At 52.5% G+C, this 54,639-nt stretch carries 71 protein-coding genes and 1 other annotated feature (1 of these 72 only partly in view); of the genes, 3 read left to right on the forward strand and 68 right to left on the reverse strand.

Annotated elements, in window-relative coordinates; all coding sequences use genetic code 11:
* Positions 1-257: 257 nt before the first annotated feature.
* Both ABD796_RS30460 and ABD796_RS30465 read right to left on the reverse strand, forming a co-directional pair.
* The gene (locus tag ABD796_RS30460) at positions 258-476 is read right to left on the reverse strand and encodes a hypothetical protein (RefSeq protein WP_344915584.1); all 219 of its coding nucleotides are present in this window, start codon (positions 474-476) and stop codon (positions 258-260) included.
* Positions 477-583: 107 nt separating this feature from the next.
* Positions 584-1,201 carry a stage II sporulation protein M gene (locus ABD796_RS30465; protein ID WP_344915586.1) on the reverse strand — a complete coding sequence of 206 codons (618 nt, stop codon included), beginning with the start codon at positions 1,199-1,201 and terminating at the stop codon, positions 584-586.
* A gap of 146 nt (positions 1,202-1,347) precedes the next feature.
* Between ABD796_RS30465 and pdaB the strand changes: the two genes are divergently transcribed.
* Positions 1,348-2,130, forward strand: coding sequence for a polysaccharide deacetylase family sporulation protein PdaB (gene pdaB, locus ABD796_RS30470; RefSeq protein WP_344915588.1), 783 nt, complete (start codon positions 1,348-1,350; stop codon positions 2,128-2,130).
* Between the two features lie 88 nt (positions 2,131-2,218).
* On the opposite strand, the gene ABD796_RS30475 is transcribed toward pdaB, so the two are convergent.
* The gene (locus ABD796_RS30475; RefSeq protein ID WP_344915590.1) at positions 2,219-2,842 is read right to left on the reverse strand and encodes a KinB-signaling pathway activation protein; all 624 of its coding nucleotides are present in this window, start codon (positions 2,840-2,842) and stop codon (positions 2,219-2,221) included.
* Between the two features lie 183 nt (positions 2,843-3,025).
* Here ABD796_RS30475 and gerD point away from each other — a divergent pair, with 183 nt between their 5' ends.
* Entirely contained in the window at positions 3,026-3,721 is a 696-nt protein-coding gene (gene gerD / locus ABD796_RS30480; RefSeq protein ID WP_344915592.1) for a spore germination lipoprotein GerD, read from the forward strand.
* Between the two features lie 94 nt (positions 3,722-3,815).
* Here gerD and ABD796_RS30485 read toward each other — a convergent pair whose 3' ends face one another.
* The 62 genes from ABD796_RS30485 to ABD796_RS30790 form a co-directional block, all read right to left on the reverse strand.
* Complete coding sequence (locus ABD796_RS30485) at positions 3,816-4,883, reverse strand: Mrp/NBP35 family ATP-binding protein (protein ID WP_344915595.1); 1,068 nt, start codon at positions 4,881-4,883, stop codon at positions 3,816-3,818.
* Positions 4,884-4,976: 93 nt separating this feature from the next.
* Positions 4,977-5,717: an N-acetylmuramoyl-L-alanine amidase CwlD gene (cwlD, locus tag ABD796_RS30490; protein WP_344915597.1), complete on the reverse strand. Its 741-nt coding sequence runs from the start codon at positions 5,715-5,717 to the stop codon at positions 4,977-4,979.
* Positions 5,718-5,902: 185 nt separating this feature from the next.
* Positions 5,903-7,084 carry a sulfate adenylyltransferase gene (sat, locus tag ABD796_RS30495; RefSeq protein ID WP_344915599.1) on the reverse strand — a complete coding sequence of 394 codons (1,182 nt, stop codon included), beginning with the start codon at positions 7,082-7,084 and terminating at the stop codon, positions 5,903-5,905.
* 32 nt (positions 7,085-7,116) lie between these two features.
* Entirely contained in the window at positions 7,117-7,809 is a 693-nt protein-coding gene (locus tag ABD796_RS30500; RefSeq protein WP_344915601.1) for a phosphoadenylyl-sulfate reductase, read from the reverse strand.
* 215 nt (positions 7,810-8,024) lie between these two features.
* On the reverse strand, positions 8,025-8,417 hold the full coding sequence (gene rpsI, locus ABD796_RS30505; protein ID WP_344915603.1) for a 30S ribosomal protein S9: 393 nt from the start codon (positions 8,415-8,417) through the stop codon (positions 8,025-8,027).
* Positions 8,418-8,434: 17 nt separating this feature from the next.
* Positions 8,435-8,872, reverse strand: coding sequence for a 50S ribosomal protein L13 (gene rplM / locus ABD796_RS30510; protein ID WP_344915605.1), 438 nt, complete (start codon positions 8,870-8,872; stop codon positions 8,435-8,437).
* Positions 8,873-9,042: 170 nt separating this feature from the next.
* Entirely contained in the window at positions 9,043-9,807 is a 765-nt protein-coding gene (truA, locus tag ABD796_RS30515) for a tRNA pseudouridine(38-40) synthase TruA (protein ID WP_344915607.1), read from the reverse strand.
* Positions 9,808-9,891: 84 nt separating this feature from the next.
* Positions 9,892-10,260 (reverse strand): 50S ribosomal protein L17, encoded by a 369-nt coding sequence (gene rplQ, locus ABD796_RS30520; protein ID WP_344915609.1) that lies wholly within the window; start codon positions 10,258-10,260, stop codon positions 9,892-9,894.
* A gap of 33 nt (positions 10,261-10,293) precedes the next feature.
* Positions 10,294-11,238, reverse strand: coding sequence for a DNA-directed RNA polymerase subunit alpha (locus ABD796_RS30525; RefSeq protein ID WP_344915610.1), 945 nt, complete (start codon positions 11,236-11,238; stop codon positions 10,294-10,296).
* Positions 11,239-11,365: 127 nt separating this feature from the next.
* A complete protein-coding gene (gene rpsK, locus ABD796_RS30530; protein WP_344915613.1) occupies positions 11,366-11,764 on the reverse strand; it encodes a 30S ribosomal protein S11 in 399 nt (132 codons plus the stop codon).
* A gap of 17 nt (positions 11,765-11,781) precedes the next feature.
* The gene (gene rpsM / locus ABD796_RS30535; RefSeq protein WP_344915615.1) at positions 11,782-12,150 is read right to left on the reverse strand and encodes a 30S ribosomal protein S13; all 369 of its coding nucleotides are present in this window, start codon (positions 12,148-12,150) and stop codon (positions 11,782-11,784) included.
* A gap of 21 nt (positions 12,151-12,171) precedes the next feature.
* Positions 12,172-12,285, reverse strand: a complete 114-nt coding sequence (gene rpmJ, locus ABD796_RS30540; RefSeq protein ID WP_022738894.1) for a 50S ribosomal protein L36 — start codon at positions 12,283-12,285, stop codon at positions 12,172-12,174.
* A 99-nt stretch (positions 12,286-12,384) separates the two neighbouring features.
* The gene (gene infA / locus ABD796_RS30545) at positions 12,385-12,603 is read right to left on the reverse strand and encodes a translation initiation factor IF-1 (RefSeq protein ID WP_110843848.1); all 219 of its coding nucleotides are present in this window, start codon (positions 12,601-12,603) and stop codon (positions 12,385-12,387) included.
* Between the two features lie 2 nt (positions 12,604-12,605).
* Positions 12,606-12,953: a KOW domain-containing RNA-binding protein gene (locus tag ABD796_RS30550; protein ID WP_344915622.1), complete on the reverse strand. Its 348-nt coding sequence runs from the start codon at positions 12,951-12,953 to the stop codon at positions 12,606-12,608.
* Entirely contained in the window at positions 12,953-13,711 is a 759-nt protein-coding gene (gene map / locus ABD796_RS30555) for a type I methionyl aminopeptidase (RefSeq protein ID WP_344915623.1), read from the reverse strand. The genes ABD796_RS30550 and map overlap by 1 nt, the downstream gene beginning before the upstream one ends.
* Positions 13,711-14,361, reverse strand: a complete 651-nt coding sequence (locus tag ABD796_RS30560; protein WP_344915624.1) for an adenylate kinase — start codon at positions 14,359-14,361, stop codon at positions 13,711-13,713. The genes map and ABD796_RS30560 overlap by 1 nt, the downstream gene beginning before the upstream one ends.
* Before the next feature lie 50 nt (positions 14,362-14,411).
* Positions 14,412-15,719: a preprotein translocase subunit SecY gene (gene secY / locus ABD796_RS30565; protein ID WP_344915625.1), complete on the reverse strand. Its 1,308-nt coding sequence runs from the start codon at positions 15,717-15,719 to the stop codon at positions 14,412-14,414.
* Positions 15,719-16,159: a 50S ribosomal protein L15 gene (gene rplO / locus ABD796_RS30570; RefSeq protein ID WP_344915626.1), complete on the reverse strand. Its 441-nt coding sequence runs from the start codon at positions 16,157-16,159 to the stop codon at positions 15,719-15,721. The genes secY and rplO overlap by 1 nt, the downstream gene beginning before the upstream one ends.
* 67 nt (positions 16,160-16,226) lie before the next feature.
* Positions 16,227-16,409, reverse strand: a complete 183-nt coding sequence (gene rpmD, locus ABD796_RS30575; RefSeq protein ID WP_344915627.1) for a 50S ribosomal protein L30 — start codon at positions 16,407-16,409, stop codon at positions 16,227-16,229.
* A 13-nt stretch (positions 16,410-16,422) separates the two neighbouring features.
* Positions 16,423-16,920 (reverse strand): 30S ribosomal protein S5, encoded by a 498-nt coding sequence (gene rpsE / locus ABD796_RS30580; RefSeq protein WP_138883727.1) that lies wholly within the window; start codon positions 16,918-16,920, stop codon positions 16,423-16,425.
* Between the two features lie 29 nt (positions 16,921-16,949).
* Complete coding sequence (rplR, locus tag ABD796_RS30585) at positions 16,950-17,318, reverse strand: 50S ribosomal protein L18 (RefSeq protein WP_344915628.1); 369 nt, start codon at positions 17,316-17,318, stop codon at positions 16,950-16,952.
* 94 nt (positions 17,319-17,412) lie between these two features.
* A complete protein-coding gene (rplF, locus tag ABD796_RS30590) occupies positions 17,413-17,955 on the reverse strand; it encodes a 50S ribosomal protein L6 (RefSeq protein WP_344915629.1) in 543 nt (180 codons plus the stop codon).
* A gap of 30 nt (positions 17,956-17,985) precedes the next feature.
* The gene (rpsH, locus tag ABD796_RS30595; protein WP_344915630.1) at positions 17,986-18,384 is read right to left on the reverse strand and encodes a 30S ribosomal protein S8; all 399 of its coding nucleotides are present in this window, start codon (positions 18,382-18,384) and stop codon (positions 17,986-17,988) included.
* Positions 18,385-18,417: 33 nt separating this feature from the next.
* Complete coding sequence (locus ABD796_RS30600) at positions 18,418-18,603, reverse strand: type Z 30S ribosomal protein S14 (protein ID WP_120751514.1); 186 nt, start codon at positions 18,601-18,603, stop codon at positions 18,418-18,420.
* Between the two features lie 33 nt (positions 18,604-18,636).
* Positions 18,637-19,179 (reverse strand): 50S ribosomal protein L5, encoded by a 543-nt coding sequence (gene rplE, locus ABD796_RS30605; RefSeq protein WP_344915633.1) that lies wholly within the window; start codon positions 19,177-19,179, stop codon positions 18,637-18,639.
* A gap of 32 nt (positions 19,180-19,211) precedes the next feature.
* Positions 19,212-19,565: a 50S ribosomal protein L24 gene (gene rplX / locus ABD796_RS30610; RefSeq protein ID WP_344915636.1), complete on the reverse strand. Its 354-nt coding sequence runs from the start codon at positions 19,563-19,565 to the stop codon at positions 19,212-19,214.
* Between the two features lie 59 nt (positions 19,566-19,624).
* Complete coding sequence (gene rplN / locus ABD796_RS30615; RefSeq protein WP_344915638.1) at positions 19,625-19,993, reverse strand: 50S ribosomal protein L14; 369 nt, start codon at positions 19,991-19,993, stop codon at positions 19,625-19,627.
* 40 nt (positions 19,994-20,033) lie between these two features.
* The gene (gene rpsQ / locus ABD796_RS30620; protein ID WP_344915640.1) at positions 20,034-20,300 is read right to left on the reverse strand and encodes a 30S ribosomal protein S17; all 267 of its coding nucleotides are present in this window, start codon (positions 20,298-20,300) and stop codon (positions 20,034-20,036) included.
* 25 nt (positions 20,301-20,325) lie between these two features.
* Complete coding sequence (rpmC, locus tag ABD796_RS30625; RefSeq protein ID WP_344915642.1) at positions 20,326-20,523, reverse strand: 50S ribosomal protein L29; 198 nt, start codon at positions 20,521-20,523, stop codon at positions 20,326-20,328.
* Positions 20,510-20,947, reverse strand: a complete 438-nt coding sequence (gene rplP, locus ABD796_RS30630; RefSeq protein ID WP_344915644.1) for a 50S ribosomal protein L16 — start codon at positions 20,945-20,947, stop codon at positions 20,510-20,512. The genes rpmC and rplP overlap by 14 nt, the downstream gene beginning before the upstream one ends.
* Before the next feature lie 2 nt (positions 20,948-20,949).
* On the reverse strand, positions 20,950-21,612 hold the full coding sequence (gene rpsC, locus ABD796_RS30635) for a 30S ribosomal protein S3 (protein ID WP_344915646.1): 663 nt from the start codon (positions 21,610-21,612) through the stop codon (positions 20,950-20,952).
* 13 nt (positions 21,613-21,625) lie between these two features.
* On the reverse strand, positions 21,626-21,958 hold the full coding sequence (gene rplV / locus ABD796_RS30640) for a 50S ribosomal protein L22 (RefSeq protein ID WP_344915648.1): 333 nt from the start codon (positions 21,956-21,958) through the stop codon (positions 21,626-21,628).
* A gap of 37 nt (positions 21,959-21,995) precedes the next feature.
* Positions 21,996-22,268, reverse strand: a complete 273-nt coding sequence (gene rpsS, locus ABD796_RS30645) for a 30S ribosomal protein S19 (RefSeq protein WP_344915650.1) — start codon at positions 22,266-22,268, stop codon at positions 21,996-21,998.
* 40 nt (positions 22,269-22,308) lie between these two features.
* The gene (gene rplB, locus ABD796_RS30650; RefSeq protein ID WP_344915652.1) at positions 22,309-23,139 is read right to left on the reverse strand and encodes a 50S ribosomal protein L2; all 831 of its coding nucleotides are present in this window, start codon (positions 23,137-23,139) and stop codon (positions 22,309-22,311) included.
* Positions 23,140-23,165: 26 nt separating this feature from the next.
* Positions 23,166-23,456 (reverse strand): 50S ribosomal protein L23, encoded by a 291-nt coding sequence (gene rplW, locus ABD796_RS30655; RefSeq protein WP_344915654.1) that lies wholly within the window; start codon positions 23,454-23,456, stop codon positions 23,166-23,168.
* Positions 23,456-24,079 (reverse strand): 50S ribosomal protein L4, encoded by a 624-nt coding sequence (rplD, locus tag ABD796_RS30660; protein ID WP_344915656.1) that lies wholly within the window; start codon positions 24,077-24,079, stop codon positions 23,456-23,458. Before rplD ends, rplW begins: the two co-directional genes overlap by 1 nt.
* A 24-nt stretch (positions 24,080-24,103) precedes the next feature.
* On the reverse strand, positions 24,104-24,730 hold the full coding sequence (gene rplC, locus ABD796_RS30665; protein ID WP_344915658.1) for a 50S ribosomal protein L3: 627 nt from the start codon (positions 24,728-24,730) through the stop codon (positions 24,104-24,106).
* 34 nt (positions 24,731-24,764) lie between these two features.
* The gene (rpsJ, locus tag ABD796_RS30670) at positions 24,765-25,073 is read right to left on the reverse strand and encodes a 30S ribosomal protein S10 (protein WP_006212922.1); all 309 of its coding nucleotides are present in this window, start codon (positions 25,071-25,073) and stop codon (positions 24,765-24,767) included.
* Between the two features lie 275 nt (positions 25,074-25,348).
* Entirely contained in the window at positions 25,349-26,539 is a 1,191-nt protein-coding gene (gene tuf / locus ABD796_RS30675; RefSeq protein WP_344915660.1) for an elongation factor Tu, read from the reverse strand.
* 33 nt (positions 26,540-26,572) lie between these two features.
* Complete coding sequence (gene fusA / locus ABD796_RS30680) at positions 26,573-28,645, reverse strand: elongation factor G (protein WP_344915662.1); 2,073 nt, start codon at positions 28,643-28,645, stop codon at positions 26,573-26,575.
* A 68-nt stretch (positions 28,646-28,713) separates the two neighbouring features.
* Positions 28,714-29,184, reverse strand: a complete 471-nt coding sequence (rpsG, locus tag ABD796_RS30685; protein ID WP_344915664.1) for a 30S ribosomal protein S7 — start codon at positions 29,182-29,184, stop codon at positions 28,714-28,716.
* Positions 29,185-29,256: 72 nt separating this feature from the next.
* Positions 29,257-29,676, reverse strand: coding sequence for a 30S ribosomal protein S12 (gene rpsL, locus ABD796_RS30690; protein ID WP_344915666.1), 420 nt, complete (start codon positions 29,674-29,676; stop codon positions 29,257-29,259).
* Positions 29,677-29,851: 175 nt separating this feature from the next.
* Positions 29,852-30,103 carry a 50S ribosomal protein L7ae-like protein gene (locus ABD796_RS30695; protein ID WP_344915668.1) on the reverse strand — a complete coding sequence of 84 codons (252 nt, stop codon included), beginning with the start codon at positions 30,101-30,103 and terminating at the stop codon, positions 29,852-29,854.
* A 107-nt stretch (positions 30,104-30,210) separates the two neighbouring features.
* Entirely contained in the window at positions 30,211-33,831 is a 3,621-nt protein-coding gene (rpoC, locus tag ABD796_RS30700) for a DNA-directed RNA polymerase subunit beta' (protein WP_344915670.1), read from the reverse strand.
* A 46-nt stretch (positions 33,832-33,877) separates the two neighbouring features.
* On the reverse strand, positions 33,878-37,432 hold the full coding sequence (gene rpoB / locus ABD796_RS30705) for a DNA-directed RNA polymerase subunit beta (RefSeq protein ID WP_344915722.1): 3,555 nt from the start codon (positions 37,430-37,432) through the stop codon (positions 33,878-33,880).
* A 342-nt stretch (positions 37,433-37,774) separates the two neighbouring features.
* Positions 37,775-38,401: a class I SAM-dependent methyltransferase gene (locus ABD796_RS30710; protein WP_344915672.1), complete on the reverse strand. Its 627-nt coding sequence runs from the start codon at positions 38,399-38,401 to the stop codon at positions 37,775-37,777.
* Positions 38,402-38,472: 71 nt separating this feature from the next.
* On the reverse strand, positions 38,473-38,835 hold the full coding sequence (rplL, locus tag ABD796_RS30715; protein ID WP_344915674.1) for a 50S ribosomal protein L7/L12: 363 nt from the start codon (positions 38,833-38,835) through the stop codon (positions 38,473-38,475).
* A 47-nt stretch (positions 38,836-38,882) separates the two neighbouring features.
* A complete protein-coding gene (gene rplJ / locus ABD796_RS30720; protein ID WP_344915676.1) occupies positions 38,883-39,392 on the reverse strand; it encodes a 50S ribosomal protein L10 in 510 nt (169 codons plus the stop codon).
* Between the two features lie 55 nt (positions 39,393-39,447).
* Positions 39,448-39,609: a sequence feature (ribosomal protein L10 leader region), on the reverse strand.
* A gap of 62 nt (positions 39,610-39,671) precedes the next feature.
* Positions 39,672-40,364 carry a 50S ribosomal protein L1 gene (gene rplA, locus ABD796_RS30725; RefSeq protein WP_344915678.1) on the reverse strand — a complete coding sequence of 231 codons (693 nt, stop codon included), beginning with the start codon at positions 40,362-40,364 and terminating at the stop codon, positions 39,672-39,674.
* A gap of 77 nt (positions 40,365-40,441) precedes the next feature.
* Positions 40,442-40,867, reverse strand: a complete 426-nt coding sequence (rplK, locus tag ABD796_RS30730; protein ID WP_344915680.1) for a 50S ribosomal protein L11 — start codon at positions 40,865-40,867, stop codon at positions 40,442-40,444.
* A gap of 96 nt (positions 40,868-40,963) precedes the next feature.
* Positions 40,964-41,497: a transcription termination/antitermination protein NusG gene (nusG, locus tag ABD796_RS30735; RefSeq protein ID WP_139606314.1), complete on the reverse strand. Its 534-nt coding sequence runs from the start codon at positions 41,495-41,497 to the stop codon at positions 40,964-40,966.
* Positions 41,498-41,515: 18 nt separating this feature from the next.
* The gene (gene secE / locus ABD796_RS30740) at positions 41,516-41,707 is read right to left on the reverse strand and encodes a preprotein translocase subunit SecE (RefSeq protein ID WP_379121188.1); all 192 of its coding nucleotides are present in this window, start codon (positions 41,705-41,707) and stop codon (positions 41,516-41,518) included.
* A 301-nt stretch (positions 41,708-42,008) separates the two neighbouring features.
* Positions 42,009-42,653 (reverse strand): RNA polymerase sporulation sigma factor SigH, encoded by a 645-nt coding sequence (gene sigH / locus ABD796_RS30745; protein ID WP_344915685.1) that lies wholly within the window; start codon positions 42,651-42,653, stop codon positions 42,009-42,011.
* 99 nt (positions 42,654-42,752) lie between these two features.
* On the reverse strand, positions 42,753-43,265 hold the full coding sequence (locus ABD796_RS30750) for an NYN domain-containing protein (RefSeq protein ID WP_344915687.1): 513 nt from the start codon (positions 43,263-43,265) through the stop codon (positions 42,753-42,755).
* Between the two features lie 19 nt (positions 43,266-43,284).
* Positions 43,285-44,028 (reverse strand): 23S rRNA (guanosine(2251)-2'-O)-methyltransferase RlmB, encoded by a 744-nt coding sequence (gene rlmB / locus ABD796_RS30755; protein ID WP_344915689.1) that lies wholly within the window; start codon positions 44,026-44,028, stop codon positions 43,285-43,287.
* Between the two features lie 3 nt (positions 44,029-44,031).
* The gene (locus tag ABD796_RS30760) at positions 44,032-44,451 is read right to left on the reverse strand and encodes a Mini-ribonuclease 3 (protein WP_344915691.1); all 420 of its coding nucleotides are present in this window, start codon (positions 44,449-44,451) and stop codon (positions 44,032-44,034) included.
* 2 nt (positions 44,452-44,453) lie between these two features.
* On the reverse strand, positions 44,454-45,851 hold the full coding sequence (gene cysS / locus ABD796_RS30765; RefSeq protein WP_344915693.1) for a cysteine--tRNA ligase: 1,398 nt from the start codon (positions 45,849-45,851) through the stop codon (positions 44,454-44,456).
* Entirely contained in the window at positions 45,832-46,515 is a 684-nt protein-coding gene (gene epsC, locus ABD796_RS30770; protein WP_379121175.1) for a serine O-acetyltransferase EpsC, read from the reverse strand. Before epsC ends, cysS begins: the two co-directional genes overlap by 20 nt.
* Before the next feature lie 401 nt (positions 46,516-46,916).
* Positions 46,917-48,383, reverse strand: a complete 1,467-nt coding sequence (gltX, locus tag ABD796_RS30775) for a glutamate--tRNA ligase (protein WP_344915697.1) — start codon at positions 48,381-48,383, stop codon at positions 46,917-46,919.
* 33 nt (positions 48,384-48,416) lie between these two features.
* Complete coding sequence (gene ispF / locus ABD796_RS30780) at positions 48,417-48,899, reverse strand: 2-C-methyl-D-erythritol 2,4-cyclodiphosphate synthase (protein ID WP_344915699.1); 483 nt, start codon at positions 48,897-48,899, stop codon at positions 48,417-48,419.
* Positions 48,896-49,618 (reverse strand): 2-C-methyl-D-erythritol 4-phosphate cytidylyltransferase, encoded by a 723-nt coding sequence (ispD, locus tag ABD796_RS30785; protein ID WP_344915701.1) that lies wholly within the window; start codon positions 49,616-49,618, stop codon positions 48,896-48,898. The genes ispF and ispD overlap by 4 nt, the downstream gene beginning before the upstream one ends.
* A 57-nt stretch (positions 49,619-49,675) precedes the next feature.
* Entirely contained in the window at positions 49,676-50,761 is a 1,086-nt protein-coding gene (locus ABD796_RS30790) for a PIN/TRAM domain-containing protein (RefSeq protein WP_344915703.1), read from the reverse strand.
* 167 nt (positions 50,762-50,928) lie between these two features.
* On the opposite strand from ABD796_RS30790, the gene ABD796_RS30795 reads away from it, so the two are divergent.
* Positions 50,929-51,324 (forward strand): DUF1573 domain-containing protein, encoded by a 396-nt coding sequence (locus tag ABD796_RS30795; protein ID WP_344915705.1) that lies wholly within the window; start codon positions 50,929-50,931, stop codon positions 51,322-51,324.
* A 91-nt stretch (positions 51,325-51,415) separates the two neighbouring features.
* Here ABD796_RS30795 and pssA read toward each other — a convergent pair whose 3' ends face one another.
* From pssA to radA, 3 genes are all read right to left on the reverse strand, one after another.
* Entirely contained in the window at positions 51,416-52,174 is a 759-nt protein-coding gene (pssA, locus tag ABD796_RS30800) for a CDP-diacylglycerol--serine O-phosphatidyltransferase (RefSeq protein WP_344915707.1), read from the reverse strand.
* A 99-nt stretch (positions 52,175-52,273) separates the two neighbouring features.
* Positions 52,274-53,350, reverse strand: coding sequence for a DNA integrity scanning diadenylate cyclase DisA (disA, locus tag ABD796_RS30805; protein ID WP_344915723.1), 1,077 nt, complete (start codon positions 53,348-53,350; stop codon positions 52,274-52,276).
* Between the two features lie 41 nt (positions 53,351-53,391).
* Positions 53,392-54,639 carry the 3' portion of a DNA repair protein RadA gene (gene radA, locus ABD796_RS30810; RefSeq protein WP_344915709.1) on the reverse strand. It continues 120 nt past the right edge of the window, so only the last 1,248 of its 1,368 coding nucleotides appear in the window; its start codon lies beyond the right edge, outside the window — the gene reads right to left on this strand; the stop codon is at positions 53,392-53,394.

Below are 54,639 nucleotides of genomic sequence, written 5' to 3' on the forward strand. Positions count from 1 at the left end.
AAGCTCTTTCGAGCTCGCCTTGCACGCTCATTGTTCAGTTTTCAAGGAGCAAAAGCTTGTCCAGCCTATGTTTCGCAACATTCCATATTGAGGAGTTCCGATTATCGGCGACCCCTTCAATATATCACAGATGGCCATCGACTTGCAAGCATTTCTTTTTCGAAAGTTTTGCAAGCTTGTCTATCCAAGACTTGGATCGATGTCGCGAAAGTTAATTTATCACAACGCTCTACCAAAGTCAAGCATAGCCCGCGTTTTTATTGATAATTTTGATTTCGCGCATACCGCGACAAATCTTTGGGCGAAGCCAGACGGGCGTACATCCGGAACACGATTTTATATCGGGATTCGATCGCCTTCTTCACGTCGCCCTCCAACCGGTGATCTTTCAGGTCGAACAGCATCTCGTCCAATTCCTTGCGCAGGACGTACCCCAGTTCCTTGCATTCTCTTTGATTGAATAGAAATCCGAGCATAGTAAAGTTAAGCGCCCCCTATTTGCGTAAGAGTCGGTAACACCGCTTTACTGTTATGCTCACAAATTGGGAATTTTATGATCGTCTTCCTTAAAAAGATCCAAAAATTATAGCTTCATAATCAACGGCGTTATGAAGCTCTCAATAATCGCCGCCACCAGCAGCGATACGACCAGCAGAGCGATCAGCGGTAGAGCCACCCGCATGAAATGCTGCAATTCCGCGACAAAAGCCGCTCTTCCTCTTCCGCTCCCTGCGCCGAGCAATCCTTTTCCCATAATCGCTCCGAGTTTGATTCCATAGGCGCAGGCCAAAATAACGGCCGGTATTTCCAAAATACCATGGGGGATAATCCCCTTCAGGAACAGACCCAAGTGTCCGGCTTCGGCTTGCAGCTGAGCCAAATACCCGATCACCATTCCGTTGATAAGCAGGAAAAACAATGGAAGCACGCCAAAAAATACGCCGGCAAATACGATAAGCACCGATTTGATCGTGTTATTCAGCAAAATATAACCGAACAACCATATCATCGAGTGTTCTTTTTCGGCAATATCCCGAGCAAGTTTTTGCAGCCCTTCCAACTGGCCTTGCAAGATCGCCTCAAACTGCCCCGAATCGGCATAGCCGAGCACTACCCCCGCAATAAAGACAAGGGTGGCGGCGATCATATACTTCTGCATCCCCTTCAGGTGAACGAATAACGTCCCCCAGGCTTTGATCATAATATCCCCTCCGTTCGTACGGTTTGTCCGCAGTTTCAAGCATAAGCTGCCGGTACGAGCATACATTTTATTATAAACCATATACAAGCCTTTCGTGCACAAGGCCCGCTGGCTGTGCAAGAAGCAAAAGGAGGTAACGAGCTGCCGTGAACTTCTTCTACGTAATGAACGGCACCAAACTGAAACGGTATTTGATCGTATTCATTGCCGTTTTATTCGCTGTCGGAATCGTCTATTCCGAAACCAGCAACATGACGGTGTTCTCGCAAAACGAGCCGTCGGCGGTCTACAGCGTGGAAACGGAAAAGAAAGTTATCGCATTGACGTTCGACATCAGCTGGGGCGATAAGCGCGCCGAGCCCATACTGAAAATCCTGGAAGATAAAGGCGTCAAAAAAGCGACATTTTTCTTGTCTTCCCCCTGGAGTCAGCAGCACCCGGAAATTGTGCAAAAAATAGTCAAAGGCGGCTGGGAAATCGGCAGTCACGGGCACAAACACGTCAATTACAGCAAGCTGAACGACGAAGAAATACGGACCCAAATCCAGACCGCCGACGGAATCTTGAAACAAGTCACAGGTCAAGCGCCGAACCTGATCCGCCTGCCCAACGGAGACTTCGACAAGCGCGTGCTGCGTATCGCCAATGAATTAAACTATAGAGTTATTCAATGGGACACTGATTCTCTGGACTGGATGAACAAAGGCGTGGACAATATCGTAAACCGTGTCGTCACCAAAGCCCATCCTGGAGATATCGTGCTGCTGCATGCAAGCGATACATGCACGCAAACGCACGAGGCGCTGCCGACGATAATCGACCAGCTTCGCGCCAAAGGCTACGAATTCGTTACGGTGAGCGAGCTCATGCAGCAAACGAACGTGGACCATAAGGAAGCCGAGCGGCAAACCAACGGGACGATCCATTGATCGCCGCGAACCGAGCCCATAAGAACAAAAAAAGCTTCTGTAACGAAGCTTTTGCATGAATAAGCGTCCCCGATCCCCGCCAGAGGCATTAAGCCTTTGGCGCAAGGTCGGGGTTATTTTTGCCGGGCAGCAGCTTGTGCAGCAGCATAATTTGCCATGCATTGCATGCCAGCAGCGGAACCACCATAATAATCGTATAGCCCGCTTCATTCAGATTGAACGCCGGTATCGCTTCCATAATGGTCACTACGCACATGAAGAACAACGTCGGAATTCTTGCGCTGCGGTTCGTCTGTTTTACTTTCCAGTAGGTAACCGCCGCCGCAACGAGCAAAATCAGGACGGGCAGAGCGATATATTGCACCCACCCTTGACCGTTGTCCGCCGCTCCGGTGTAACGCAAGTACACGATATCGAATAACGCTACAATGATAATGCCCACCTGCAAAATATCCCAATAAAGCAGCTTGCCCCGGAACAAGCTCATGGCTACATACCGCACGGTCAAATAAGCAAAAAAGCCCATTTCGCTCAATACCGCTATCATCCCGGCTCCGAACAGCATGAAAATCCATTCGTACCAGCCGACGGAAATTCCGAGAAAATCAAAATCCTTCACGGTCAGTTTGACGAGCACGCCAGTAATCATGCCGACAACAGTACCGATCAGCAATGTGGTCCAAAATAAATAATTCCACTTTCTTAGCGTCAACTTCTAACCCCTCCAACCTCTGCAATACGCAGTCCTCGGCAAACCCTGCACTTGCCTTATTATAGTCAATAATACGGGCGTGCACAACAAAAAGCCAGCTCCGGAAAACCAATGTTCTCCGAACATAAACATCACCGATAAACAAATACTAAGAGCAAATCACATGAAGGGAGCAACAGTTCCATGACATGGAAAACAGTCCGCGGCTTGTCCGCTTTGCTGCTGTTGCCATTAATGATCGCATGCGGGAGTGGCGGCTCCGAGAGCAGCAGCTCTCAAGGGTATAAAGATACAAAGTCGATGGTTCTCGACATTTTGAAATCCGATGACGGCAAAAAAGCAATAACCGAAGCATCCAAATCCGGTGACGATTCGGCCGCAGGCATCCTTCAAGCCCAATCGGCCAAAAACGGCGGTAAAATCCAAATGCTGTCGTCCGAGGATGCGCAACAGCTGCAGTTGGTGGTCAAGGATGTGCTGACGACCGACGGCAGCGACAAAATGCTCAAAGCGATGATGACCGATCCGAAATTTGCCGGCGACTTCGCAAAAGCTTTGCAGAAGGAAAACAAACAACTGCAAAAGGACTTGATGAAAGATCCCGAATATCAGAAGCAAATGCTGGATTTGATGAAAAACCCCGATTTTGAGAAAATGATTATGGATTCGATGAAAGGCGCCCAATACCGTCAGCAAGTGATGTCGATCATGCAAGAAGCTCTCCAAAGCCCGTTATACCGGCTTGAGCTGATGGAACTGCTGAAGAAGGTGATGGAAGAAGAATCTCAGCCGAAGGGACAAGGGCAAGGACAAGGCAAACAGGACAAGTCCCAGAAAAAAGGCGGCGGCGGCGAGCAGCAGCAGGAGAGCGGGCAGTAAGTCGGCGAGCCGGCATGATCCGCAGCAAATCGATGAATTTAAAAAAGGGACTGCCCTGTCGGGGGCTAGTCCCTTTCTGATCGATCCGTACTGTTTAGCTTTCGCACTTGCGAATAACGGCTTCGGCTACCTCCAGATACATGCCGCCTACTTCGGTATCCGCCTTGTACACGGAAGGCGAATAATCCGGTTCGGCCGGATGGTTGTCCGGAGCGCCAAGAGGAATTTGCGCCAACAGCTGCGTATGAAGCTCGTCAGCCAGCTTGGCGCCTCCACCACGACCGAATACATAATCTTTATGATCGCCGAAAGCGTAATAAGACATATTCTCTACGACCCCGATAATCTCGTGATTCGTATGAACGGCCATGGCGCCTGCTCTGGCCGCGACAAACGCTGCCGTAGCGTGCGGCGTTGTCACGATGATCTCTTTGCTCTGCGGGATCATTTGGTGCACGTCAAGCGCCACGTCGCCCGTTCCCGGGGGCAAATCCAACACGATATAATCGATCTCTCCCCATTCGACCTCGGAGAAGAAGTTTTTCAGCATTTTGCCAAGCATAGGCCCCCGCCATATAACCGGAGCGTTGTCCTGCACGAAGAACCCCATCGAGATTACCTTAACTCCGAACCGTTCGATCGGATGGATTTTCTCATCTACGATTTCCGGACGGTCCTCGATCCCCATCATATCCGGAACGCTAAAGCCATAAATATCGGCATCGATAATGCCGACCTTTTTGCCTTTCCTCGCTAATGCAACCGCCAGATTCACGGCGACGGTCGACTTGCCGACACCGCCCTTGCCGCTAGCTACGGCTATAAAGGTCGTAGAAGACCCATCAGCCAACAAATCGGTTACGACAGGCTTTGCGGGCTGCGGAGCCGGCGCGCCTTTTCTGGCGATTTCCTCGCGATCGAACTCGGTCATGGCCCGAAACCGGATATGGACGTCCGTTATGCCTTCCTTCTGCAAGGTTTCCGTTATATGCTGGCGCAATTGCTGCTTGCGCTCTTCCTCATCAGACGACAAAATGACGCTAAGCGCAACTCCGCTTTCTTTAACCATTACGTCTTTGATCAAATGGAGCTCGACCATGCTTTTCCGGTATACCGGATCTTGCACGTCCTTCAGCAGCTCCAGGATATGTTCCCGAGTCATGTAAGAAGCCTCCCGTTAGGCGATATCGATCATCTCCGAACATTATAGCATATGTCCGACAGAAGGATGAAATATCGAATGTGCAAAAACGCCCTACTTGGCCGTCACATACCGGACGATACCCCGGTAAATCGATTCGGCGATTTGTTTCTGGTAAGTGGAATCCGCCATCATTCTGGCTTCTTCCGGATTTGAGAGAAAGCCGACCTCTACCAGCACGGCCGGTATCGGCAATGTTTTCAGCAAATAAAACTCGTCTTCGGATTTGATCGCACGATCCGTATTGTTCATATTGCTCTTGATTTCGCCTTGAATCGATTCCGCCAGTTTCTTGCCTTCGTCGTTGCCGGGGTAATAAAACGATTGAGCACCTTTCCATTTGGCGGAAGGAATGCTGTTCAGATGGATGCTAATGGACATTTGCGCTTTGCGCTGTTGGATGAACTGCACCCGGTTCAGCAGATCCTCCGTCTTGCGCTTGCTGTATCCTTTCGTCCCTTCCCCGGCCAGATCGCGATCCGTTTCGCGGGTCATGACCACCATGGCCCCGGCCTGCTGCAAGTAATCGCGCAAATAAAGCGATATGGCCAGGTTGACTTCCTTCTCGACGAGCCCTTCCTTGCTGACCGCACCGCCATCAGGGCCCCCATGACCAGGATCGAGCGCGATCACTTTGCCGGATAAAGGCATCGTCCAGTACGACCAGGTTCGTGTCGACGGAAGCTCGTAAGTGAACAGGAAAATCATCATCATGACGAGCACCGCCGACATGACGAGCTTCAGAATGCCATTGGTGTTCAGCCAGACGACGACACGAGCCTTTCTTCTTCGCATAACAAAATCCACCCCAATCCCGCAAGACTTCTCTTAAGAAATCTTATGGACGAGGGTGGACAAATATACCTAAGTATTGGACAGCAACGGCACCTGTGCAAAGTCTGGCCTTAGTCGTTATGAAAGAAACCTACCCGATCCCTTAGAAGCAGCAAGGGCGAGCTCTGTAGCCTGGATACACCGCGTCAGCTCTGACTTTGCACCAATTGATCGGACATTCCTTCAATCAGCACCTTGGCGACTTCCGGACGGGTAAACTCGGCTGGAGGGCATATACCCTCTCTCAGCATAGCGCGCACTTTCGTGCCGGACAAATGCATATGATGCGACTTGTCATGCGGGCACGTTTTGCTCGTGGACATGTTACCGCATTTCGTGCAGAAGAAGCTGTGCTCGAAAAACAACGGAGTAATGCCCAATTCGGCAGCTGTGAAGTTTTTGAAAATATCCTGAGCCTCATACGTTCCGTAGTAATCGCCTACGCCAGCATGATCGCGTCCCACGATGAAATGCGTGCAGCCGTAGTTTTTGCGCACCATGGCATGGAAGATCGCCTCGCGCGGCCCCGCATAGCGCATAGCAGCCGGGAATACGCCAAGGAACGTGCGTTGTTTCGGATAATAATTTTCCAGCAGCACCAGATAGCTCTTCATCCGCACCTCGGCGGAAATATCGTCCGACTTCGTTTCGCCGACTAGCGGGTTCAAGAAGAGGCCGTCGACGATTTCCATCGCGATTTTTTGAATGTATTCATGCGCCCGGTGCACCGGATTCCGTGTCTGAAAGCCGACGACCGACTTCCAACCATTTTGGGAAAAACGCTGCCGAGTTTCGGCCGGATCGAAGTAAAACTCCTGAAACTTGCCCGGCTTCGGACGATTCAACACTTGAATCGGGCCGCCGACATACGTAGTTGGACGCGAGAACAGCTTCTGAACGCCAGGATGCTCCAAATCGTCCGTTTTGAATACCTTCACGGCTTCCTCTCGCTGATCGATCTGGTAAATGCTGCGAACGTCGAGAATGCCGTAGACGATCCCGTCTTCTTCTCCGATTAATGCCGCCTTATCCCCAACAGCCAGTTGAGCGGCCAGCTTCTCTTCGACAGGAAGCACGATCGGAATGCTCCATACCGTTCCATCCGCCAAACGCATACGGTCCAAGACCGAGCGGTAATCCTTTTCTTCCAGAAAACCGTTCAACGGAGAAAAAGCTCCAATACCGATTAAATCCAAGTCCGACACTGTCCAGGCATTAACCGGAATTTGTTTGTATTGTTCGGCTTCCTTCAAAAGCTGTTCGCGCTCTTCTCCGGCGACGATGCGATTAATCAGCGTACCGCCATGAGGTTTTATCGTTTCAGTCATATGGAATCCTCAATCCTTCCGCGAAGTGTGATTTACTTATGCAGCCCGCATTCCGTCTTCTCAAAGCCCGACCAGCGACCGGCGCGCGGATCTTCACCAGGCAACACTTGCCGTGTGCATTTCTCGCAGCCTATACTCGGATAATACTGGTCGTGAAGCGGATTGTAAATCAAATTGTGCTCGCGGATGTAGTCCCATACTTGTTCGGACGTCCAATCGGCAATCGGATTGAATTTCACAAGCCCGAACTTGACATCGTATTCCACTTTTTTGGAGTTGGCACGCGTAGGTGCTTGGTCCCGGCGGATACCCGTAATCCACGCCTCGTATTGACCCAAAATCGCCGTCAGCGGCTCTACCTTACGAATGTTGCAGCAGGCCGTAGGCTCTGATTTCCACAATTCGTCCCCATGCTGAGTCGCTTGCTCCTCTAGTGTCAGCTTCGGGCTAACCCGGACAAACTTCATACCGTAATGTGCTTCCATACGATCGCGGGTTTCGTACGTTTCTTTGAAATGAAGATCGGTATCCAAATAAAAAATATCCGTTGACGGCGATATCTTTTGCAGAATGTCGACCAGTACAACATCTTCCGCGCCAAAGCTGCACGCAAAAGTAATATTCGGGAATTTGGCTACGGCCCATTGAATGAGGTCTTCCGGGGAAGCCGTCTCAAACGTCTCGGCCGCGTCGCTGATCAAAGCTTCTTTTTCAAGCAAGTTCATACGAATGATCCTCCTTGGATTCATTTCCGAGTTAGTTTATATGAATTAATGTATATACTCATTATAAGGATAATTAATAGGGTGTCAATACCAAAGCTGATGAACTCCGCGAAAACATCAGGCCCACCACTATCATATGAGACCCGCCCGTATTGGTGAAAAAGGAAAAAGACCTTTCCATAAAACAGGAAAGGTCTTTGATCGTATGCGTACGATTAACGTTTCGAGAACTGAGGAGCGCGACGAGCGGCTTTCAAGCCGTACTTTTTACGTTCCTTCATGCGCGGATCGCGAGTCAGGAATCCAGCGCGTTTCAGGGAACCGCGGTATTCCGGATCGGCTTTCAACAACGCACGGGAAATGCCGTGACGGATTGCGCCGGCTTGGCCGGTCGTTCCGCCGCCGTTAGCGATGACGATTACGTCATATCTGCCTACGGTTTCCGTCAGATTCAACGGTTGCTTTACGATCAATTTCAAAGTTTCCAGACCGAAGTATTCGTCCAGCGGCCGATCGTTAATTACGATTTGGCCTTCGCCCGGTACGAGACGTACGCGTGCAACGGAATGCTTCCGGCGGCCGGTTCCATAGTATTGAACTTGTGCCATGTTCAGATCCTCCCTTATTATCCGCGAAGTTGCCAAACTTCGGGTTGCTGTGCTTGATGCGGGTGCTCCGAGCCGGCATATACTTTCAACTTTGTTTTCAAAGCGTCGCCCAGACGATTTTTCGGCAACATGCCGAACACAGCAAGCTCGATCATACGTTCAGGCTTCGTGTTGAGCATTTGTTGAGCCGTCGTCGTTTTCAAACCGCCTTGATATTGCGAGTGGCGGTAGTATTTCTTTTGCAGCAGCTTCTTACCGGTCAACACGATCTTATCCGCGTTGAGAACAATTACAAAGTCTCCGGTGTCAACATGCGGAGTAAATTCCGGTTTCGTCTTGCCGCGCAAAATCGATGCTGTTTCACTTGCCAGACGTCCGAGCGTTTGGCCGGCAGCATCAATGATGTACCATTTTTTCTCGATTTGATTGGGCTTCGCCATATATGTGGTACGCATTCGCATTGTCCTCCTAAATAAATCTCCATCAAAAAACATGCATATTTAAAGTTACGCAAGGTCAAAATCGTTCGTTTCCACAACGCGGGGCGTGGGAGGCCCGTTGTGAAAAGCCAAGTAATATATTACAACATTTCCGGGTGTAGCGCAAGTGGAATCCGCAAATCGCTTCAATATACGATATCCCACAGCATCAGGCCGTGAGGCATGGCGGTCGGACCGGCACGCGAACGTTTCTGGGCCGCGAGTATGTCTCCCATTTCCTGTGGCGATCGCTTGCCTTCTCCGATCTGCAGCAGCGTTCCGACGATAATCCGGACCATATGCTGCAAAAAGCCGTTTCCCGTAATGAAGATATGAATAACTCCGGTAGAAAGCGAACCTTCTAGGCTCCTTTGCGGTTCAATCTCGATCACGGCATCGTATATCGTTCGCACGTGCGACGGCTTGGTAGATTTCACCGAGCAAAACGAAGTGAAATCGTGCTCGCCAATCAACGTCCGGAGCGCATGGCGCATCGCTTCCACGTCGAGCGGAGTCGGGTGGTGAACCTGCATATGTCGCTGGAATACGTCCGGAATGCGATTGCAGTTGATCGTATACCGGTACGTCTTTCTCTTGGCCCATCTGCGCGCGTGGAAGTCCGGATCCGCCATACGCGCCTCCAGAATGCGAATGTCCGGAGGCAGACGCGAATTAAGCGCGAGTGCCCACCGCTCGAGCGGAATGGAGGACGCTGTGTGAAAGTTAAAGAGCTGCGCTCTGGCATGTACTCCCGCATCGGTTCGCCCCGACGAGGTGATGATGATCTTCTCCCCCGTCAGATGCTCGATAGCCGCCTCGATCCGGTCTTGAATCGTATTCCCGTCCGGTTGCGATTGAAACCCGGAGTAGGCGGTACCGTCATAGCTCACGGTCATGATCAAATTTCTCATAAAGACGTACCACCCTCACCTTGCCAAGACAAAAAAAGGGCTTCGTCAGAATCAACGATTCTGTCCACCCTTTCAGCCGGTCGATTAAGCTCGATCTACCAGTTCCAAGAAAACCATAGGAGCTGCATCGCCTCGACGAGGCCCAAGCTTCAAGATACGGGTATATCCGCCCGCACGCTCCGAGTAACGAGTTGCCAATTCAGAAAACAGCTTCTGAATAGCGTCGTTATCCGAACCTTCCAGCTGTTCGCGACGTACGAACGCAGCAGCTTGACGACGAGCGTGAAGATCGCCGCGCTTTGCCAGCGTAATCAGTCTTTCCGCGATCGAGCGAACTTCCTTCGCCTTCGCTTCGGTAGTCTGAATGCGTTCGTATAGGAACAGGTCGGTTACCATATCACGGAACAGCGCCTTGCGGGCACTCGTATCACGACCCAATTTTTGGTATGCCATGTGTCATTCCCCTCCTTCGTAGTCCATCAAGCCTTAATCTTCCGCACGCAGACCGAGTCCGAGTTCTTCCAGCTTCTCCTGGACTTCCTCCAAAGATTTGCGGCCCAGGTTGCGGACCTTCATCATATCTTCTTCGGTTTTCGTAATCAGTTCCTGCACGGTATTAATGCCTGCTCGTTTCAAACAGTTGTAGGAACGCACCGAAAGATCCAGCTCTTCGATGGTCATCTCCAACACTTTTTCTTTCTTGTCTTCTTCTTTTTCGACCATAATTTCCGCATCTTTTGCCTCATCGGTCAGACCGACGAACAGCATCAGGTGCTCGGTCAAAATTTTAGCGCCAAGGCTGACGGCTTCTTCCGGTCGAACGCTTCCATCGGTCCACACTTCGAGGGTAAGTTTGTCGTAGTTCGTGACTTGACCGACACGAGTGTTTTCGATGCTGTAATTGACGCGGGAGATTGGCGTATAGATCGAGTCTACCGGGATTACTCCTATCGGTTGATCCTCTCTCTTGTTGCGATCGGCCGGTACGTAGCCTCTGCCGCGGCCTGCATGGATGCGCATATGCAATCTGGCATCGGAGGCAAGGGTGGCGATATGCAGATCCGGGTTAAGGATTTCCACATCGCTGTCCGCGCGGATATCGCCCGCGACGACATTGCCTTCGCCTTCGGCATCGATTTCCAGTACCTTCTCCTCGTCGGAATGTATTTTCAAAGACAATCCCTTCAAGTTCAGGATAATCTCCGTTACATCCTCCATTACGCCCGGCACCGTCGAAAACTCGTGCAGCACGCCGTCGATTTGAACGGAATTGACAGCCGCGCCCGGCAACGAAGAAAGCAGGATGCGGCGCAAGGAGTTTCCGAGCGTTGTGCCGTATCCGCGCTCCAGCGGTTCGATCACGAACTTGCCGTATTTGCCGTCTTCGTTTAGTTCAACGGTTTCGATTTTTGGCTTCTCAATTTCGATCATGGAACTTAACCCTCCTTAAAAACGTCGTTTCCCTCCGGATTCCCTACGAACACAAAAAGAACTAGTATGCCTATCGTCCACAACCATTATTCACATGTTTTCGATATTTATACTATAGGGACACAACTCAGACACGACGACGTTTCGGAGGACGGCATCCGTTATGCGGAACTGGAGTCACGTCTTTGATCAGGTTAACTTCGAGCCCGGCTGCTTGCAGCGAACGAATAGCGGCTTCGCGGCCTGCGCCCGGTCCTTTAACCATAACTTCAACGACTTTCATCCCGTGCTCCATAGCGGCTTTTGCAGCAGATTCGGCAGCCATTTGAGCAGCGAACGGAGTGCTTTTGCGCGATCCTTTGAAGCCCAGGTTGCCTGCGCTTGCCCAGGAAATCGCATTTCCGTGAGGATCCGTAATCGTTACGATCGTGTTGTTAAACGTCGAACGAATATGAGCCACTCCGGATTCAATATTTTTGCGGTCACGACGTTTGGTCCGTGCCGCGGCTTTTTTAGGCTTTGCCATGAGAGTTATCCCCCCTATTATTTCTTCTTATTCGCTACAGTACGACGTGGTCCTTTACGAGTACGAGCGTTGGTTTTGGTGCGTTGACCGCGAACAGGCAAACCACGACGGTGACGAATGCCGCGATAGCAGCCGATTTCGACAAGTCTCTTGATGTTAAGGGCAATCTCACGACGAAGGTCGCCTTCCACCTTTTGCGTTTTGTCGATATTCTCACGGATTTTGCTTACTTCGTCTTCCGTCAGATCGCGAACGCGGGTGTTCGGGTTAATGCCGGTAGCGGCAATGATTTTTTGGGAAGTCGTTTTACCGATCCCGAAAATATAAGTGAGCGCGATTTCCACGCGTTTGTCACGGGGCAAGTCAACACCAGCTATACGAGCCATTAGTGGATGTGCACCTCCTTTTTATCCTTGTTTTTGCTTATGCTTCGGATTTTCGCAAATGACCATGACGGCGCCTTTGCGACGAATTACTTTGCACTTTTCGCAAATCGGTTTGACCGAGGGTCTTACCTTCATGTTAATTAACCTCCTGAGAACTTTGCCGGAGGCAAAGTTACTTCGTAAGAAATCGCTGAGCTTTCTGTAAGAAAGCTTCTTCGTAAGCATCACTGAACTTTATTTAAACCGATAAGTGATCCGGCCTCTGCTCAAATCATAAGGCGACAACTCGACGGTGACTTTATCTCCGGGCAGGATGCGGATAAAGTGCATCCGTATTTTACCCGAGACGTGGGCCAGCACCTGATGTCCGTTCTCAAGCTCTACCTTGAACATTGCGTTCGGGAGAGGCTCGATGACTTTGCCTTCTACCTCAATCACATCTTCTTTGGCCACGGTCATTCTCCTTTCTCTTGCGCTTCGGCTTGCCCGCTATCCAAAAACTTATTCAACGCGAAACGAAGCTTGGCATTGGTTACGCGCCCCGTCTCCATTATACTGTCGGCTACCTCGCTGCTCACATAGCGGAACAGCTCCAGATGAAGCAGGTTTTTCTTTTTGGGTTGATCAAACTTGCGTTTATGGCCGTCGGCAATCGATACGAACCGTTCATCGTGAATCTGGACGATTACGGCGTATTTCTCTTGTTCCCTCCCGCGAAGAACCTTCACGATCGTGCCGATTTGCGGCAATTGCTTGCCCTGGTCGGCCATCGGGCTTTCCGAAATACAATTCGCCTCAACCATCAAGATTCACCTGCAGATACGGTCAAAATCTCGTAACCGTCCGGAGTGATCGCAATTGTATGCTCGAAATGGGCGCACAACGAACCGTCAACCGTAACGACAGTCCAATTGTCTTCCAACGTCTTCACATACCTCTCGCCGACATTAACCATCGGTTCGATCGCAAGCACCATTCCCGGTTTTAGACGCGGACCGCGGTCCGGCAAACCATAGTTTGGAATTTGCGGTTCTTCATGCAAGTTTTGACCAATTCCGTGCCCCACATACTCGCGCACGATCGAAAAACCTTCTTCCTCCACGCATGCTTGAATCGCATGCGAGATAGTGAACAGGCGTACATCGGCTTTCGCCATTGCCAATCCGGCAAACAGCGAACGCTCCGTTACATCAAGCAGCTTGCGGGCCGTCTCGCTGATCCGTCCCACCGGATACGTCCAGGCGGAATCGCCGTGGTATCCTTTATACTGCGCACCGATATCGATGCTGATGATGTCGCCTTCCTTCAGCTTTCTGTCGCCGGGAAATCCGTGAACCAGCTGCTCGTTAACCGAAGCACAGATGCTGGCAGGAAAACCGTTATAGCCTTTGAAAGATGGGACCGCGCCTTGACTGCGTATAAACGTTTCTGCGATATGATCCAATTCTTTGGTTGTAATGTCAGGCTGAACCGCCTTGGCCATTAGCCGGTGTGTCTCGGCGACGATCCGTCCGGCCTCGCGCATGAGCTCCAATTCAGCTTCGGACTTACAAATGATCATTAGGCTTGACCTCGCAGCAAGGAAGATATATCAGATGTGACTTGATCGATATCTTGTTGTCCATCCACTTCGCGCACCAGTTCTTTCTTACCGTAGTACTCCAGAAGAGGAGCCGTCTTGGTCGTATATTCGTCCAGACGCGTTCCTACTTTTTCTTCCGAATCGTCGGAGCGCTGGTACAGCTCTCCCGAGCATTTGTCACAGACATTCTCGACCTTCGGAGGATTGAAAAGCACATGGTACGTGGCGCCACAAGATTTGCAGATGCGGCGGCCGGTCAAGCGTCCGAGCAACAAGTCACGATCGACCTTCAGGTCGATGACGTGATCGATCCGTTTCCCCATCTCAGCCAACATACCGTCGAGAGCTTCAGCTTGCGCAATGGTTCTTGGAAAACCGTCTAGCAAAAACCCTTTGTCGCAATCCGATTGCTCCAGACGCTCCTTGACGATTCCGTTCGTAATTTCGTCGGGTACGAGCAAACCTTGGTCGACGTACTTCTTGGCCTCGACGCCCATCGGCGTACCTTGGCGCATAGCCGCCCGGAAAGCATCCCCTGTCGAAATATGCGGAACTTGAAATTCGTCAACGATTCGTTCGGCTTGAGTTCCTTTGCCGGCTCCCGGAGGACCCATGAAAAGAATATTCAAAGTACGCACCCTCCCTGGTGTTTCCCACTGGCGAAAACGTCCCACATGCGTTATTTATTGATAAACCCTTTGTAGTGGCGTTTGATCAATTGGCTTTCGATCTGCTTCATGGTCTCCAGCGCAACCCCGATTACGATAAGAAGCGAGGTACCGCCAATCGTAACTTGCTGCGGAAGACCCGCCAGGTTGGTGAAGAACACCGGCAAAATCGAAATAAGCGCCAGAAAAATTGCGCCGGACAACGTAATGCGGGTCATGACGCGCGTCAAGTAGGTCGCAGTCGGCTTGCCGGGACGAATACCCGGAATGTAGCCCCCGTTTTTCTTCATTTGATCGGCCATTTGTACCGGATTGATTTGCACGAAGGTGTAGAAGTACGTGAACCCGACGATCAACAATACGTACAGCACCATGCCAAGGGCAGCAGTGTAGGACAGATTGTGGATAATCCAGTCGGCCACGACGTTCCCGCGCCAAAACTGTGCAATCGTAGGCGGAAACACGAGCAACGATGAAGCGAAGATAACCGGGATAACCCCAGCTGCGTTAACTTTCAACGGAATGTGCGTCGATTGGCCGCCGTACATTTTACGTCCGACAACACGTTTCGTATATTGCACCGGAATTTTCCGTACGCCTTGCTGAACGAAGATAACCCCGACCAGAATCGCCACGATGACGATCAGAATGATCAGTACCTTCAGGATGTTCAGGAACAGCGCGCCGCTTGCCGAATCGGCAAACAGATGCAGGTACACGATGTTGATCACGTTCGGAATCGAAGCGATAATCCCGGCGAAGATGATAATCGAGATCCCATTGCCGATGCCGTGCTCGGTAATTTGCTCACCCAGCCACATCAGGAAGGCGGTACCCGCCGTCAATACGATCGCAATCAACAAATACGTAGTAAATCCGGGATCGGTAACCAGCTGCATGCTATACAAACGGTTAAAACCGAACGCAACACTGTAAGCTTGGATCAAACCGAGTACGATCGTGCCGTAACGGGTAATTTGCCCGAGCTTCTTGCGTCCGACTTCACCTTCCTTCGCCCATTGGGCGAAACGGGGGATAACATCCATAGACAACAGCTGAACGATAATCGAAGCCGTAATGTATGGCATAATCCCCAAGGCGAAGATCGAGAACTGGAACAAGGCGCCGCCGGAGAATGTATTCAGCAAGCCGAATACGCCCCCGCTGCTCGATTGATCGATGCTTTTCAGTATTTCCGAATCGATGTTCGGCACCGGAATAAAAGCGCCGATGCGGTACACGATCAGGAGGAGAAGAGTAAAAATAATTCTTCTTCTCAGATCTTGTACCTTCATGATGTTGGACAACGTCTTGAACATCAAATCACCTCGGTTTTACCGCCGGCAGCCTGGATCTTTTCGACGGCAGATTCAGAGAACTTATTCGCCTTAACCGTCAATACGACGGTCAGCTCGCCGTTACCCAAAATCTTGATGCCGTCTTTCGGGTTTTTCACAACACCCGATTGCAAAAGCAGTTCCGGAGTCACTTCCGTTCCTGCCGAAAATTGATTCAAATCGCTCAGGTTGACAATCGCATATTCCGTACGGAAGCGATTGTTAAAACCGCGCTTAGGCAAACGACGATACAGAGGGTTCTGTCCGCCTTCGAAGCCCGGACGGACGCCGCCGCCGGAGCGTGCGTTTTGACCTTTGTGACCTTTACCTGAAGTTTTCCCGTTGCCGCTTCCGATCCCGCGACCTACACGGTTGCGAGTTTTCTTCGAACCCGGTGCAGGTGAAAGTTCGTGTAACTTCATCGGTGCACCTCCTCATCAAGATTGTAAAAACGAACGAATCCGTTCGTCGTCATAGGCTTGTCGAAACTTACACTTCTTTGACTTCAACCAGGTGGCTGACTTTGTTAATCATGCCGCGAACCGTCGGCGCATCGTTATGAACGACCGATTGGTGGAGCTTCCGCAAACCGAGCGTTCTTACGGTTACACGTTGGCTTTCCGGGCGGCCGATCAAGCTGCGCTTGAGGGTGATTTGCAATTGCTTGGCCATTCGTTTCCCCTCCTTAACCGAGAAGCTCTTCAACCGTTTTGCCGCGAAGCTTAGCTACATCTTCAGCCCGCTTCAAACGTTGCAAACCTTCCAATGTCGCATTAACCATGTTGATGGAGTTGGAAGATCCGAGCGATTTCGTCAAAATGTCGCCAATGCCAGCCAGTTCCAAAACAGCGCGAACCGGGCCACCGGCGATAACTCCTGTACCTTTCGAAGCAGGCTTCAAAAGAACACGACCGGCTCCAAAATGGCCGATAACCTGATGCGGAATCGTAGTACCTACGATAGGCACGTGAATCAGGTTTTTCTTGGCGTCTTCGATGCCTTTGCGGATGGCGTCCGGTACTTCGCCGGCTTTGCCGATACCCGCGCCTACCCAACCGTTGCCGTCGCCAACGACGACAAGAGCGCTAAAGCTGAAACGGCGTCCGCCTTTAACAACCTTGGCTACGCGATTCAGGTTAACCAGCTTTTCCTTCAGGTCCAATGTATTGGGATCTACACGCAAGTCGTTTACCTCCTTATTAGAGATTTCGTTTAGAACTCAAGCCCAGCTTCGCGGGCTGCATCAGCAAGCGCCTGTACACGGCCGTGGTACAAGTATCCGCCGCGGTCGAAAACCACTTTGTCGATACCTTTTTCCTTAGCGCGTTGTGCCACGAGAGAGCCGACTTTTTGAGCCGCCTCGGTGTTGCCACCGTTCTCGACTTGCTCTTTCAGCTCTTTATCCTGCGTCGATGCGGATGCAATCGTTACGCCGTTGATATCGTCGACCAATTGAGCGTACATATGCTTGGAGGAACGGAAAATATTCAAACGTGGACGCTCCTGCGTGCCCTTGATCTTCTTGCGCACGCGCAGATGTCTTTTATGACGGGCTTTGTTCTTATCGCCTTTAGTAATCATCGGGTGTTCACTCCTTCCTTTCTGCCAAGAAGCCTCTACTGCTTCTTAGTCGTTTAAGCGATCCTTAGCGGATCAAGCAGCCGGAAGCGGACGGTTACTTCTTCTTGCCGGCTTTGCCTTCCTTACGGATAATGCGTTCGCCTTCATACTTGATTCCTTTGCCTTTATACGGCTCAGGCTCGCGTACGGAACGCACTTTCGCAGCCGTAGCTCCGACAAGCTCCTTGTCGATGCCTCTTACGATAATTTTAGTGTTCGTAGGTACTTCGAACTCGATACCGCCCTCTGGAACGATCTCGACCGGATGCGAGTAGCCTACGTTCAACACGAGCTTGTTGCCCGTTTTGTTGGCACGGTAGCCGACGCCTACGAGATCAAGCGATTTGGAGAAACCTTCCGTTACGCCGCTCACCATGTTGTTGATCACGCTGCGGGTCGTACCGTGAAGGGAACGGTGCAGTTTGTTGTCGGAAGGACGTTCTACGTTAATCAGGTTCTCTTCCACAACGACTTTCATATCTTTATGCAGCTCGCGGCTCAGCGTCCCTTTCGGACCGTTTACCGTAATGAGCGTATTATCCAAAGAAACATTTACCCCAGACGGGATCGTAATGGGTTTACGACCAATACGAGACATTGTTGCACCTCCATTCTTACACGATGTGGATTACCATACGTAGCAGATGACTTCGCCGCCGGATTTCGACTGGCGAGCGTCCTTGTCGCTCATAACGCCTTTGGAAGTCGAGAGGATAGCGAGTCCGAGACCGCCGAGCACCTTCGGTACTTCCTGGCTTTTTGCATATACGCGCAGCCCCGGTTTGCTGATACGTTTCAGGCCGGTGATGACGCGCTCTTGGTTGGGGCCGTATTTGAGGAACATACGGATGATCCCTTGTTTGCTATCTTCGATATATTCAGCGTCGCGGATGAAGCCCTCTTTCTTCAAAATCTCGGCGATTTCTCTCTTGATTTTCGAAGCGGGAACTTCCACCGTTTCATGACGCACCACGTTTGCATTGCGAATGCGTGTAAGCATATCTGCAATTGGATCTGACATAACCATTAGTTGCGAACCTCCTTCCTAAAGACGGGTTGATTACCAGCTTGCTTTTTTCACGCCAGGAATTTGACCTTTGTAAGCCAATTCACGGAAACAGATACGGCAAATTTTGAACTTGCGCAGTACCGAATGGGGACGGCCGCAGCGTTCGCAACGCGTGTAAGCTTGAACCTTGAATTTCGGTTTACGTTGCTGCTTGATGATCATCGAAGTTTTTGCCACTGTTACACCTCCGAACTCTACAGATTTCCGATCTTATTTCACGAACGGCATCCCGAGTTGTTCCAACAGCTCGCGGGATTCTTCGTCCGTTTTGGCAGTCGTGACGATAACGATGTCCATTCCGCGCACTTTATCTACTTTGTCATACTCGATTTCCGGGAAGATCAGTTGTTCCTTTACGCCCAGCGTGTAGTTTCCGCGTCCGTCGAAAGCTTTCTTCGATACCCCGCGGAAGTCGCGTACGCGCGGCAGCGCAATGTTGAACAGCTTATCCAAGAAGTAGTACATGCGGTCGCCGCGAAGCGTGACCTTAACCCCGATCGGCATGTTCTCGCGAACTTTGAAGCCTGCGATCGATTTTTTAGCGCGCGTTACAACAGGTTTTTGACCGGCGATAATTTGCATATCGTTGACGGCCGTGTCGATGACTTTGGAGTTGCCTACCGCGTCGCCTACACCCATATTGATAACGACTTTCTCGATTTTCGGAACTTGCATCACAGTCGTATAGTTAAACTTCTGCATCAGAGCAGGAGTCACTTCGTTCAGAAAACGATCTTTCATTCTGGTTGCCATTAAGGATGGACCTCCTTTCTAAGCCAAGTTAATTAGTCGATCACTTCGCCGGATTTCTTCGCTACGCGCACTTTGCTGCCGTTATCCAGCACTTTGTAACCTACGCGCGTCGGTTTTCCGCTTTTCGGGTCGAGCAGCATCACGTTGGAGACGTGAATCGGCGCTTCCTGATTGAGAATTCCGCCTTGCGGGTTTTGCTGATTCGGCTTTTGGTGCTTCTTCACCATGTTCACGCCTTCGACGAGAACGCGGTTTTCGCGCGGATAAGCGGCGATGACGCGACCTTTTTTACCTTTATCTTTACCGGTAATGACGATTACCGTGTCTTCTTTTTTCACATGGAGCTTGTTGTTGTGGGACTCCAGTTGTTTTTTTGCTTTCGGCATTTTCGTTACACCTCCAATACTCGGGAGCACATGTCCATCCGGTTAAGGCTGGCGGCAAGTTAGATAACTTCCGGAGCCAGGGATACGATCTTCATAAAGTCTTTATCGCGAAGTTCGCGGGCGACTGGGCCAAAAATACGGGTACCGCGCGGGCTCTTGTCGTCTTTGACGATAACGGCTGCGTTCTCGTCGAAACGAATGTAAGAACCGTCTTTACGACGCGTAGAACGCTTCGTACGCACGATAACGGCTTTTACTACATCGCCCTTCTTGACAACGCCACCTGGTGTTGCTTCTTTCACGGAGCAAATGATCAGATCTCCAATGTGACCTACGCGACGGCCTGTTCCGCCAAGAACGCGAATGCACATCAATTGCTTTGCGCCGGAATTGTCGGCGGAAATCATACGTGTAAATGGTTGAATCATCGGATTGTCCTCCTTTCAAATGTGTATGAGATTGTCCGATTTATACGAGAACCGCTTTTTCCACGATTTCCACGAGTCTGAACCGTTTGTCTTTCGACAGCGGGCGAGTCTCCATGATTTTGACCGTATCGCCGATCTTCGCTTCATTGTTCTCGTCATGCGCTTTGAATTTCTTCGTATACTTGATCCGCTTGTGGTACAAGCTGTGCTTCTTGTAAGTCTCTACGGCGACAACGATCGTTTTTTCCATCTTATCGCTTACGACTTTACCGATTTGCACTTTGCGTTCGTTACGTTCTTGTGCCATCGATTGCCCTCCTCTCTACCTATTGTCAGCTGATTCCGAGTTCTCTTTGCCGTATCACGGTCTTCGCGCGGGCAATCTCCCTGCGAAGCTCACGAAGACGAATCGGATTGTCCAGTTGGCCCGTTGCCAATTGAAAACGGAGGTTGAACAACTCTTCCTTGAATCCGGAAACCTTTTGCTCGATTTCAGCAGTGGTCAGGTTGCGAAATTCACTGGCTTTCATTTGCTTCACCACCCACTTCTTCTCGTTTCACAAATTTCGTCTTGATCGGGAGCTTATGGGAAGCAAGGCGCATCGCTTCGCGTGCGATCTCTTCGCTCACCCCAGCCAGTTCGAACAAAATTTTGCCCGGCTTGACGACGGCTACCCATTTCTCGACGTTACCTTTACCGCTACCCATCCGTACCTCAAGAGGTTTTTGCGTAATCGGCTTGGAAGGGAAAATTTTAATCCATACTTTACCGCCCCGTTTGATATAACGGGTCATGGCAATACGGGCTGCTTCGATTTGACGGTTGGTTACCCAAGACGGCTCGAGAGCTTGCAATCCGTATTCGCCGAACGCGATGTCCGTGCCGCCTTTGGCGCGGCCTTTCATATTACCGCGTTGCTCTTTGCGGTGTTTGACGCGTTTAGGCAATAACATGATTAGTTTCCTCCTTCCTGAACACCCTTTTTCTTCGCTGTTGGAAGAACTTCACCGCGATAGATCCAGACTTTAACGCCGATCCGTCCGTATGTCGTATGTGCTTCAGCCGTACCGTAGTCGATATCCGCGCGCAGCGTGTGAAGAGGCACCGTACCTTCGCTATACCCTTCGCTACGGGCGATTTCAGCTCCGCCAAGACGTCCGCTTACTCCCGTTTTAATTCCTTTGGCTCCTGCTCTCATCGTACGTTGAATCGCTTGTTTCATCGCGCGGCGGAACGAAATGCGGCGTTCCAGCTGTTGTGCGATGCTTTCGGCAACCAAAATCGCGTCAAGCTCAGGATTTTTGATTTCCGCTATGTTAATGTGGACTTTTTTGCCCGACATACCTGCGATGTGATTGCGGATAACTTCTACTTCCGCACCGCCTTTACCGATTACCATACCGGGCTTAGCCGTATGAATCGTGACGTTGACGCGGTTAGCCGCACGTTCGATATCGATATGAGAAACAGCCGAGTCTTTCAGCTTGTTTTTCAAATACTCGCGAATTTTGACGTCTTCCATAAGCAGCGTACCGAACTCTTTATCGGCATACCATTTGGATTCCCAATCGCGGATAACACCAATTCTCAAGCCAACCGGGCTTACCTTCTGACCCACACCTTATCCCTCCTTATTTTTCAGATACCACCAAAGTAATGTGGCTGGTCCGCTTCAAAATTTTAAATGCCCGACCTTGCGAACGCGGACGAATCCGTTTCAATGTCGGACCTTGGTCCACGTAAGCTTCAGCCACGACCAGTTTGTTCGGGTCGAGGGAGAAGTTATGCTCGGCGTTCGCGATAGCCGAGTTCAGCAATTTTTCCACGACCGGAGATGCGGAACGCGGTGTATTGCGCAATATAGCAACTGCATCGCCTACTTGCTTGCCCCGAATCAAATCGATTACGAGTCTCACTTTACGAGGAGCGATGCGAATATGATTCGCATGTGCCTTTGCTTGCATGGATGAACCTCCTCTCAAACAGGTGCTGGTTTACGAATTAGCGCTTGCCGGTTTTCTTGTCGTCGTCATGACCTTTATACGTGCGAGTCGGCGCGAATTCGCCCAACTTATGTCCAACCATATCTTCCGTTACGTATACTGGCACGTGCTTTCTGCCGTCATATACGGCGAACGTGTTCCCAACGAACTGAGGGAAAATGGTCGAACGGCGAGACCAAGTCTTGATGACGGTTTTCTTTTGGCCAACTGCCTCTACTTTTTTCAGCAAGTAGTCGTCCACAAAAGGTCCTTTTTTCAAACTGCGGCCCATTTACGAAATCCTCCTTTCATCCAACCGTAACTGTCCGTGCTTACTTCGTGCGACGACGGATGATGTATTTGTTGGACGCCTTTTTCTTCTTGCGCGTTTTGTATCCGAGCGTTGGCTTGCCCCAAGGGGACATAGGCGACTTGCGTCCGATCGGAGCGCGGCCTTCGCCACCGCCGTGAGGGTGATCGACCGGGTTCATGACGACGCCGCGAACGGTAGGGCGCTTGCCCAACCAACGGTTACGTCCTGCTTTACCGATGTTGATCAACTCATGGTCTTCGTTGCCTACCGTACCGATCGTGGCGCGGCATACTTTCAGAATGCGGCGCATTTCTCCGGAGGACAAACGGATCGAAACGTACTCGCCTTCTTTACCGAGCAATTGAGCTTGCGTACCGGCAGCGCGTACCAATTGGCCGCCTTTGCCAGGCTTCAGCTCGATATTGTGAATAACGGAACCGACAGGAATGTTTTCGAGAGGCAGAGCGTTGCCGATTTTAATATCCGAAGTAGGACCGGAATATACGACGTCTCCGACTTTCAGACCTTTCGGCGAAAGAATGTAACGCTTCTCGCCATCCGCGTAGTTGATCAACGCGATGTTGGCCGTACGGTTAGGATCATACTCAATAGAAGCAACGCGTCCTGGTATTCCGTCCTTGTTGCGCTTGAAGTCGATGATCCGGTATTTGCGCTTATGTCCGCCGCCTTGATGGCGTACCGTAATTTTGCCTTGATTGTTACGGCCGGCTTTGCCGCTCAGTGGAGCCAGCAAAGACTTCTCCGGTTTGGAAGCCGTAATCTCTTCGAATGTAGAAACCGTCATCTCGCGCTTGGAAGGCGATGTCGGCTTAAACGATTTGATTGGCACTTCGTTTCCCTCCTTGCTTCATAAAATTAAACCGTTTCAAAGAATTCCAACGGCTTGCTGTCTTTGCCCAAAACTACGATCGCTTTTTTCCATTCGCTCGTATAGCCAGAATGACGGCCATAACGTTTCGGTTTGGCCGGAACGATCATCGTGTTTACTTTTTCGACCTTAGTCTTAAAGATATCCTGAATCGCCAACTTGATTTCCGTCTTGTTCGCGCGTTTGTCGACTTCAAACACATACGTGTTGATGCCCATCAAATCGCTGGACTTTTCAGAAATAATCGGGCGCTTGATAATATCGCGTGGGTTCTTCATTACGCAAGCACCTCCTCTACTTTCTGAACTGCATCCTTCGTGATGATCAGCTTGTCGTGAGCCAGCACGTCAAGTACGTTAATTCCTTCGGCGGATACGAACTTCACACCCGGAATGTTGCGAGTGGACAATGCCACATTATCGTCGTAGCTGCCGGTCACAACCAAAGCTTTGCGTTCCACTTTCAGGTTGTTCAGGATCGCGGCAAACTCTTTTGTCTTCGGTGCTGCCAAAGACAATTGATCCAGCACGATAATTTCGCTATCGATCACTTTAGACGACAGCACGGATTTAATAGCGAGACGACGAACTTTTTTCGGCAGTTTAAAGCCGTAGCTACGAGGAGTCGGTCCGAAGACGACACCGCCGCCTTTCCATTGCGGGGAGCGAATGCTACCCTGACGAGCGCGGCCTGTCCCCTTTTGCTTCCAAGGCTTACGACCGCCGCCACGAACTTCCGAACGGCCTTTCGTCTTGTGCGTGCCCAGACGCCGGGAAGCTTGTTGCAATACGACTGCGGAATGAACGACGTACTTGTTAGGTTCGATGCCGAATACCGCTTCCGCGAGTTCGACTTCGCCTACTTGCGCTCCGCTCACGTTAAACAGTGCTACTTTTGGCATGTTTGTTCCTCCTTCCTGGTTACCTTATTGCTTAATAGTCGACTTTACGCTGACATAGCTGTTTCTAGGTCCAGGAATGGAGCCTTTAACCAGAATGACGTTGCGCTCGGCATCGACTTTAATGACTTGCAGCTTTTGAACCGTAATCGTTTCGTTGCCCATCCGGCCGGCATTTTTCTTGCCTTTCGGAACTTTGTTACTTGTGCGGGCGATTGCCTGAGAACCGGCGCCGCGATGATATTTCGAGCCGTGAGCCATCGGTCCGCGGGAGAAGCCCCAACGTTTGATTGCGCCAGCTGTTCCTTTACCTTTGGAAGTACCCGTTACGTCAACATACTCGCCTTCGGCGAAGAGATCGGCTTTCAGCTCCTGGCCAACTTCATATGCGCCCAGATCTGCACCGCGAATCTCCTTGATGTAGCGCTTAGGTGCGGCATTGGCCTTCTTGGCATGACCAATCGCAGGTTTAGTCGCGTTCTTTTCTTTTTTGTCGTCGAAGCCGATTTGGATCGCTTCGTATCCATCGTTATCCTGGTCCTTCTTTTGCAGAACGACGCAAGGACCCGCTTGGATGACAGTTACCGGAATTACCGTACCGTCAGCGGCAAACAACTGAGTCATACCCAGTTTTTTTCCTAAGATACCTTTCATGTTGACACCTCTTTTCTTTTGCAGTTACGGAATATTAAAGCTTAATTTCGATATCTACACCGGATGGCAGATCCAAGCGCATCAAAGCGTCGACCGTTTGCGGAGTCGGATTCACGATGTCGATCAGACGCTTGTGTGTGCGCATTTCGAACTGCTCTCTGGAATCCTTGTACTTGTGCACCGCGCGCAAAATCGTGATGATTTGCTTTTCCGTCGGCAACGGAATCGGACCGGACACTCCTGCACCGGAACGTTTCGCCGTTTCGACGATTTTTTCTGCGGATTGATCGAGCACTCTGTGATCGTAAGCCTTCAAGCGGATACGAATCTTTTGCTTTGCCATATTGTTCCCTCCTTCTATCGCCCAATTTGTATCGGACATACTCCGCGAAAATCCCCTGACGCCTTCCCCATGGCAAAGGGGCCGGGTGTGTCAGCAACCTCTCGCATCATCGCAACGTCACAGACCAACGCTCACTATTATATAAAAAATCGAGAAGGAAAGCAAGAAATTTTCACAAAAGTTTTCAAAAAACGAAAAGAAAGCCCCCGACGTCTCCGCCGAGGACTGTTTCTTCTATTATATTGTAGCTTTGCGAGCCAAAAGCTCGCATGAGCTTACTTCGTAATCGTTACAACAGCGCCTGATCCAACTGTACGGCCGCCTTCGCGAATCGAGAAGCGAGTGCCTTCTTCGAGAGCGATCGGAGCGATCAGTTCAACCGTTACGGCGATGTTGTCGCCCGGCATAACCATCTCAGTGCCTTCCGGCAGGTTGATGATACCCGTTACGTCCGTCGTACGGAAGTAGAACTGCGGACGGTAACCCGTGAAGAAAGGCTTATGACGGCCACCTTCTTCTTTGGTCAGGACGTAAACTTGAGCAGTGAAGTTCGTGTGAGGCTTAACCGAGTTCGGCTTTGCCAATACTTGTCCGCGCTCGATATCTTTACGGTCAACGCCACGCAGCAGTGCGCCGATGTTGTCGCCCGCTTGAGCGGAGTCGAGCAACTTGCGGAACATTTCTACGCCGGTAACGATGGATTTGCGAGTATCTTCGGCCAGGCCGATGATTTCGATTTCGTCGCCGACTTTAACCGTACCGCGCTCGATACGACCGGTAGCAACCGTACCGCGACCCGTGATCGTGAACACGTCCTCGACAGGCATCAAGAAAGGCTTGTCAGTGTCGCGTACAGGCTCAGGGATGTAGGTATCGATATGCTCAAACAATTCGACGATTTTGTCAGCCCATTGACCATCCGGATTTTGCAACGCTTCGCGAGCGGAACCGCGGACAATCGGCGTGTCGTCGCCAGGGAATTCGTACTCGTTCAGCAGGTCGCGAACTTCCATTTCAACGAGCTCGAGCAATTCTTCGTCCTCGACAGTGTCGCATTTGTTCAGGAATACGACGATGTAAGGAACGCCTACGTTGCGGGAGAGCAGGATGTGTTCGCGAGTTTGCGGCATTGGGCCGTCAGCTGCGGATACAACCAGAATCGCTCCGTCCATTTGAGCAGCGCCGGTGATCATGTTTTTAACATAGTCGGCGTGTCCAGGGCAGTCAACGTGTGCATAGTGGCGATTAGGCGTTTCATACTCAACGTGTGCCGTCGAGATCGTGATACCGCGCTCGCGCTCTTCAGGCGCTTTGTCGATTTGGTCGAACGCTACAGCGCTACCGCCGTATCTTTTCGCCAAAACCGTAGTAATTGCCGCCGTCAGCGTAGTTTTACCATGGTCAACGTGACCGATGGTACCGATGTTAACGTGCGGTTTGTTGCGTTCAAATTTTGCTTTTGCCATGACAACAATTCCTCCTCTAATAAGAGAGTATGATTATGCGCCCTTGTTCTTTGCAATAATTTCTTCTGCAATATTCTTAGGCACTTCTTCATAATGGGATATTTCCATCGAGTATACGCCGCGACCTTGCGTACGCGAGCGGAGCGTCGTGGAATAACCGAACATTTCGGAGAGCGGTACTTTGGAACGGATAACTTGTGCGCCGGCACGGGAATCCATACCTTCGATACGGCCGCGGCGGGAGTTCAAGTCGCCCATTACATCGCCCATGTACTCGTCCGGAACGGTAACTTCGACTTTCATGATCGGCTCAAGAATGGCCGGGTTACACTTGTCTTTCGCTGCTTTCAAAGCCATCGAACCGGCGATTTTGAACGCCATTTCGCTGGAGTCAACATCGTGGTAAGAGCCGTCAACGATACGGGCTTTCAGATCCACGAGCGGATATCCGGCGAGAACGCCGTTTTTCATCGATTCTTCGATACCGGCCTGAACGGCAGGAATGTATTCTCTTGGAACTACGCCGCCGACGATTTTGTTCTCGAATTGGAAGCCCGAACCCGGTTCCAGCGGTTCGAACTCGATCCATACGTGACCGTATTGACCGCGTCCGCCGGATTGGCGTACGAATTTCCCTTCGACTCTCGCCGGAGTACGGAATCTTTCGCGGTAAGCAACTTGCGGCTTGCCCACGTTCGTTTCCACTCTGAACTCGCGAAGCATACGGTCGACGATAATTTCAAGGTGGAGCTCGCCCATACCTTGAATGATCGTTTGGCCCGTTTCTTCGTCGGTGTAGTAACGGAAGGTCGGATCTTCTTCGGCCAATTTGGAGAGGGCTACGCCCATCTTGTCTTGGTCGGCTTTCGTTTTCGGCTCAACGGCGATGTCGATAACCGGATCCGGGAAGTTCATCGACTCCAGAATAACCGGGTTTTTCTCGTCGCACAGCGTATCGCCGGTAATCGTATCTTTCAGACCTACCGCAGCCGCGATATCACCAGCGTATACTTCACTGATTTCTTGACGGCTGTTGGCGTGCATCTGCAGAATACGTCCGATCCGTTCGCGCTTGCCCTTTGTAGCATTCAATACGTAGGAACCGGATTGAAGCACGCCGGAGTAAACACGGAAGAACGTCAGCTTACCGACATACGGGTCGGTCGCAATTTTGAACGCCAGCGCCGAGAACGGCTCCGAATCGCTCGATTTGCGGCTTACTTCGGTTCCGTCTTCGAGCGTACCGCGAATGTCCGGTACATCGATCGGAGCCGGCAAGTAATCGACCACGGCGTCCAGCATAAGCTGAACCCCTTTGTTTTTGTAGGACGAACCGCAAATGACCGGGAAGATTTTCACTTCGCACACGCCTTTGCGCAGAGCGGCTTTGATTTCCGGGATGGAGATTTCTTCTCCCTCCAGATATTTCATCGTCAGCTCTTCATCCAATTCAGCGACTTTCTCAACAAGCTCGGTACGAAGCTCCGCGACTTTAGAAAGCAAGTCAGCCGGAATTTCTTCTTGTTCGAATTTGCCTTGATCGTCTTTGAAAATATACGCAACTTGCTCAACCAGGTCGACGATGCCTTTGAAATCAGCCTCGGCTCCGATCGGAAGTTGAATAGCGACCGCATTGGCTTTCAACCGATCGCGCATTTGGTCAATTACGCCGAGGAAATCGGCGCCGATGATATCCATCTTATTGACATACGCAACCCGCGGTACACCGTATTTATCCGCCTGTCTCCAGACGGTCTCGGATTGGGGCTCAACGCCTTCTTTGGCGCTGAATACACCAACGGCTCCGTCAAGCACGCGCAGGGAGCGTTCCACTTCGACCGTGAAGTCTACGTGTCCCGGCGTATCGATAATGTTGATCCGGTGTTCTTTCCACTGACAGGTCGTAGCTGCGGATGTAATCGTAATCCCGCGCTCCTGCTCCTGCTCCATCCAGTCCATCGTCGCTGCACCTTCGTGCACTTCGCCGATTTTGTGGGTACGGCCTGTAAAGAACAGAATCCGTTCGGTCGTGGTCGTTTTGCCGGCATCGATATGCGCCATAATCCCGATATTGCGTGTCTTCGCTAAGGAGAACTCTCTTGCCATATGATCTTCTCCTTTCAAGATGTAGTTGGGTTATGTAGAAAGACTCCCTAGGAAGCCTTTCTAGCAGATTACCAGCGATAGTGTGCAAAAGCCTTATTGGCTTCAGCCATTTTGTGCGTATCTTCCCGTTTCTTCACGGAAGCTCCGGTGTTGTTGCTGGCATCCAAAATCTCGGCTGCCAACCGCTCTTCCATCGTCTTCTCGCCGCGAAGGCGCGAGTAGTGCACCAACCAACGAAGACCAAGCGCAGTACGGCGCTCCGGTTTAACTTCGATCGGCACTTGATAGTTCGAACCGCCCACACGACGAGCCTTTACTTCAAGTACAGGCATGATATTCTTGATCGCCTGCTCGAAAACTTCCATGGGCTCTTTGCCGGAACGGTCTTTGATCAGGTTGAACGAATTATACAGGATCGTTTGCGCAACGCCGCGCTTTCCGTCGATCATGATACGGTTGATAAGACGGGTAACGAGCTTGCTGCTGTAAATCGGATCCGGCAATACATCTCTTTTGGGTACTGGACCTTTACGAGGCATAGTTATCCCCCTTTCTTGCGAGTTTCATCCATTTTATTGATTTTTTGCCGTCTTAAGAGACGGCCTTTCTTCTTACTTCTTCACTTTCGGACGTTTCGTACCGTACTTCGAACGGGCTTGTTTCCGGTTGTTGACGCCGGACGTATCCAGAGCGCCGCGAACGATATGGTACCGTACACCCGGAAGATCCTTAACCCGGCCGCCGCGAATCAGAACGACGCTGTGCTCTTGCAGGTTGTGTCCGATACCCGGAATATAAGCCGTTACCTCGACACGGTTGGTCAAGCGCACACGCGCATATTTACGCAGTGCAGAGTTCGGTTTCTTCGGCGTCATCGTGCCTACGCGAGTGCATACACCGCGTTTTTGCGGAGCGCTCGATTCGGTTTGCTCACGCTTCAGGGCGTTGAAGCCTCTTTGCAGAGCAGGCGATTTCGACTTGGTGATCTTAGCCTTGCGTCCTTTACGAACCAATTGGTTAATCGTTGGCATGTCGCCACCTCCTTCCCATTATTGCCATCAGCTGTCGTGCTCCGATTCAAGTCCACAGATCCAGGTGGTTCACGCTCAGGCAAACGAAATGATTTTGCCGTTCGCCTTCGCGGGCGACAAAATCATATGGTAAGCGGCTGACGCAAGCGACGCCTGCGCCAGCTTAGCTTCTTATTTATTCGTTTACTGCGGCGGCAATCGCCGCACCAACTTCGATTCCGCAAGCTTTGCCAAGCTGCTTCATCGAGTCGACATATGTCACTTGAACCCCCATTTTCTTGCACAGGTTCACGATCTTGGCTGTTATTCTCGGATCTGCATCTTTCGCGACAAACACTTCCGAAGCTTTGCCAAGCTCCACCATCTTTGTCGTCTGCTTCGTGCCTATTGAAATGTTCTCCGCCTGTTTCACTTTATCATAAGACATCGCGCATCCTCCAAAGTACAGGAGTGAAAACGAAGCTTCGGCACACACTTTGATAGTTTAGCATCTAGAAAATACGGTGTCAAGGATAGAGCCGCGTTAAGATCTTTTTAAGATTCGAGCGCGACCGTCTCCAGCTCTTCCTCGGACAAAGCTTCTTTCATATTCGGGTCGTTCACTTCGATGCTGCGGTAGCGGGTCATGCCCGTACCGGCCGGAATGAGCTTGCCGATAATGACGTTCTCTTTGAGTCCGAGAAGCTGATCGACTTTTCCTTTGATCGCCGCATCGGTCAGGACACGTGTCGTCTCCTGGAACGAAGCTGCCGACAGGAAGGAATCCGTCTCCAGCGACGCTTTCGTAATACCGAGCAATACCGGCTTGGCGACAGCCGGCTCTTCGCCCGAGAACAGCACTTGACGGTTCGCTTCTTCGTATTCGTGCATGTTTACGAAGGAGCCCGGCAGAAGAGCGGTGCTTCCGCTGTCGATAATGCGGATCTTGCGAAGCATCTGGCGAATCATGATCTCGATATGCTTATCGTTGATCTCAACGCCCTGGTTCCGGTAAACGCGCTGTACTTCCTGCAAAATGTAGTTCTGCACGCCGCGAATACCTTTGATGCGCAGCATTTCCTTCGGATCGATGGAGCCGTCGGTCAGCTCGTCTCCGGCTTCGACCTGCTGGCCGGCCGTGACACGAATCCGCGAGCCATACGTAACCAAATACGTCTTGGACTCGGCTTCGCCCTCGATCTCGATTTCGCGGCGGTCTTTGCCCTCGCGAATATCTTTTACTTTGCCGTCGATTTCGGAAATCGTCGCTTGCCCTTTCGGGTTACGCGCCTCGAACAATTCCTGAATCCGCGGCAAACCTTGCGTGATGTCGTCTCCTGCAACGCCCCCGGTATGGAACGTACGCATCGTGAGCTGGGTTCCCGGCTCCCCGATGGACTGGGCGGCAATAATGCCGACCGCTTCGCCGATCTCCACGTGCGTGCCGGTAGCCAGATTGCGTCCGTAGCACTTTTTGCACACGCCGTGTTGGGTGCGGCAGCTGAGCACGGAACGAATTTGCAGCTTATGGACGCCCGCGGCGATGAGCGCATCCGCTTTAGTCGAATCGATGAGCTCGTTGCGGTTCACGATGACTTCGCCCGTCTGCGGATGACGAATCGTTTCAAACGAGTAGCGTCCTTCGATACGGTCGAACAGATCCTCGATAACTTCCTTGCCGTCCTGAATTCTGCTGACGATAAAGCCTTTATCCGTTCCGCAATCGTCCTCGCGGACGATAACGTCCTGGGCTACGTCTACGAGACGGCGGGTCAAGTAACCCGAGTCGGCAGTCCGAAGCGCCGTATCCGCCAAACCTTTACGGGCACCGTGCGTCGAGATAAAGTATTCCAAGACGGTCAGGCCTTCGCGGAAGTTCGATTTGATCGGCAATTCGTAAATGCGTCCCGATGGCGTCGCCATAAGACCGCGCATGCCGCCTAACTGGGTGATCTGCGATTTGTTACCACGCGCTTTCGATTCGACCATCATCATGATCGAATTGAACTTGTCGAGAGATTTCATGAGCACCTCGGTAATGCGCTCCTTCGTCTCGCTCCAGATCGTAATAATCCGGTCATAACGCTCGTCGTCGGTAATAAGACCGCGGCGGTATTGCTGCATCACGATCTTGACCTTCTCTTCCGACTCGCCGAGAATAACTTCCTTCTCCTTCGGAACGATTACGTCGGAGACGGCCACGGTAATACCGGCGCGTGTCGAGTAGGTGAAGCCGTTTTGCTTGATGTTATCCAAAATGACCGACGTCTGGGTCGTATGGTATTGACGGAAGCACTCCCCGATAATCGTGCCCAAGTAGTCTTTCCCTACGGCGCCGCGCGACGGAATGTTCATGATGAACTCCCGCACGTTGGCACCTTTCTCGAATACGAAATATTCGTCGGAAATTCCGTTGAACAGATTGCTCTTCGTCGCTTCATTGATATACGGAAAATCGCTCGGGAAAATTTCATTGAAGATGATTTTCCCTACCGTCGTAACGAGCAGAGCTTCCTGCTGACGGTCGGTAAAGCTGGTTTTGCCCAGCACCCTCGCCGGAATCGCAACACGCGCATGCAAGGAAGCGGCGCCGCGCTGATAAGCCGATACGGCTTCAGCAACGTTGCGGAAGATGGTACCCGTTCCTTGTGCTTCCGGGTTATCCATCGTCAAGTAAAAGCTGCCGAGTACCATATCCTGCGAAGGCGTAACGACAGGCTTGCCGTCCTTCGGGTTCAGGATGTTGCCGGAAGCCAGCATTAAAATGCGCGCTTCGGCTTGAGCCTCGGCGGACAACGGAACGTGAACGGCCATCTGGTCACCGTCAAAGTCGGCATTGTAAGCCGTACATACGAGTGGATGCAGCTTAATGGCACGGCCTTCCACAAGAATAGGCTCGAACGCCTGAATACCGAGACGGTGAAGCGTCGGCGCACGGTTCAACAGTACCGGATGCTCTTTAATGACTTCTTCGAGAACGTCCCATACTTCAGGGCTGACGCGTTCTACCTTGCGCTTCGCACTCTTGATATTATGGGCAAGCCCTTTATTGACAAGCTCCTTCATGACGAAAGGCTTGAACAATTCAAGCGCCATTTCCTTAGGCAAGCCGCATTGGTACATTTTGAGGCTCGGCCCTACGACGATAACGGAACGGCCGGAATAGTCGACCCGTTTGCCGAGCAGGTTTTGCCGGAAACGTCCTTGCTTGCCTTTCAGCATATGGCTAAGCGATTTCAACGGACGGTTGCCCGGACCCGTAACCGGACGGCCGCGGCGGCCGTTATCGATCAACGCGTCGACGGCTTCCTGCAGCATCCGCTTCTCGTTCTGCACGATAATATCCGGTGCGCCGAGGTCAAGCAGACGCTTGAGCCGGTTGTTCCGGTTAATAACGCGGCGGTACAGATCGTTCAAGTCGGACGTGGCGAAACGGCCGCCGTCCAATTGCACCATCGGGCGAAGCTCCGGAGGAATGACCGGAAGCACGTCCAGCACCATCCATTCCGGCTCGTTGCCGGAGTTGCGGAACGCCTCCATGACTTCCAGACGCTTGATCGCCCGGTTGCGCCGTTGGCCTTGAGCGGTGCGAAGCTCTTCCTTCAGTTGGTCGACTTCCTTGTCGATGTCGATATCCTGAAGCAGCTTTTTAACCGCTTCTGCACCCATGCCGGCTTGAAACGCATAGCCGTATTTCTCGCGATAGCTGCGGTACTCTTTTTCGGACAGCAGCTGTTTTTTCTCCAACGGTGTATCGCCCGGATCGGTTACGACATAAGATGCGAAGTAAATGATCTCTTCGAGCGAGCGCGGAGACATATCGAGCGCCAAGCCCATCCGGCTCGGTATGCCTTTGAAATACCAAATATGCGAAACCGGAGCGGCCAATTCAATGTGGCCCATACGTTCGCGGCGCACTTTGGCGCGGGTTACTTCAACGCCGCAGCGATCGCAGACGACGCCTTTGTAACGCACGCGCTTGTACTTGCCGCAATGGCATTCCCAGTCCTTGGTAGGTCCGAAAATTTTCTCGCAGAACAAGCCTTCTTTTTCCGGTTTTAGCGTCCGGTAATTGATCGTTTCCGGCTTCTTGACTTCCCCACGGGACCAGGAACGAATCTTTTCGGGAGAAGCCAGACCGATCTTCATGTACTCGAAATTGTTTACGTCCAACAAGGAGCAACCCTCCTCCAGTGTATGCTGCCTACCGAATCGTCACGAATCATTCTGCGCCTGCTTCGGAGCCTTCCAGGTTAAGATTGAGCTTGTCGCCGGAAACATCGTCCTCGTCGTCCAGTTCCTTCATCTCGATCTCTTCTTCGTTTTCTGACAAGATCTTTACGTCCATCCCCAAGCTTTGCAGCTCTTTGATCAATACTTTGAACGACTCCGGAACGCCTGGCTCCGGTACGTTCTCGCCTTTGACGATCGATTCGTACGTCTTCACGCGGCCGACCACGTCATCGGACTTGACGGTCAAAATTTCCTGCAAAGTATAGGCAGCGCCGTAAGCTTCAAGCGCCCAAACTTCCATCTCCCCGAAGCGCTGTCCGCCGAACTGGGCTTTACCGCCCAAAGGCTGCTGCGTAACGAGCGAGTAAGGACCGGTGGAACGAGCATGGATCTTGTCGTCGACCATGTGCGCCAGCTTGATCATATACATGACGCCGACGGTTACTTCGCGCTCGAACGGCTCGCCCGTACGTCCGTCGTACAAAATCGTTTTGCCGTTGCGCTGCATGCCGGCTTCTTCCATCGTGTCGAATACGTCATACTCGCGGGCGCCGTCAAATACCGGCGTTGCCGTATGAATGCCGAGACGGAGCGCGGCCATGCCAAGGTGAACTTCCAGCACCTGGCCGATATTCATCCGCGAAGGAACGCCGAGCGGGTTGAGCACGACTTGTACCGGCGTGCCATCCGGCAGGAACGGCATATCTTCTTCCGGAAGGATCCGCGCGATAACGCCCTTGTTGCCGTGACGGCCGGCCATTTTATCGCCTTCGGATATTTTTCTTTTTTGGGCAATATAAACACGAACGAGCTGATTGACGCCCGGCGGCAATTCGTCACCGTTCTCACGGGTAAACACTTTGACGTCGACGACGATGCCGTCCGTACCGTGAGGTACGCGCAGCGACGTGTCGCGAACTTCCCGCGCCTTCTCGCCGAAGATCGCATGCAGGAGACGTTCTTCCGCCGTAAGCTCGGTGACGCCCTTCGGCGTTACTTTGCCGACGAGAATATCGCCTGCTCCGATTTCCGCACCGACGCGAATAATGCCGCGCTCATCCAGGTTGCGCAGAGCGTCTTCGCCCACGTTCGGAATGTCGCGCGTAATTTCTTCGGGTCCGAGCTTCGTATCGCGTGCTTCGGATTCGTATTCTTCGATATGAATGGACGTGTACACGTCTTCTTTGACCAGCTTCTGGCTGAGCAGAATGGCATCCTCGTAGTTATACCCTTCCCAAGTCATGAACGCGACGACGACGTTGCGTCCGAGCGCCAGTTCGCCGAGCTCCGTGGAAGGACCGTCTGCCAAAATATCGCCGACTTTCACGATATCGCCCTTATGAACGATCGGGCGTTGGTTGACGCATGTTCCCTGGTTGGAACGAATAAACTTGTGAAGTCTGTGTTTGATCAAATCGCCTTCCACCAGACGGCCGTCGACCGTCGCACGGCGGCGCACCCATACCTCGTTGGCGGAGACGCGTTCCACGACACCGTCATGCTTGCTGACGATGCATACGCCGGAATCTTTGGCGCTCTTGTGCTCCATGCCGGTACCGACGAGCGGGGACTTCGGAATAAGCAGCGGAACGGCCTGCCGTTGCATGTTCGATCCCATCAGGGCGCGGTTGGAGTCGTCGTTTTCCAGGAACGGAATCAACGCGGTCGCCACGGAGACGACCTGCTTCGGCGAAACGTCCATATAGTCGACGCGCTCTTTGGGAAGCGTCAGTATGTCATCCTTGTACCGTACGATAACGGTATCGTTGGTAAAGGTACTGTCTTCGTTCAAATCGGCATTCGCCTGAGCGATGACATAATTGTCTTCTTCGTCGGCGGTCAAATAAGCGATCTGCTCGGTAACCGTGCCGTCCTTCGGGTCGACCCAACGATAAGGCGCTTCGATAAAGCCGTAATCGTTAATGCGGGCGAACGAGGACAGCGAGTTGATCAAACCGATGTTCGGACCTTCAGGCGTTTCGATCGGACACATCCGGCCATAGTGAGAGTGATGGACGTCGCGGACTTCCATGCCCGCTCTTTCCCGTGTCAAACCACCGGGACCGAGTGCGGACAGACGACGTTTGTGCGTCAGCTCGGCCAGCGGATTGGTCTGGTCCATAAACTGCGACAACTGCGAGCTTCCGAAAAACTCTTTGATCGAAGCGATAACCGGACGAATGTTGATCAGCGCCTGCGGTGTAATGACGTTGGCGTCCTGAATCGACATCCGCTCACGCACGACGCGCTCCATCCGCGACAAACCGATGCGGAACTGATTCTGCAACAGCTCGCCGACGGAACGCAGTCTCCGGTTGCCCAGATGGTCGATATCGTCGGTGCTGCCAATGCCGTGCAGCAGGTTTATGAAATAGTTGATCGACGAAATAATATCCGCCGGTGTAATGTTCTTGGTCGATTTATCAATAACCCCGTTGGAGATAACTTTAACGACCTTGCCTTCTTCCAATGGGGAATATACGTTTACGGCCTGCATCGGAATGCGGTCCGCGTCGAGCACACCGCCGGTAACGGCGTATTCGATGAATCCGACGTTTTTCTCCAGCGCCGGCAAAATTTGATCAAGCAGACGGCGGTCCAGCATTTGACCCGCTTCCGCGATGATTTCGCCCGTTTCCGGATCGGCTAGCGATTCGGCAAGACGCTGATTGAACAAGCGGTTTTTGATATGCAGCTTTTTATTGATTTTATAGCGTCCGACATTCGCGAGATCGTACCGCTTCGGATCGAAGAACCGGGCAATGAGCAAGCTCTTCGCGTTATCCAGCGTAGGCGGCTCGCCCGGACGGAGGCGTTCGTAGATTTCAATAAGCGCTTTATCCGTCGTATCCGTGTTGTCTTTGTCGAGCGTGTTGCGAATATATTCGTTATCGCCGAGCAAGTCGATAATTTCCGCATCGGAACCGAAGCCCAAAGCGCGCAACAGCACCGTAACCGGAATTTTACGCGTCCGGTCGATCCGTACGTATACGATATCCTTCGCATCCGTCTCCAGCTCAAGCCAGGCGCCCCGATTCGGAATCACGGTAGCCGTATAACTTTTCTTACCGTTCTTGTCGACTTTTGTGCTAAAATAAACACTGGGGGAACGAACGAGCTGACTGACGATAACCCGTTCGGCACCGTTAATAATAAAGGTTCCGGTTTCTGTCATAAGCGGGAAATCGCCCATGAACACTTCTTGCTCCTTAACCTCGCCGGTTTCTTTATTGATTAAACGCACCTTGACGCGCAGCGGAGCGGCATACGTAACGTCACGTTCCTTAGAGTCATCGACGGAATACTTAGGCTCGCCCAAGCTGTAATCGATGAATTCCAGTACCAAATTACCCGTGAAATCCTGAATCGGCGAAATATCTTGGAACATCTCGCGCAAACCTTCATCCAAAAACCACTGGTACGATTTTTGCTGGATTTCGATCAGGTTCGGGACTTCGAGCACTTCGTTAATCCGCGCGTACGTTCTGCGATTGCGTCGTCCGTATTGAACAGTATGACCCGCCAACTTTCCTTCACCCCTCACATCGACTTGAAAAATACTGCAAGCAAAAAAGAAGAAAAGCCTCGTCGAAAAGCCTTGCGGCATTGCAGAGAGACCTTTTTTCTGCGGTATCGTGGCAGCCTTCCTAAGTTCACATTTAAGTAGATTTTCCCAAAATGCAAACATTATACTTCAGTCGCCAAAATTATTCATGTCCACAAAAAAAAGCTTGACATTTTAGCGAAATAAAGACATAGAGCCCATCTTAATACTGACATTTTATAATATTACCACAACGGTATCCCGGAGTCAAATACAACTTGCTCGGGCGTTCGTCAAGCAGGAATTTCGCCCATCCATCGCGTACTAGACCGCTTCCGGCTCCTATTCCGCCTGTCCGTCCACAGCCATGCGGGTTGCGCAATAGATTCGATACCCTTTGTCTTTCGCCGCTTCTTCCACCCAGTCGCTCCCGAACAAAGATTCCAGCTTGGACAAAGCGGAAGGCGCTCCCTGCTTCTTCTGAATCACGATCCACAATTGTCCCCCTTCCTCGAGATGATCGTAAGCCTGCTCGAAAATGCGGTGGACAACTTGCTTCCCGGCACGGATCGGCGGGTTCGTCAATATTTTCGTGAAGCGCCTGCCTTCCAGCCGTTCGAAGAGATCGCTCTGGATTGCGCGCGCGCGGGTCATTCCGTTAGCCGCCGCATTCTCGGCAGCCAGAGCCACGGCTCTCTCGTTGATCTCCACCATGGTAACTTCGCCGCGAGTGGCCAACCCCGCCGCCGCTATGCCGATCGGACCATAGCCGCAGCCTACATCCAGTACCGCATCCGCTTCCTCGATACGCATCGTTTCGATCAGCAGCCGGCTGCCGTAGTCGATGTCCTGCTTGGAGAATACGCCCGCATCGGTTATAAAACGGTACGACTTGCCGCGAAGCACCGTTTGTACGGTGTGGCGGTCGTTCGCCACGGTCGGCTTTTTGGAATAATAATGATCCGCCATGCCCCATCCTCCTCTTAACAAAGATCCCCTTGAAGCTTATGCTCCAAGGGGATCTGGATTGGATCCGTTACTTACTTCACTTCTACCTTTGCGCCAGCTTCTTCGAGCTTTGCTTTGAGTGCGTCGGCGTCGGCTTTGGAAATCTTCTCTTTGATCGGCTTAGGTGCGCTGTCAACGAGGTCTTTCGCTTCTTTCAGGCCGAGACCCGTAATTTCGCGAACGACTTTGATAACGTTGATCTTCGAAGCGCCAGCTTCTATAAGAATAACGTCGAATTCGGTTTGCTCTTCAACTTCAGCAACGGCTCCGCCAGCAACAACAGCTACAGGAGCGGCTGCAGTTACGCCGAATTCTTCTTCGATGGCTTTCACGAGATCGTTCAGTTCAAGAACGTTCATGCCTTTGATGGCTTCCAAGATTTGCTCTTTGCTCATGAGTTTACCCTCCATTGGTTCGAATCATCATTTTTTGGTGGTATTGCTTACGCTTGGGCTTCGCCCTCTTGCTTTTCCGATACGGCTTTAACTGCAAGCGCGAAGTTGCGGATCGGCGCTTGGAGCACGCTCAAGAGCATAGACAGAAGTCCTTCGCGCGAAGGAAGATCCGCCAGCGCTTTGATTTGATCGACGCCTACGACACGACCTTCGACGATACCGCCTTTTACTTTCAGCGCGTCGTTCTTCTTGGCGAATTCGCTCAAGATTTTGGCAGCGGCGATAACGTCGTCCTTGCTGAACGCAACGGCCGTCGGACCGGTCAATACGCTGTCGAGTTCCGTCAGTTCAGCTTCGGCAGTAGCCCGGCGAACCAGCGTGTTCTTCAACACTTGGAAATCGATGCCCGCTTCGCGAAGACGCTTGCGCAGCTCGGTAGCCTGGGCCACGTTCAAACCGCGGTAATCCGCTACGATCGTGCTGGCGCTTTCGCGCAGCTTCGACGCCACTTCAGAGACGACTTGTTGCTTTTCTTGAAGAATGTTTGCGTTTGGCACTTGTTACACCTCCTGTAAACTTGCATCTTCTTCCTTGCTGCTATGTTCCGATCGGTGTTAGACGTAAAAAGCCTCCGTTGGTTAGACGGAGGCATGACGCTCCCGTCCCTTCGTCCCCGCAAGCGGGGTACAAAGCGGACCGGATTGTATCGCAACACCTCGGTAGGACATTAAGCCTTGCGGCACCTACTGTCTACGGTAAACATATTCGTTTTTCAGACCTTCAACAGATTACCACGTTTATTTGCAGAAAGCAAATGGCAGATTGCTGCCAGCGGATCAACGGAAGGTTTGCGGGTTAACGCGAACGCTCGGTCCCATCGTGGACGAAACCGCGATGTTGCGCAAGTATACGCCTTTGGCTGCTGCCGGCTTAGCGCGAACAAGAGCTTCCACAAGCGCACGGAAGTTTTCTTGCAGCTGCTCGGCGCCAAACGATACTTTGCCGATCGGTGCGTGAATTTGTCCGGCACGGTCGAGACGGTACTCGATTTTACCTGCCTTGATTTCCTTCACGGCATTCGCTACGTCAAACGTTACCGTACCGGCTTTAGGGTTCGGCATCAAGCCTTTGCCCCCGAGCAGACGGCCGAGTTTACCGACTTCGCTCATCATGTCCGGCGTAGCTACGCAGACGTCGAAATCGAACCAGCCTTGCTGGATTTTGTTAATCAGGTCTTGATCGCCCACGAAATCCGCTCCGGCCGCTTCGGCTTCTTTCGCCTTGTCACCCTTTGCGAACACGAGAACGCGTTTCGTTTTACCCGTTCCGTTCGGAAGCACGACAACGCCGCGTACGGCTTGGTCTTGCTTCTTCGGGTCAACCCCGAGACGAACGGCAACTTCGACGGTTTCGTCGAACTTGGCGGGAGCTGCCTTCTTCACCAAATCAATCGCTTCTGCCGGCTCGTAGCTGGCATCTGCATTGACCAGTTTGGCAACTTCTTGGTACTTCTTACCGCGTTTTGCCATGTCAAAAAGTCCTCCTTTTGTGGTGTTAGCGGAAAATCCTCCCACTGGTGCGGACAAGTCCGCATCAAACGTGAAAATTAGTCTTGAACGACAACGCCCATGCTGCGGGCCGTGCCTTCGATCATCCGCATTGCGGCTTCAACGGAAGCGGCGTTCAAGTCTTGCATTTTTTGCTCGGCGATCTGACGGACCACGTCACGATTAACGGTAGCTACTTTCTTCTTGTTCGGTTCGCCGGATCCTTTTTCGATCTTGGCGGCAACGCGCAACAATACGGCAGCCGGAGGAGTTTTCGTTTCAAACGTGAACGAACGGTCCTCGAATACCGAAATAACAACCGGAATGATCAAGCCTGCTTGATCGGCGGTACGGGCGTTGAACTCTTTGCAGAAAGCCATGATGTTAACGCCTGCTTGACCGAGTGCCGGACCGATTGGCGGAGCCGGATTCGCTTTGCCAGCGGGAACTTGCAGCTTCACCAATTTAATAACCTTTTTAGCCATGCGACACACCTCCTAGCGCATAATGTGGTGCGAGCGGAGCCTTGCGGCACCTCCCACGAGCGGGTCCCGTCCGAATAGACAGTCCCAGAAACCAGATTATATCTTCTCCACCTGGGTATATTCCAACTCAAGCGGGGTTTCCCGTCCAAACATGTTGACGTGCACTTTGAGCTTCGCCTTGTCGATCAATATATCTTCGACCGTACCGACGAAATTCGCAAACGGTCCTACCTTGACGCGAACGGTCTCCTTCAGCTCGAAGTCGATCTTCGGCTTCGGATTCTCGATGCCCATATGCTTCAGGATCGCATCGACTTCTTCCGGCAGCAGCGCAGTCGGCTTGGAGCCCGACCCGGTCGAACCGACAAACCCGGTTACTCCCGGCGTATTGCGCACGACATACCAGGAATCGTCCGTCTGAATCATCTCGACAAGCACATAGCCCGGATATACTTTCCGCATGACGGTTTTCTTCTTCCCGTCCTTGTTGACGATCTCTTCCTCCATGGGGACGAGAACGCGGAAAATTTTATCCTGCATGTTCATCGATTCGACGCGTTTTTCCAGGTTGGCCTTTACTTTGTTTTCATACCCCGAATAGGTATGTACGACGTACCATCTTTTTTCCATATCGTCACCCAGCCCCCATTAATCGAACAGGCGCAGGATTTCGCTCAGCCCGAGGTCTATCAGCCAAAAGTAGATAGTCACAAAAGCGCAAGTCACGAGAACGACGATCGTATAGCTCGTAAGTTCCTTGCGGCTTGGCCATTTGACCTTCTTCAGCTCCGACCAGCTGTCGGTAAAAAAAGAAAAGGTCGAACCGAAACCTTGCTTCATTCTTTGCAAATACGTCACGATTACCCCTCCAAACCTGCGGCTAGCCGATTTTTGGGGACATAATAAAAAAAATCCCGAAAAGAGGGCTACCTGAACTAATTTATCACAGTCTTCAAGGCGTGTCAAGAAAACGCACTCGCGCGTGCCGCGCCCGACGCTTGTACAAGCTTATCCAGATACGGACCGCTCTAAACGTCGGTTGGCGCAACTCCCGATTTGAGGCAATGACGCAATACTCGAATAAATGCCGGAATAATAGAAACGGCACTCTTCCTTTCCGATCGGAATGAAAGAATGCCCTTTATACGTCGCGAACTTCCAAATACCGTTCCAGCTTGCGCTTGACGCGCTGAAGCGCATTGTCGATCGATTTCACGTGACGATCCAGATCCACGGCAATTTCCTGATACGAGCGGCCGTCCAGATAAAGCATCAGCACCTTGCGCTCCAGATCGCTCAAGATTTCTCCCATCTTGTCTTCAAGACCGCTGAACTCTTCCTGGTTGATGATGAGCTCTTCCGGATCGGTTACGCGCGTGCCGCAGATGACATCAAGCAGCGTACGGTCCGAGTCCTCGTCGTATATGGGCTTGTCCAAGGAAACATAGGAGTTTAACGGAATATGCTTCTGGCGGGTGGCGGTTTTGATCGCGGTAATGATTTGCCGGGTGATGCATAGCTCCGCAAATGCTTTAAACGTGGCCAGCTTGTCTTCGCGGAAGTCGCGGATCGACTTATATAGCCCAATCATGCCTTCCTGCACGATATCTTCGCGATCCGCTCCGATCAGGAAGTAGGAACGGGCTTTGGCACGGACGAAATTCTTGTACTTGTTGATCAGGTACTCGAGCGCCTCGCTGCTTCCTACGCGGACCGATTCGACTACTTCTTCGTCGGACATCAGGTCGTATTCGTGCATTCTCAATTCTTTGAGGTCGATGCTCAACGATATCCCTCCGACTCCGACTGCAAGCTAAACCTAGCGATGCTGCACTGAAAGATAGGATTAGTATACATTATGTAATCTAATATCGTCAACCGCGCGCTAGAGGCCGCGCCGCCACTTTTCGAACTTCTCGCGAAGCTCGTCGGACAGCTTGCTGTCGACCGTGTTTTTGGCCGGCGAAGTCGTTTCCTGGATTTTGGCGCGAATCTCCTTGCGAATCTCGCGAATGGTGTGCAGCAGCTCTCTTGCCGGCAACCGAAGCGCCCCCTGGCCGAACGTCACGTGCTGCTCGACCGCGTCGGACGTAGCCACATGAATCTGAACCCTTCTTCCGCGCAACTCGGCGACCAGCCGCTCGATCCGCGCATCGGCGGTTTCCTTTTCCCGCGTATACAGCACTTCGATATGCCGCTGCCGGTATTTTCCTCCGAGCCCCGGAACCTGATAGGCGTCGAAGACGATATAAACTTTGTTGCCCTTGTAGGCCTGGTAGTCGGCGAGCATGTCGATCAGCTTGTCGCGCGCCTCTTCCAGACTGTGTTCCTTCAACTTTTCCAGTTCCGGCCAAGCCCCGATGATATTATAGCCGTCGACTATGACAACCTGTTTCATCCGTCGCGGACAGCCGCTCTCAAGACGCGCCGGCGCCGCGTTGACGGACGACCTCGTACATGAATACCGAAGCGGCGACCGAGGCGTTCAACGAATTGATTTGGCCGGCCATTGGGAGCTTGATCAGAAAATCGCATTTCTCTTTGATCAGCCGGCCGATTCCGCGATTCTCGTTGCCGATGACGATCGCGAGCGGCATGGTGAAGTCGGCGTCGTAGACCAGTTGGCTGGCCTCGACGTCCGCTCCGGCCACCCAGATCCCCTCTTCCTTCAAAGCGTCGATGGTTTGGGCTATGTTCGTCACGCGCGCCACGGGGACGTATTCGACCGCTCCGGCCGACGTTTTCGACACGGTTGCCGTCAAGCCGACGGAACGCCGCTTCGGAATGATCACCCCGTGTACGCCCGTACAATCGGCGCTGCGCAATATCGAGCCGAGATTATGCGGGTCTTCGATCTCGTCCAGCACGATCAGGAACGGCTTCTCTCCGCGTGCACGCGCTTTTTCCAATAGATCGCCGACCTCTACGTAATCGTGCGCGGCTACTTGGGCGACCACGCCCTGATGGGGCACGTCGCTAACGAGTTGGTCCAGCTTCCGCTTATCGGCAAACTGAATGACGATGTTTTGCTTTCTCGCCTCGGCCACGATCGGCTGCGAGTGGTGCTTCTGCGCTTGCTCCGCGATCCATATTTTGTGGATCGTTCTTCCCGACCGGAGCGCCTCCAGGACGGAGTGTTTGCCGGCAATCCATTCTTCCATTCGTTACCCCTCCGCTCCGTTCAGGATCAGCCCAAGAAGCTCTCCGAGCCGATCGAACTGCTTTTTATAATACAAATAGCCGATCAGACATTCGAACGCCGTACTGTGACGATAATCGAGCACGTCCGCGTTCCGCGGAACGGTGCCTGATTTGGCATTGCGGCCGCGCTTCACGATGTCCGACTCCTCGTCGGTCAACAGCGGCAGCAGCTTGTGCAGCGAGGCCGCCTGCGCCTTGGCCGAGACAAATTTGACCGCCTCGCGGTGCAAATGGTTCGGCCGGTGATTGGGTTGGGAGATGACGTATTGCCGGACTGCCATCTCGAACACCGCGTCCCCCATATAAGCGAGGACGAGCGGGCTTAGCTGCGCCGGCTCCTTGGCCGGACTGAAAACGAACAAACGACCATCCATCGCATCCATCGTCATTTCCGGCGCCAGCGCAAGCCCTGCGGCGTATCCTCAAGCTGGATCCCCTTCTCGGTCAGCAGATCGCGAATCTCGTCGGCGCGTGCCCAGTTTTTGCTTTTCCTTGCCTCGGTCCGTTCGACGATCAGCCGCTCGACCTCTTCATCCAGCAGTTCCTCCGCCGGTTCGGACAATATGCCCAGCACGTTGTTCCATTCTTCTAGCGTGTCCAACAGAAGCCGGAGCGTATCCGCATTGGCGTCCGCCGTTTTGAGATAGGTGTTGCTTTCCGAGATCAGATCGAACACGGCCGTCAATGCGTCGGGGGTGTTGAAATCGTCGTCCATTTTCTCGCGGAACTGGCCTTTGATCCGCCGGACCGCCTCGTATACCCGGCCGTCGATCTCGCCTTGCGGGGCGACCGTGATCCGATGGCGCAGGTTGGCCACACCGTTCTCGATGCGATCCAAACCGCCGCCAGCCTGCTCCAGCCCCTCTTCGCTGAAGTTGAGCGGATTGCGGTAATGCGTTGAGAGAAAGAAGAAGCGCAGCGTCTGCGGCTTCACCTGCTGAACCAGCTGGTGGACCGTAATGCCGTTTCCGAGCGACTTGGACATTTTCTCGTTGTTGATATGAATATAGCCGTTATGCATCCAGTAATGGGCCAACGGCTGGCCCGTCATACATTCGGACTGGGCGATCTCGCATTCGTGATGAGGAAATTGCAAGTCGTGCCCGCCGCCGTGAATATCGAGCGTTTCGCCCAAATATTTGCGCGCCATCGCGGAGCATTCGATATGCCAGCCCGGACGGCCTTCCCCCCAGGGGCTGGGCCAATGGATTTCGCCCGGCTTGGCGCCTTTCCACAAAACGAAATCTTGCGGATTTTCCTTGCGCTCACCGACCTCCACCCGGATGCCGAACTGCAGCTCGCTCAGGTTCTGATGAGACAGCTTGCCGTATTCCTCGAACTTTTCCGTCCGGAAATAAACGTCTCCGCCGCTTGCGTAAGCAAAGCCTTTATCGACGAGCGCTTCGATGAACGAAACGATCTCGTCTATATTTTCCGTCACCCGCGGATTCCGGTCGGCTTTGCGGATGCCGAGAGCTTCGATATCCTCGTGATAAGCGGCGATAAATTTTTCGGCTATTTGCGGCACCGTCTCCCCGGACTGCTCGGCCTTGCGGATCAGTTTGTCGTCGACATCGGTAAAGTTGACGACATACTGCACCTCGTAACCGCTCATTTCCAAATACCGACGGACGATGTCGAAAAAAATCGCCGGTCTGGCATTGCCTATATGAATATAGTCGTATACGGTAGGACCACAAACATACATGTTCACTTTGCCGGGTGTTAACGGCACGAACGTTTCCTTGCTGCGAGTCATTGTGTTATACACTTTTAGACTCATATTGGCCGATCCCTCCATTTGATCTCTGCAGCTCGCCTTGCAGCCGCTCGACTTCCGCTTTCAGTTCGCGGATTTGTTTGTCCATGCTATTCAGCGTCTCGATTAACGGATCGGGCAGCTTGTCGTTATCCAGCTTGCTCAGGCTGACGCCATCCCGTTTGACGATGCGCGCCTTGTAGCCGACAACGGTGCTGTTCGGCGGCACTTCGGACAGAACGACTGCGTTGGCTCCAATTTTCGAGTTGTCGCCGATTCGAAACGAACCTATGATTTTTGCGCCTGACGAAATGAATACATTGTTGCCGATCGTCGGGTGACGCTTCCCTTTCTCTTTACCGTTCCCGCCTAAAGTGACCCCCTGATACAATACCACATCGTCGCCGATTTCGCATGTTTCTCCGATGACGACACCCATGCCGTGATCGATAAACAACCGTTTGCCGATTCGCGCGCCCGGATGTATTTCGATGCCGGTCATAAACCGGCTGATCTGCGAGACGATCCTCGCGACAGTCAACCATTTGTGCCGGAATAACCAATGCGCGACCCGGTGCGCCCATACGGCATGCAGCCCGGAATAAGTGAACACCACCTCGAAGACGCTGCGGGCGGCCGGGTCGTTGTCGAATACGGCCTGAATATCCGATCTCATGCTGCGGAACATGGACTCACCTGCTTTCTTAGCTGAATGTGGCACCCAACTCCCCGATTCCGTCAAAATACAACAAAAAACGCCCCTGCAGCCAAAGGGGCTGCAGAGACGTGGGTACGCGGTTCCACTCTGCTTGGACGTCTTTCCTTCCGAACGCTTCTGCGCACGGACTGAAAGTTCGTCCCTCTTCATATCCTTAACGCGGATTAACGGCATAGCCTACCTTGCTCATCGAAGAACAGCTCGGCTATGCGGCTCACGGGCGCATTTCCGTTTCCGGCGGGAATGGGCAACTTGCAGCCGGCTGCTTCTCGCGCCGATTGCCCTCTCTGTAAAACCTGCCGTGACGTACTTTCCCGATCGATGCCTTTCGCAACTTCTATCCATTTTGAAATTAAACCAAGTATACAATATCAGCCCATGTCTGACAACAGCTTTCGCAGCCGCTCCACGACGCGGTTTTGCCCAAGCAGCGAGAGCGTCTGGTTCAGATCGCGTCCGTGCATCTGCCCGGTCAAGGCTACGCGCACCGGCATGAACAGCTGCTTTCCTTTAAAACCGGTTTCCTTCTGTACCGTCTTCAGCATGGCCTGGATCGCTTCCGGCGTGAATGCCGACGACTCCTCGACCAGGCCGAGAAAACAGCGCAGCACGACCGGTACGTGGCTCTCGGCAAGCAGGGCGCTCCCTTCTTCGTCGTAGTGCGGTTCCGGTTCGAAAAATACGGTCGTCAGCGGCACGATATCGGCTCCGCAATTCATCTGCTCCTGATAGAGCGCCACCAGCGCCCGCGTCCATTCCAGCTGCGCTTCGTCCAACTGCTCCGGCACAAGCCCCGCCTTGCGCAGATGGGGAAGAGCCAGTTCGGCAACACGGTTCGCATCGGCCTTCTTCAAATAATAATTGTTCATCCAGCCGAGCTTGTTCGTATCGAACATGGCCGGGCTCTTCGACAACCGGGCCGCATCGAACGCCGCGACCAGCTCGTCGCGCGTAAACATTTCGTTCTCGCCCTCCGGCGACCAGCCGAGCAAAGCGATGAAGTTAAACATCGACTCCGGCAAATAGCCGAGATCGTCGTACTGCTCGATGAACTGAATGATCGATCCGTCCCGCTTGCTCAGCTTCTTCCGCTGCTCATTGACGATCAGCGTCATATGCGCAAACTGCGGCGGCTCCCAGCCCAGCGCTTCGTAAATCATCAGCTGGCGCGGCGTGTTGGATATGTGGTCCTCGCCCCGCAGCACGTGGGAGATTTCCATTTTGTAGTCGTCTACGACAACCGCGAAATTATAGGTGGCAATCCCATCCTTCTTCACAATAACGAAGTCGCCGATGCCATCCGATTCGAACGAGATATCGCCCTTCACCAAGTCTTGAAACGCATACGTCTTGCCTTCCTCCACGCGGAAGCGGATGCTTGGCACGCGTCCTTCGGCCTCGAAGGCGCTGCGCTGTTCCGCCGTCAAATTCCGGTGCTTGCCGGAATAGCGGGGCGTCTCGCCGCGGGCGGTTTGCTCTTCGCGCTCGCGCTCGAGTTCTTCCTCCGTACAGTAGCACAAGTAAGCGCGGCCGGACGCGATCAGCTGGTTGGCGTAATCGCGGTACAGCTCAAGCCGCTCGGTCTGACGGTAAGGGCCGTAAGGGCCGCCTACGTCCACGCTTTCGTCCCAGTCGATCCCCAGCCATTTCAAATAAGTGAGCTGGTTTTCCACTCCGCCGGGCACATTGCGCTGAATGTCGGTGTCCTCGATCCGGATAATGAATTTGCCGTTATAATGCCGGGCGAACAAATAATTGAACAGCGCGGTCCGGGCGTTTCCGATATGCAGATGGCCGGTCGGACTCGGTGCGTAACGAACGCGAATCGGTCTAGTCATTGCCATGCTCCCCTTGTGTCAGCTTTCCAACGATCATAGCACAACTTTCTGCAAACAAACAACCGATTGGGCGGCGATTCCCTCGCCCCTCCCGGTAAAGCCTAGCTGCTCGGTCGTCGTCGCCTTGACGTTTACTTGCGCCACGTCCGCTCCCAGCACGTTAGCGATCAACTCCGCCATCTGCGGAATGTATGGCGCCATCTTCGGCTTCTGGGCGATAATCGTGGAATCGATATTGCCGAGCTTATAGCCCATCCGTTTGGCGATCTGCCATACTTGCTCCAACAGTTTAACGCTGTCGGCATCTTTATAAGCCGCGTCCGTATCCGGAAAATGCTTGCCGATATCGCCTTGGCCGAGCGCGCCGAGAATGGCGTCGCTGATCGCATGCAGCAGCACGTCGGCGTCGGAATGCCCGAGCAGTCCTTTCTCGTACGGAATGGTTACCCCTCCAATGATGCAAGGACGACCCTCCACCAGCTGATGCACGTCAAAGCCTTGTCCGACTCGAATCATGAGCGCTCCCCCTTTTCCCCTTGCCCTTGCTGCTGCTCCTGCTCCAACAGCCGTTCCGCCCACAGCAAGTCGTCCGGGGTCGTAATCTTGATATTGGTGTAGTCCCCTTCCACTACATAAACCGAATGGCCGATCCGTTCCACCAGCATGGCGTCGTCGGTACCACAGAAGCCGTCCTGCGCGGCCTTGTCATGCGCCTGACGCAATAGTCCAAGCCGAAAAGCTTGTGGGGTTTGCACCGCCCACAAGCTATTGCGCTCCGGCGTCGAATCGATCATGCCGGAAGGGTCGACCACTTTAATCGTATCCTTGACCGGTACGGCCAGAACCGCTCCCCCGGCTTCATATGCTTTATCCAGGCATTCCGCCGTCTTGGCTTCCGTGACGAACGGACGAACGCCGTCGTGTACCGCCACGACATCCAATCCTTCCGGCAGCCGCTCGAGACCGATGCGCACCGACTGTTGACGCTCCGCGCCGCCCGCGGCAACCGCGACCACCTTGGTCAGCCCGTATTGCTCTACGTAGGTGACGCAGCGACCGATATCTTCGCTTCCCGTGACCAGCACGATCGCTTCGATCTGAGGCATCTGCTGGAATCGCTCCAACGTATGCACGAGGATCGGTTTGCCTTGCAAGTGCAAGTATTGTTTGCTTTCGGACGAACCCATCCGGCTTCCCTTGCCCGCCGCCACGATGACCGCGCCGTTTCTTTTCATTGCCTCTTCCCTGCCCCACTGTATTGACGATGATAGACACTCTCTATCATAATCGTTTTACTGCGCTTTTTCCAACAGTTTCGGCTTGGCGAAGATCATCCGTCCTGCGGACGTCTGCAGCACGCTCGTGACCAGCACTTCGATCGTGGCGCCGATATACTCCCTGCCGCCTTCCACGACGATCATCGTTCCGTCGTCCAGGTAGGCGACGCCTTGACCGTGCTCCTTGCCGTCCTTGATTACCTGCACGAGGATTTCTTCGCCCGGCAGCACGACCGGCTTGACCGCATTGGCCAAATCGTTGATGTTGAGCACCGATACGCCCTGCAGCTCGCAAACTTTGTTCAGGTTAAAATCGTTCGTGATCACTTTGCCCTGCAAAGCTTTGGCCAATCGGACCAGCTTGCTGTCCACCTCGGAAATTTCCTCGAAATCGCCTTCGTAAATCAATACTTTGACGTCGAGCTCCTTCTGGATTTTATTCAAAATATCCAGACCGCGGCGTCCGCGATTGCGCTTCAGCAAATCCGACGAATCGGCGATATGCTGCAGCTCCTCCAGCACGAATTCGGGAATAACGAGCGTTCCTTCAATAAAGCCGGTTTTGCAAATATCGGCGATACGTCCGTCAATAATAACGCTGGTGTCCAAAATTTTATGCTCGTCCTTCTGCGGTCCTGCCTTTTTCTTATCCACAAAGCCGGATGTTATCGCGGAAAGCAAATCTTCCCGCTTCTGGTAGCCGATCCGGAAGCCGCATATTCCCAAAAGAGCCGTACTGGCGTACATCAGCGCCGTTCCGAGAGAACCCGCTCTCCCCAAAGCCGGCATCAGCAGAGCAGAGATGGTCAATCCGACGATCAGCCCGCCCACACCCGAGATCAAATCGAGAATAGGCGTCTTGACGACACGGTCCTCCCACGTCCGAAGCCGGTTCGCTCCGTACCCGAACAGCCAAACGGCCGCTCCATAGAACACCAAGGCTCCGCACCCGGTTGCCCAATATGTATATCCTGCGATGTGCTTGATTCCGGTCAAGGGCCCTGCTATGCTTAACAAAAATTGCTCGAACGCTCCACTCCAACGGTATCCGACCAAACCTCCCGCCAAAGCCAGCAATAACGGAAGTTGACGCTTTGCCATCAATGTTCACCTCCAACCCTATTTATTGTTTAATTCCCATTACCAATTATGAACCAATTTGTCCGCACCTAATCCGGGCGCGCAAACTTTTTCCGGTAAATTGAACTTTGCCGTAGATTCTTTTATAATGAACCGTAGTGAGATTATGGAAACTCGGGGTGAATGGAATGAGCGGCTTAACCTTAAAGCAGTTTCAAGAGCAAGTTTCCGATTTGCTACTCCGTCACCGAAGTTTGCTTGACGTCTTATCCAAGGCGCAGCAATCCAACGCCTCCGTCAACCGCAGCGTCATCAAGTCGGTCACCGAATGCGGCTGCATTTCGCTACAAGCGAATAAACAGCCCTATCCCGACAACGTCACGCTGGAAGAAGCCAAATCCTTGATTCAGACTCATGTGAACGGGACGCTATGCGAAAATTGCGTAGACGCCATTACCGTTCAGATAGGCAAACATTTGTTCTATTTGTCCGCCATGTGCAATTTGCTCGATCTGGATCTTGACGATATCCTGTCCAAAGAATCGCAGAAATGCTCCACGCTCGGCTTGTTCAACTTGTCGTAGAACGTTTTGCGGGTATGAAAAAAAGCATTTATTTTCTGAAATTCAGAAAATAAATGCTTTTTATTTTCGTGCCGTTATGTTCGACAATTCGTCATCCGTGCGTTTCGCTTTTGGTCGGCTCGTCGATCGTATTCATACGTTTTCTCCGCCGGAATAAACGTCTAGCGTTTTTTTTTAGGCCGTTCAAACCATACAACGCGTAAATAAGCAGAGGGATAAAAATCAGCTTGGATAACAGGCCGGGATAAATGACGGCCAGCGTTACCGCGCCAGCGACGATGATCGGCGTTACCCACAAGGCTGTCTTGGGAATGCCGACTTTTTTGAAATTCGGGTATTTGACCGTACTGACCATCAAGAACGACAATACGATCGTACTGGCCAGAAGGATAGCCGAAGGAATTTCTTTATGGAACAAAGCGAGCGTGCTCAGCACGCTGCCGGCAGCCGGAATCGGGAGACCGATAAAAAATCCAGGCGTCCCGGCAACCACGTTGAAGCGGGCCAGCCGCAAGGCGCCGCAGATCGGAAAAATAGCCGTAACGACCCAAGCCAGAGCGGATGCCTCCATGCTCTGGAACGCCACCACATACATAATAAAAGCCGGTGCAACGCCGAACGAGATCACGTCGGATAACGAATCCAGCTCTTTGCCGAATTCGCTTTGCGCGTTCAAGGCTCTTGCCACACGGCCATCCAGCCCGTCCAGCAGCATCGCCACAATGACGAAGATCGCTGCCAGCTCGGCATTTTTATTATCGGCACCGGAATTAAACGCCAAAATAATCGCTATAATCCCCAGAAACAGATTACCTACCGTAAACATGCTGGGAATTGAATTTCTGATCATGAAAGGCTCCACCTCTACCCTATACTATGCCCCAAAACCGCGCAAAGCAACCTAAGCGCCCATGAGTAATGCGAACCTATCTTCTGATTGTAGGTCAACTCATATATGTCTGTCAATGAACAATTGTTCCTTGATCCGCTTGAGCCCGTCCTTGATTGCGCGGGCGCGGACTTCTCCGATCCCGTCCACTTCGTCCAATTCTTCGAACGTCGCCATAACGATATGCGGCAGCCGCTCGAACCGTTCCACGAGGTTATGCACGATTACGCCAGGCAAGCGCGGCAGCTTATGCAGCAATCGATAACCGCGCGGGGAGACCGGCTCCTCGAGCATCGTGTTCGTATGCGGATAACCGAGCATGCGCACGATATGCTGCGGGTCCAGCAGTTCTTCGGCATTGAGTTTTTTTAAGCCGACGGCGATTTCCTTAAGCTTCTCGTCCTGGCAGTCGCGGCAGTAGTCCTTGATGAGCAGCACCGCCTCCTGCTCCAGATTGCCGACAAGCTCCTCCAGCTGCATGCTGATAAGACGGCCTTCGGTGCCCAATTCGATAATGTAGCGTTTGATTTCCGCCTTGACGCGCAGCGCCATTTCCAGCCGCTGAATGACCCCGGTCACTTCGTACAAAGTGACCAGCTCCTCGAATTCCGCCGCGCCCAGATTGGTCAGCGACTGGTCCAGCACCGCGCGGTATTTTTCCAGCGTCTGAATCGCCTGATTCGCCTTGGTCAAGATAACGCCGATATCTTTAAGCGCATAGCGCAAATTGCCCTGATACACCGTAATAATATTCCGGCGCTGGGAGATCGATACGACAAGCTTGCCGGTCTGCTTGGCTACCCGCTCCGCGGTCCGGTGGCGAATCCCCGTCTCAATGGACGAAATCGACGAATGGGGGATTAACTGCGTGTTAGCATACAAAATTCGTTTCAGATCCTCGCTCAAGATGATAGCTCCGTCCATCTTGGCGAGCTCGTACAAATAATTCGGCGAAAAATCGCAGTTGATGGAAAACCCTCCATCGACGATTTCCATCACGCCCGGACTGTAGCCGACGACAATTAGTGCGCCGGTTTTGGCCCGCAGCACGTTTTCCAGCCCCTCGCGAAAAGGAGTTCCGGGAGCGACCAACTGCAATATTTGCGTCATGACGTCCCGCTTCGTGTCGTCCTTCATCACGTCTATGTCCTCCTTCGTGCTTCGCTCGTTCCCTAAGGTCAGTCCAGCGCGGCCGTCAACGCTTCCGCGACTGTCTCGACGCCAATAATCTCGATACCTTCCGGGGGAGTCCACCCCTTCATGCTTTTGCGGGGCATGATGATTCGCCGGAAACCAAGTTTCTGCGCTTCCTTGACCCGCTGATCGATCCGCGACACCCCGCGAACTTCGCCGGTCAGACCGATTTCGCCGAATACGACATCATACGGCTGTGTAGGTCGATCCTTGAAGCTCGACGCGATGGCGACCGCTGCTGCCAGATCGACGGCAGGCTCATCCAGCTTGACTCCTCCCGCCACATTCAAGTAAGCGTCCTGGTTTTGCAAAAACATCCCGACCCGCTTCTCGAGAACGGCAATAATCAGCGAAAGCCGGTTATGATCGATACCTGCCGACATGCGCCGGGGGCTTGGGAAATTCGTGCTCGATACGAGAGCCTGCAGCTCGACGAGTACCGGACGAGTACCTTCCATGCTGGCTACGACCGTAGAGCCGGATACGCCCAGCGGCCGCTCGGACAAGAACAGCTCGGACGGATTGGTGACTTCTCTCAGACCGTTTCCGATCATTTCGAAAATTCCCATCTCGTTGGTGGAGCCGAACCGGTTCTTGACCGCCCGCAGCAGACGGTACGAGTGATGGCGCTCCCCTTCGAAATAGAGCACGCAATCCACCATATGCTCCAGCAGCCGCGGACCCGCGATAGCGCCCTCCTTGGTCACATGACCGACAAGCACGGTCGCGATTCCTTTGATTTTAGCTATGCGCATAAAGTGCCCCGTACATTCGCGAACTTGCGAGACGCTGCCAGGCGCCGACGTAACCGCCGGATGGAAGACGGTCTGAATTGAATCGACCACGATAAAATCAGGCTGCATGTCGTCAATCGCTTCTTCAATACTTTCCATATTCGTCTCGCACAATACGAACAGCTGATCCGACAAAGCATCGAGACGGTCGGCACGCAGCCTGAGCTGACGAACCGATTCTTCCCCCGATATGTAGAGCACCTTCAAACCGACCTCGGTCATCTGGTGCGACATCTGCAGCAGCAGCGTCGACTTGCCGATGCCCGGGTCTCCGCCGACCAAAATCAGCGAGCCCGGTACGACACCGCCGCCGAGCACCCGGTTCAGTTCACCCATTTGCGACAGTATCCGGTTTTCCAGACTGCTTTCTATATGTATGATCGAAGTGGCCTTTTCTTTCTTCTGGGTTAAAGACGACTGGAAGCCTCTCGACTTCCC

It is taken from the genome of Paenibacillus hodogayensis (assembly GCF_039536325.1).
GTDB classification, from domain to species: Bacteria; Bacillota; Bacilli; order Paenibacillales; family NBRC-103111; genus Paenibacillus_AB; species Paenibacillus_AB hodogayensis.

Bases quoted from the DNA above. Each gene is read 5' to 3' on its own strand.
- ABD796_RS30460 (WP_344915584.1), bottom strand. From the start codon at position 476: ATGCTCGGATTTCTATTCAATCAAAGAGAATGCAAGGAACTGGGGTAC.
- ABD796_RS30465 (WP_344915586.1), bottom strand. From the start codon at position 1,201: ATGATCAAAGCCTGGGGGACGTTATTCGTTCACCTGAAGGGGATGCAG.
- gerD (WP_344915592.1), top strand. From the start codon at position 3,026: ATGACATGGAAAACAGTCCGCGGCTTGTCCGCTTTGCTGCTGTTGCCA.
- ABD796_RS30485 (WP_344915595.1), bottom strand. From the start codon at position 4,883: ATGACTCGGGAACATATCCTGGAGCTGCTGAAGGACGTGCAAGATCCG.
- cwlD (WP_344915597.1), bottom strand. From the start codon at position 5,717: ATGCGAAGAAGAAAGGCTCGTGTCGTCGTCTGGCTGAACACCAATGGC.
- sat (WP_344915599.1), bottom strand. From the start codon at position 7,084: ATGACTGAAACGATAAAACCTCATGGCGGTACGCTGATTAATCGCATC.
- ABD796_RS30500 (WP_344915601.1), bottom strand. From the start codon at position 7,809: ATGAACTTGCTTGAAAAAGAAGCTTTGATCAGCGACGCGGCCGAGACG.
- rpsI (WP_344915603.1), bottom strand. From the start codon at position 8,417: ATGGCACAAGTTCAATACTATGGAACCGGCCGCCGGAAGCATTCCGTT.
- rplM (WP_344915605.1), bottom strand. From the start codon at position 8,872: ATGCGTACCACATATATGGCGAAGCCCAATCAAATCGAGAAAAAATGG.
- truA (WP_344915607.1), bottom strand. From the start codon at position 9,807: ATGAGAAATTTGATCATGACCGTGAGCTATGACGGTACCGCCTACTCC.
- rplQ (WP_344915609.1), bottom strand. From the start codon at position 10,260: ATGGCATACCAAAAATTGGGTCGTGATACGAGTGCCCGCAAGGCGCTG.
- ABD796_RS30525 (WP_344915610.1), bottom strand. From the start codon at position 11,238: ATGATCGAAATTGAGAAGCCAAAAATCGAAACCGTTGAACTAAACGAA.
- rpsK (WP_344915613.1), bottom strand. From the start codon at position 11,764: ATGGCAAAGCCTAAAAAAGCCGCGGCACGGACCAAACGTCGTGACCGC.
- rpsM (WP_344915615.1), bottom strand. From the start codon at position 12,150: ATGGCTCGTATAGCTGGTGTTGACTTGCCCCGTGACAAACGCGTGGAA.
- rpmJ (WP_022738894.1), bottom strand. From the start codon at position 12,285: ATGAAGGTAAGACCCTCGGTCAAACCGATTTGCGAAAAGTGCAAAGTA.
- ABD796_RS30550 (WP_344915622.1), bottom strand. From the start codon at position 12,953: ATGGTTGAGGCGAATTGTATTTCGGAAAGCCCGATGGCCGACCAGGGC.
- map (WP_344915623.1), bottom strand. From the start codon at position 13,711: ATGATCATTTGTAAGTCCGAAGCTGAATTGGAGCTCATGCGCGAGGCC.
- secY (WP_344915625.1), bottom strand. From the start codon at position 15,719: ATGTTCAAGACGTTGTCCAACATCATGAAGGTACAAGATCTGAGAAGA.
- rplO (WP_344915626.1), bottom strand. From the start codon at position 16,159: ATGAAGTTACACGAACTTTCACCTGCACCGGGTTCGAAGAAAACTCGC.
- rpmD (WP_344915627.1), bottom strand. From the start codon at position 16,409: ATGGCCAAGCAATTGCAAATCACCCTCAAGCGCAGCTTGATCGGCCGC.
- rplR (WP_344915628.1), bottom strand. From the start codon at position 17,318: ATGATTACTAAAGGCGATAAGAACAAAGCCCGTCATAAAAGACATCTG.
- rplF (WP_344915629.1), bottom strand. From the start codon at position 17,955: ATGTCTCGTATTGGTCGTAAACCCATTACGATCCCGTCTGGGGTAAAT.
- rpsH (WP_344915630.1), bottom strand. From the start codon at position 18,384: ATGGTTATGTCAGATCCAATTGCAGATATGCTTACACGCATTCGCAAT.
- rplE (WP_344915633.1), bottom strand. From the start codon at position 19,179: ATGGCAACCAGAATGAAAGATCGTTTTCTGAACGAAGTGACTCCTGCT.
- rplX (WP_344915636.1), bottom strand. From the start codon at position 19,565: ATGCCGAAAGCAAAAAAACAACTGGAGTCCCACAACAACAAGCTCCAT.
- rplN (WP_344915638.1), bottom strand. From the start codon at position 19,993: ATGATTCAACCATTTACACGTATGATTTCCGCCGACAATTCCGGCGCA.
- rpsQ (WP_344915640.1), bottom strand. From the start codon at position 20,300: ATGGCACAAGAACGTAACGAACGCAAAGTGCAAATCGGTAAAGTCGTA.
- rpmC (WP_344915642.1), bottom strand. From the start codon at position 20,523: ATGAAAGCCAGTGAATTTCGCAACCTGACCACTGCTGAAATCGAGCAA.
- rplP (WP_344915644.1), bottom strand. From the start codon at position 20,947: ATGTTATTGCCTAAACGCGTCAAACACCGCAAAGAGCAACGCGGTAAT.
- rplV (WP_344915648.1), bottom strand. From the start codon at position 21,958: ATGCAAGCAAAGGCACATGCGAATCATATTCGCATCGCTCCTCGTAAA.
- rpsS (WP_344915650.1), bottom strand. From the start codon at position 22,268: ATGGGCCGCAGTTTGAAAAAAGGACCTTTTGTGGACGACTACTTGCTG.
- rplW (WP_344915654.1), bottom strand. From the start codon at position 23,456: ATGAAGAACCCACGCGATATTATCAAGCGCCCGATTATTTCTGAAAAG.
- rplD (WP_344915656.1), bottom strand. From the start codon at position 24,079: ATGCCAAAAGTAGCACTGTTTAACGTGAGCGGAGCGCAAGTAGGCGAA.
- rplC (WP_344915658.1), bottom strand. From the start codon at position 24,730: ATGAAAGGTATCTTAGGAAAAAAACTGGGTATGACTCAGTTGTTTGCC.
- rpsJ (WP_006212922.1), bottom strand. From the start codon at position 25,073: ATGGCAAAGCAAAAGATTCGTATCCGCTTGAAGGCTTACGATCACAGA.
- tuf (WP_344915660.1), bottom strand. From the start codon at position 26,539: ATGGCAAAAGCAAAATTTGAACGCAACAAACCGCACGTTAACATCGGT.
- fusA (WP_344915662.1), bottom strand. From the start codon at position 28,645: ATGGCAAGAGAGTTCTCCTTAGCGAAGACACGCAATATCGGGATTATG.
- rpsG (WP_344915664.1), bottom strand. From the start codon at position 29,184: ATGCCTCGTAAAGGTCCAGTACCCAAAAGAGATGTATTGCCGGATCCG.
- rpsL (WP_344915666.1), bottom strand. From the start codon at position 29,676: ATGCCAACGATTAACCAATTGGTTCGTAAAGGACGCAAGGCTAAGATC.
- ABD796_RS30695 (WP_344915668.1), bottom strand. From the start codon at position 30,103: ATGTCTTATGATAAAGTGAAACAGGCGGAGAACATTTCAATAGGCACG.
- ABD796_RS30710 (WP_344915672.1), bottom strand. From the start codon at position 38,401: ATGGCGGATCATTATTATTCCAAAAAGCCGACCGTGGCGAACGACCGC.
- rplL (WP_344915674.1), bottom strand. From the start codon at position 38,835: ATGAGCAAAGAGCAAATCTTGGAAGCCATCAAAGGCATGAACGTTCTT.
- rplA (WP_344915678.1), bottom strand. From the start codon at position 40,364: ATGGCAAAACGCGGTAAGAAGTACCAAGAAGTTGCCAAACTGGTCAAT.
- rplK (WP_344915680.1), bottom strand. From the start codon at position 40,867: ATGGCTAAAAAGGTTATTAAATTGGTGAAGCTGCAAGTTCCCGCTGGC.
- nusG (WP_139606314.1), bottom strand. From the start codon at position 41,497: ATGGAAAAAAGATGGTACGTCGTACATACCTATTCGGGGTATGAAAAC.
- secE (WP_379121188.1), bottom strand. From the start codon at position 41,707: ATGAAGCAAGGTTTCGGTTCGACCTTTTCTTTTTTTACCGACAGCTGG.
- ABD796_RS30750 (WP_344915687.1), bottom strand. From the start codon at position 43,265: ATGAAACAGGTTGTCATAGTCGACGGCTATAATATCATCGGGGCTTGG.
- rlmB (WP_344915689.1), bottom strand. From the start codon at position 44,028: ATGGAAGAATGGATTGCCGGCAAACACTCCGTCCTGGAGGCGCTCCGG.
- ABD796_RS30760 (WP_344915691.1), bottom strand. From the start codon at position 44,451: ATGGATGCGATGGATGGTCGTTTGTTCGTTTTCAGTCCGGCCAAGGAG.
- cysS (WP_344915693.1), bottom strand. From the start codon at position 45,851: ATGAGTCTAAAAGTGTATAACACAATGACTCGCAGCAAGGAAACGTTC.
- epsC (WP_379121175.1), bottom strand. From the start codon at position 46,515: ATGTTCCGCAGCATGAGATCGGATATTCAGGCCGTATTCGACAACGAC.
- gltX (WP_344915697.1), bottom strand. From the start codon at position 48,383: ATGACTAGACCGATTCGCGTTCGTTACGCACCGAGTCCGACCGGCCAT.
- ispF (WP_344915699.1), bottom strand. From the start codon at position 48,899: ATGATTCGAGTCGGACAAGGCTTTGACGTGCATCAGCTGGTGGAGGGT.
- ispD (WP_344915701.1), bottom strand. From the start codon at position 49,618: ATGAAAAGAAACGGCGCGGTCATCGTGGCGGCGGGCAAGGGAAGCCGG.
- ABD796_RS30790 (WP_344915703.1), bottom strand. From the start codon at position 50,761: ATGGCAAAGCGTCAACTTCCGTTATTGCTGGCTTTGGCGGGAGGTTTG.
- ABD796_RS30795 (WP_344915705.1), top strand. From the start codon at position 50,929: ATGAGCGGCTTAACCTTAAAGCAGTTTCAAGAGCAAGTTTCCGATTTG.
- pssA (WP_344915707.1), bottom strand. From the start codon at position 52,174: ATGATCAGAAATTCAATTCCCAGCATGTTTACGGTAGGTAATCTGTTT.
- disA (WP_344915723.1), bottom strand. From the start codon at position 53,350: ATGAAGGACGACACGAAGCGGGACGTCATGACGCAAATATTGCAGTTG.